Origin of the sequence: Pseudomonas sp. YuFO8, assembly GCF_035065025.1 — a bacterium.
GTDB classification, from domain to species: Bacteria; Pseudomonadota; Gammaproteobacteria; order Pseudomonadales; family Pseudomonadaceae; genus Aquipseudomonas; species Aquipseudomonas putida_AE.
The window spans coordinates 1-47904 of sequence record NZ_JAXDEQ010000046.1 but is presented as its reverse complement, the minus strand read 5'-3'; the positions used below and the strand labels follow the sequence as shown (position 1 = coordinate 47904).

The 47904-nt window shown below is 59.2% G+C and carries 35 protein-coding genes; 22 read left to right on the top strand and 13 right to left on the bottom strand.

Translation table 11 applies throughout. The annotated features are described in order from the left end of the window. Window positions 1–463: 463 nt before the first annotated feature. The 5 genes from topA to SOP95_RS27300 all read right to left on the bottom strand — a co-directional run bounded on the left by topA (window position 464) and on the right by SOP95_RS27300 (window position 7945). Window positions 464–3091, bottom strand: a complete 2628-nt coding sequence (gene topA, locus SOP95_RS27320) for a type I DNA topoisomerase (protein ID WP_274077085.1) — start codon at window positions 3089–3091, stop codon at window positions 464–466. A gap of 114 nt (window positions 3092–3205) precedes the next feature. Further along, on the bottom strand, window positions 3206–3442 hold the full coding sequence (locus tag SOP95_RS27315; RefSeq protein ID WP_046819512.1) for a DUF1653 domain-containing protein: 237 nt from the start codon (window positions 3440–3442) through the stop codon (window positions 3206–3208). A gap of 99 nt (window positions 3443–3541) precedes the next feature. Next, window positions 3542–4717: an acetyl-CoA C-acyltransferase FadA gene (gene fadA, locus SOP95_RS27310; protein WP_323608959.1), complete on the bottom strand. Its 1176-nt coding sequence runs from the start codon at window positions 4715–4717 to the stop codon at window positions 3542–3544. A 29-nt stretch (window positions 4718–4746) separates the two neighbouring features. Beyond that, the gene (fadB, locus tag SOP95_RS27305; RefSeq protein ID WP_274077087.1) at window positions 4747–6894 is read right to left on the bottom strand and encodes a fatty acid oxidation complex subunit alpha FadB; all 2148 of its coding nucleotides are present in this window, start codon (window positions 6892–6894) and stop codon (window positions 4747–4749) included. 613 nt (window positions 6895–7507) lie between these two features. Continuing rightward, window positions 7508–7945 (bottom strand): hypothetical protein, encoded by a 438-nt coding sequence (locus SOP95_RS27300; RefSeq protein ID WP_274077088.1) that lies wholly within the window; start codon window positions 7943–7945, stop codon window positions 7508–7510. 104 nt (window positions 7946–8049) lie between these two features. On the opposite strand from SOP95_RS27300, the gene SOP95_RS27295 reads away from it, so the two are divergent. Then, window positions 8050–8490, top strand: a complete 441-nt coding sequence (locus SOP95_RS27295; RefSeq protein ID WP_274077089.1) for a universal stress protein — start codon at window positions 8050–8052, stop codon at window positions 8488–8490. A gap of 147 nt (window positions 8491–8637) precedes the next feature. Here the strand turns inward: SOP95_RS27295 and SOP95_RS27290 are convergent, their stop codons facing one another. After that, complete coding sequence (locus SOP95_RS27290; RefSeq protein ID WP_274077090.1) at window positions 8638–10557, bottom strand: ATP-binding cassette domain-containing protein; 1920 nt, start codon at window positions 10555–10557, stop codon at window positions 8638–8640. A 213-nt stretch (window positions 10558–10770) separates the two neighbouring features. Between SOP95_RS27290 and SOP95_RS27285 the strand changes: the two genes are divergently transcribed. After that, window positions 10771–12699, top strand: coding sequence for a transglycosylase SLT domain-containing protein (locus SOP95_RS27285; RefSeq protein ID WP_323608958.1), 1929 nt, complete (start codon window positions 10771–10773; stop codon window positions 12697–12699). 109 nt (window positions 12700–12808) lie between these two features. On the opposite strand, the gene SOP95_RS27280 is transcribed toward SOP95_RS27285, so the two are convergent. Together SOP95_RS27280 and SOP95_RS27275 are read right to left on the bottom strand one after the other, a co-directional pair. After that, window positions 12809–13267, bottom strand: a complete 459-nt coding sequence (locus SOP95_RS27280; protein WP_323608957.1) for an REP-associated tyrosine transposase — start codon at window positions 13265–13267, stop codon at window positions 12809–12811. A 176-nt stretch (window positions 13268–13443) separates the two neighbouring features. After that, window positions 13444–15210 carry an ABC transporter transmembrane domain-containing protein gene (locus tag SOP95_RS27275; protein ID WP_406592830.1) on the bottom strand — a complete coding sequence of 589 codons (1767 nt, stop codon included), beginning with the start codon at window positions 15208–15210 and terminating at the stop codon, window positions 13444–13446. Between the two features lie 259 nt (window positions 15211–15469). On the opposite strand from SOP95_RS27275, the gene SOP95_RS27270 reads away from it, so the two are divergent. After that, window positions 15470–15649 carry a PA1571 family protein gene (locus tag SOP95_RS27270; protein ID WP_274077093.1) on the top strand — a complete coding sequence of 60 codons (180 nt, stop codon included), beginning with the start codon at window positions 15470–15472 and terminating at the stop codon, window positions 15647–15649. 59 nt (window positions 15650–15708) lie between these two features. Here the strand turns inward: SOP95_RS27270 and pdxB are convergent, their stop codons facing one another. Continuing rightward, a complete protein-coding gene (gene pdxB / locus SOP95_RS27265) occupies window positions 15709–16851 on the bottom strand; it encodes a 4-phosphoerythronate dehydrogenase PdxB (protein ID WP_323608956.1) in 1143 nt (380 codons plus the stop codon). 260 nt (window positions 16852–17111) lie between these two features. Between pdxB and SOP95_RS27260 the strand changes: the two genes are divergently transcribed. After that, window positions 17112–18515: an MATE family efflux transporter gene (locus SOP95_RS27260; RefSeq protein ID WP_323608955.1), complete on the top strand. Its 1404-nt coding sequence runs from the start codon at window positions 17112–17114 to the stop codon at window positions 18513–18515. Window positions 18516–18623: 108 nt separating this feature from the next. Here the strand turns inward: SOP95_RS27260 and tusA are convergent, their stop codons facing one another. Further along, a complete protein-coding gene (tusA, locus tag SOP95_RS27255) occupies window positions 18624–18875 on the bottom strand; it encodes a sulfurtransferase TusA (RefSeq protein ID WP_274077684.1) in 252 nt (83 codons plus the stop codon). Window positions 18876–19071: 196 nt separating this feature from the next. Further along, window positions 19072–20145 carry a 23S rRNA (cytidine(2498)-2'-O)-methyltransferase RlmM gene (gene rlmM / locus SOP95_RS27250; protein ID WP_323608954.1) on the bottom strand — a complete coding sequence of 358 codons (1074 nt, stop codon included), beginning with the start codon at window positions 20143–20145 and terminating at the stop codon, window positions 19072–19074. Between the two features lie 222 nt (window positions 20146–20367). On the opposite strand from rlmM, the gene acnA reads away from it, so the two are divergent. The 9 genes from acnA to SOP95_RS27205 all read left to right on the top strand — a co-directional run bounded on the left by acnA (window position 20368) and on the right by SOP95_RS27205 (window position 33958). Then, window positions 20368–23109, top strand: a complete 2742-nt coding sequence (gene acnA, locus SOP95_RS27245) for an aconitate hydratase AcnA (protein ID WP_323608952.1) — start codon at window positions 20368–20370, stop codon at window positions 23107–23109. Window positions 23110–23983: 874 nt separating this feature from the next. Beyond that, on the top strand, window positions 23984–24247 hold the full coding sequence (locus tag SOP95_RS27240) for a hypothetical protein (RefSeq protein ID WP_323608951.1): 264 nt from the start codon (window positions 23984–23986) through the stop codon (window positions 24245–24247). Window positions 24248–24830: 583 nt separating this feature from the next. Continuing rightward, a complete protein-coding gene (locus tag SOP95_RS27235; RefSeq protein WP_323608950.1) occupies window positions 24831–25622 on the top strand; it encodes a CPBP family intramembrane glutamic endopeptidase in 792 nt (263 codons plus the stop codon). A 322-nt stretch (window positions 25623–25944) separates the two neighbouring features. After that, window positions 25945–26646, top strand: coding sequence for an ABC transporter permease (locus tag SOP95_RS27230; protein WP_323608949.1), 702 nt, complete (start codon window positions 25945–25947; stop codon window positions 26644–26646). Window positions 26647–26659: 13 nt separating this feature from the next. Then, complete coding sequence (locus SOP95_RS27225; RefSeq protein WP_323608948.1) at window positions 26660–27313, top strand: ABC transporter ATP-binding protein; 654 nt, start codon at window positions 26660–26662, stop codon at window positions 27311–27313. A gap of 54 nt (window positions 27314–27367) precedes the next feature. After that, window positions 27368–28474 (top strand): ABC transporter permease, encoded by a 1107-nt coding sequence (locus tag SOP95_RS27220; RefSeq protein ID WP_323608947.1) that lies wholly within the window; start codon window positions 27368–27370, stop codon window positions 28472–28474. Continuing rightward, window positions 28467–29558: a polysaccharide biosynthesis/export family protein gene (locus tag SOP95_RS27215; protein WP_323608945.1), complete on the top strand. Its 1092-nt coding sequence runs from the start codon at window positions 28467–28469 to the stop codon at window positions 29556–29558. Before SOP95_RS27220 ends, SOP95_RS27215 begins: the two co-directional genes overlap by 8 nt. 33 nt (window positions 29559–29591) lie before the next feature. After that, entirely contained in the window at window positions 29592–31019 is a 1428-nt protein-coding gene (locus SOP95_RS27210; protein WP_323608944.1) for a mannose-1-phosphate guanylyltransferase/mannose-6-phosphate isomerase, read from the top strand. After that, window positions 31016–33958 carry a glycosyltransferase gene (locus tag SOP95_RS27205; protein ID WP_323608943.1) on the top strand — a complete coding sequence of 981 codons (2943 nt, stop codon included), beginning with the start codon at window positions 31016–31018 and terminating at the stop codon, window positions 33956–33958. The genes SOP95_RS27210 and SOP95_RS27205 overlap by 4 nt, the downstream gene beginning before the upstream one ends. Before the next feature lie 48 nt (window positions 33959–34006). Here the strand turns inward: SOP95_RS27205 and SOP95_RS27200 are convergent, their stop codons facing one another. Next, complete coding sequence (locus SOP95_RS27200) at window positions 34007–34738, bottom strand: YqiA/YcfP family alpha/beta fold hydrolase (protein WP_323608942.1); 732 nt, start codon at window positions 34736–34738, stop codon at window positions 34007–34009. Window positions 34739–35035: 297 nt separating this feature from the next. Here SOP95_RS27200 and kdsA point away from each other — a divergent pair, with 297 nt between their 5' ends. Both kdsA and kdsB read left to right on the top strand, forming a co-directional pair. After that, window positions 35036–35878: a 3-deoxy-8-phosphooctulonate synthase gene (gene kdsA, locus SOP95_RS27195; protein ID WP_323608960.1), complete on the top strand. Its 843-nt coding sequence runs from the start codon at window positions 35036–35038 to the stop codon at window positions 35876–35878. A gap of 31 nt (window positions 35879–35909) precedes the next feature. Continuing rightward, window positions 35910–37196 carry a 3-deoxy-manno-octulosonate cytidylyltransferase gene (gene kdsB, locus SOP95_RS27190; RefSeq protein WP_323608941.1) on the top strand — a complete coding sequence of 429 codons (1287 nt, stop codon included), beginning with the start codon at window positions 35910–35912 and terminating at the stop codon, window positions 37194–37196. A gap of 231 nt (window positions 37197–37427) precedes the next feature. Here kdsB and SOP95_RS27185 read toward each other — a convergent pair whose 3' ends face one another. After that, window positions 37428–38360 (bottom strand): KpsF/GutQ family sugar-phosphate isomerase, encoded by a 933-nt coding sequence (locus tag SOP95_RS27185; protein WP_323608940.1) that lies wholly within the window; start codon window positions 38358–38360, stop codon window positions 37428–37430. Between the two features lie 310 nt (window positions 38361–38670). Here SOP95_RS27185 and SOP95_RS27180 point away from each other — a divergent pair, with 310 nt between their 5' ends. The 7 genes from SOP95_RS27180 (at window position 38671) to SOP95_RS27150 (ending at window position 47612) form a co-directional block, all read left to right on the top strand. Beyond that, complete coding sequence (locus tag SOP95_RS27180; RefSeq protein WP_323608939.1) at window positions 38671–39675, top strand: phosphotransferase family protein; 1005 nt, start codon at window positions 38671–38673, stop codon at window positions 39673–39675. Between the two features lie 336 nt (window positions 39676–40011). After that, a complete protein-coding gene (locus SOP95_RS27175; RefSeq protein WP_323608938.1) occupies window positions 40012–42042 on the top strand; it encodes a capsular polysaccharide biosynthesis protein in 2031 nt (676 codons plus the stop codon). Beyond that, the gene (locus SOP95_RS27170; RefSeq protein ID WP_323608937.1) at window positions 41979–43301 is read left to right on the top strand and encodes a capsule biosynthesis protein; all 1323 of its coding nucleotides are present in this window, start codon (window positions 41979–41981) and stop codon (window positions 43299–43301) included. The genes SOP95_RS27175 and SOP95_RS27170 overlap by 64 nt, the downstream gene beginning before the upstream one ends. After that, window positions 43298–44074: an SDR family NAD(P)-dependent oxidoreductase gene (locus tag SOP95_RS27165; RefSeq protein WP_323608936.1), complete on the top strand. Its 777-nt coding sequence runs from the start codon at window positions 43298–43300 to the stop codon at window positions 44072–44074. Before SOP95_RS27170 ends, SOP95_RS27165 begins: the two co-directional genes overlap by 4 nt. A gap of 4 nt (window positions 44075–44078) precedes the next feature. Further along, the gene (locus tag SOP95_RS27160; RefSeq protein WP_323608935.1) at window positions 44079–45587 is read left to right on the top strand and encodes an LTA synthase family protein; all 1509 of its coding nucleotides are present in this window, start codon (window positions 44079–44081) and stop codon (window positions 45585–45587) included. Further along, window positions 45577–46173: a GNAT family N-acetyltransferase gene (locus SOP95_RS27155; protein ID WP_274077704.1), complete on the top strand. Its 597-nt coding sequence runs from the start codon at window positions 45577–45579 to the stop codon at window positions 46171–46173. The genes SOP95_RS27160 and SOP95_RS27155 overlap by 11 nt, the downstream gene beginning before the upstream one ends. Further along, window positions 46170–47612 carry a capsular polysaccharide export protein, LipB/KpsS family gene (locus SOP95_RS27150; RefSeq protein WP_323608934.1) on the top strand — a complete coding sequence of 481 codons (1443 nt, stop codon included), beginning with the start codon at window positions 46170–46172 and terminating at the stop codon, window positions 47610–47612. The genes SOP95_RS27155 and SOP95_RS27150 overlap by 4 nt, the downstream gene beginning before the upstream one ends. The last annotated feature ends 292 nt before the right edge of the window (window positions 47613–47904 follow it).

Here is a 47904-nt window from a genome sequence, read left to right as displayed (position 1 = left end):
CAGCCGGTCGACGCTCGATTGCTCGCGAAAAACCTGAGAGCACCGCGGGGTGTCAGGATCCCCGCATCATCGTTGACCTCCATCGCGAGCAATCGAGCGTCGACCGGCTGCTCCTACAGGCTCTTCAAAGTGACCCGCTGTAAGAGCGGAACCATAGGTGGCCGTTACCGCAGGAATGGATATGTACTCGGTCAACAAATAATAGATCGCCTGTCAGGACGCCATCGCCGGCAGGCCGGCTCCCACAGTGGATCGGGTACAGCCGTAAGTGATTGGTCGGCTATATGGCCGCCTTCGCTGCGATGCGGCGACCCGACAAGCCAGCTCCTACAGTGGATTGGGTATAACCGTGGGAGATCGGTCGGGTGTAAGGCCCTGCGCCGGAGAGCAGGCACCCTGCACAAACAAAAAAGCCGCATGAAAACCCGAAGGTCGTCATGCGGCTTTTTCTGTGGAGAGGCTTTTACGCCTTCGCAGCCGGTCGCTTGTCCTCGACCTTCCACTTGCCACCGTCGTAGAACGCTTTCCAGCCAGTCGGCTTGCCGTCGACTTCGGTCTGCACGTACTGCTCCTTGGTCTTGCGGCTGTAGCGGATCACGGCAGGCAGGCCATCCGGATCTTTCTTCGGCGCTTCGCAAAGGAAGTGGTACTTCGGATCGATCTCATCCTTGTGCGGCAAAATCTCGATCACCAGCGGCGCACGGGTCTCGCGGTTTTTCGGGAACTGGCTGGCGGCCAGGAACAGGCCCGAGGCACCGTCGCGCAGGATGTAGGTGTCGTTGACCTTTTCGCATTTCAGCTCAGGCATCTTCACCGGGTCCATCTTCGGCGGCGCCGCATCACCGCTTTTCAGCAGTTTGCGGGTATTCTTGCAGGTCGGGTTGGTGCAACCGAAGAACTTGCCGAAACGGCCGGTCTTGAGCTGCATCTCGCTGCCGCACTTGTCGCATTCCAGGCTCGGACCTTCATAGCCCTTGATGCGATAGGTGCCCTCTTCGATTTCGTAGCCGGCGCAATCCGGGTTGTTGCCGCAGATGTGCAGCTTGCGCTTCTCGTCCAGCAGGTAGGCGTCCATCGCCGTGCTGCAGATCGGGCAGCGGTGCTTGCCACGCAGTACCAGGGATTCCGATTCACCCTCGTCGTCCGCGGCGATTTCATCGCCCGGCACCAGGTTGACGGTCGCCTTGCAGCGTTCTTTCGGAGGCAGGCTGTAACCGGAGCAACCGAGGAACACACCGGTCGATGCGGTACGGATCTGCATCGGACGCCCGCACGTGGTGCACGGAATGTCGGTCATCACCGGCTGGTTGGCCCGCATGCCGCCGTCCGGGCTTTCGGCTACTTCGAGTTTCTTCTTGAAGTCGCCGTAGAACTCGTCGAGCACGTTTTTCCAGTCGCGTTCGCCCTGGGCCACGTCATCGAGGTGCTCTTCCATGCCGGCGGTGAAGCCGTAGTCCATCAGGTTGGAGAAGCTTTCGGCCAGGCGCTCGGTGACGATGTCGCCCATTTTTTCCGAATAGAAGCGACGGTTGTGCAGCGCCACGTAGCCGCGGTCCTGGATGGTCGAAATGATTGCCGCATAAGTCGAAGGACGACCGATGCCGCGCTTTTCCATTTCTTTCACCAGGCTGGCTTCCGAATAACGCGCCGGTGGCTTGGTGAAGTGCTGGGTCGGATCAAGCTTGATCAGCTTCATCGCGTCGCCCTGGGCCATGTCCGGCAGCACGTCGTCGTCGCCCGGCTTGGCAATTTGCGGCATCACGCGGGTGTAGCCGTCGAACTTGAGGATGCGGCCCTTGGCGCGCAGCTCGAAGTCGCCGGCACCGACGGTGACCGTGGTCGACAGGTATTGCGCCGGCAGCATCTGGCAGGCGAGGAACTGGCGCCAGATCAGCTCGTAGAGGCGCTCAGCGTCACGCTCCATGCCCGACAGCTTGCTTGGCTCAGTGTTGGCGTCGGAGGGACGAATCGCTTCGTGAGCCTCTTGTGCGCCTTCCTTGCTGCTGTAGACGTTCGGGGTTTCCGGCAGATACTTCTTGCCGAATTCGCCTTCAATATAGGTACGCGCCATCGCCACGGCATCGACCGAGAGGTTGGTCGAGTCGGTACGCATGTACGTGATGTAGCCAGCTTCGTACAAACGCTGGGCCATCATCATGGTCTTCTTCACGCCGAAGCCCAGGCGGTTGCTCGCGGCCTGCTGCAGGGTGGACGTGATGAACGGCGCCGACGGCTTGCTGCTGGTCGGTTTGTCTTCGCGCTTGACGATGCTGTAGCTGGAAGCCTTGAGCTTCTCCAGCGCGGCCATGGCCTGGGCTTCGTTGAGCGGCTTGAAAGCTTCGCCCTTCTCGCGAGCGACGTCAAAACGCACGGTCGCGCCCTTGGCGGTGCCGAGGTCGGCGTGGACTTCCCAGTACTCTTCCGGGATGAACGCGCGGATCTCACGCTCACGCTCCACCACCAGCTTCACGGCAACCGATTGCACGCGACCGGCGGACAGGCCACGGGCGATCTTGGCCCACAGCAGCGGCGAGACCATGTAACCCACCACGCGGTCGAGGAAACGACGCGCCTGCTGGGCGTTGACACGATCGATGTCCAGCTCGCCTGGCTGGGAGAAGGCTTCCTGGATCGCCTTCTTGGTGATTTCGTTGAACACCACGCGCTTGTAGCGGGTGTCGTCACCACCGATGGCTTCGCGCAGGTGCCAGGCAATGGCTTCCCCCTCGCGATCCAAGTCGGTTGCGAGATAGATGGTGTCAGCATCCTTGGCGAGCCGGCGCAGCTCTTCGATGACCTTTTCCTTGCCCGGGAGGATCTCGTACTTGGCTTTCCAGCCATGATCGGGATCGACGCCCATGCGAGCGACCAGCTGCTTGCGCGCCTTTTCTTTCGGCGACAAGGCCGGCGCTTCACCCGCAGCAGCCTTGCCGCGCTTGGCGGCTGGCTCTTTGCTGGCGCTAGCCGAACCGCTGGTGGGCAGGTCTCGGATATGGCCGATACTCGACTTCACCACGTATTCGTTGCCCAAATACTTGTTGATGGTCTTGGCCTTAGCCGGGGATTCCACAATGACCAGCGATTTGCCCATGGATCAGAAAATTCCTGAATTCTAGAAGTGAAAGGCGGTTGGCGCCTGACGCGGCACCGCTATATATAGTGGCTACAAGGTGAGGTCAAGCGCAGGGTTCTGCGCGCCCTGCCCTTACGGCTTCGGAAAAACGCTCGGTTCGGCTTGCACCAAAGCAAAGCGTGGCACCTGTTCGCCGTCAACTTCGACGGACTCCAGGAACATGCTCAAGGGGCGTACCCAAAAGCCGTAATCGCCATACAGGGCTTGGTAGAAGACCACTTCTTCCTCGGTTTCCGAATGCCGCGCGACACTGAACACACGGTACTGCGGACCTTTGTAATGTTGATAGAGCCCAGGTTGTATCGGCATGCTTCGGCCCTCACTGAAATCCGTTCAAAATAAAAAAATAAAAAAATCCACAAAAACAAAAACCGGGGCACTGGGCCCCGGCTTCCGTCAACGCAACGTTTAAACGCGTTCGAAGACGGTGGAGATGCCTTGGCCGAGACCAATGCACATGGTGGCTACCCCAAGGTTGCCGCCATTTTGCTTCATCACATTGAGCAAAGTGCCGGAGATTCGCGCACCGGAGCAACCGAACGGGTGACCCAGGGCGATCGCGCCGCCGTGCAGGTTAACCTTCTCATTCATCTTGTCGAGCACTTTCAGATCTTTCAGCACTGGCAGGGCCTGTGCGGCGAAAGCTTCGTTGAGCTCGAAGTAGTCGATGTCAGAGATGCTCAGACCCGCACGCTTCAGTGCTTTCTGTGTGGCCGGTACTGGACCATAGCCCATGATCGCCGGATCCACACCTGCCACGGCCATCGAGCGGATCACCGCCATAGGCTGGATGCCCAGGTCCTGTGCACGCTGCGCCGACATCACGATCATGCACGAGGCGCCATCGGTGATCTGCGACGAAGTACCGGCTGTCACGGTGCCGCCCTTCGGGTTGAAAGCAGGCTTCAACGCCGCCAGGCTTTCCAGGGTGGTTTCCGGACGAATGGTTTCGTCGTAGTCGAAGGTTTTCAGGAAACCGTTCTCGTCGTAGCCCTGCATCGGGATGATTTCGTCCTTGAACTTGCCTTCCACCGTCGCCTTGTGGGCGAGTTGGTGGGAGCGCACGCCAAAGGCATCCTGCTGTTCGCGAGTGATGCCGTGCATCTTGCCCAGCATTTCCGCGGTCAGGCCCATCATGCCCGAAGCTTTTGCCGCGTACAGCGACATATGCGGGTTCGGATCGACACCGTGCATCATGCTCACGTGGCCCATATGCTCGACGCCGCCCACCACGAAAACGTCACCGTTGCCGGTCATGATCGCTTGCGCGGCGGTGTGCAGGGCACTCATCGACGAGCCACACAGGCGGCTGACGGTCTGGCCGGCGGAGGTGTGCGGGATCTGGGTCATCAGCGACGCCATGCGCGCGATGTTCCAGCCCTGCTCCAGGGTCTGGTTCACACAGCCCCAGATCACGTCCTCGACTTCGCTCGGGTCGACCTTGACGTTGCGTTCCAGCAATTTGCTGATCAGGTGCGCCGACATGTCTTCGGCGCGGGTGTTGCGGTGCATGCCGCCCTTGGAGCGGCCCATCGGAGTACGACCGAAGTCGACAATCACGACGTCTCTAGGATTCAAGCTCATAAGTTCACTCTCACTCTAGTTGGGGGCGCTTAACCGAAGAAGCTCTGGCCGTTCTTGGCCATTTCGCGCAGCTTCGCGGTCGGGTGGTACAGCGCGCCCAAATCAGCGTACTGGTCAGCCAGGGCAACGAACTGGGCAACACCGATCGAGTCGATGTAGCGCAGCGCACCGCCACGGAATGGAGGGAAACCGATACCGTAGACCAGACCCATGTCGGCTTCGGCGGCGGTTTCGACAATGCCGTCTTCCAGGCAACGCACGGTTTCCAGGCACAGCGGGATCATCATCCAGTTGATGATGTCTTCGTCGGTGACTTCGCGCTGTTCGAAAACGATCGGCTTGAGCACTTCCAGCACCGACGGATCGGCGACTTTCTTCTGCTTGCCGCGCTTGTCGGTCTCGTAGGCATAGAAGCCCTTGCCGTTCTTCTGGCCCAGGCGCTTGGCTTCGTAGAGCACGTCCACGGCCGAGCGACGGTCATCCTTCATGCGGTCCGGGAAGCCTTCAGCCATCACGTCGCGACCGTGGTGACCGGTGTCGATGCCGACCACGTCCATCAGGTACGCCGGGCCCATTGGCCAGCCGAATTTTTCCATGACCTTGTCGATACGGACGAAGTCCACACCGGCGCTGACCAGCTTGGCGAAACCGCCGAAGTACGGGAACAGCACACGGTTGACCAAAAAGCCCGGGCAGTCGTTGACCACGATCGGGTTCTTGCCCATTTTCTTGGCGTAGGCAACGGTAGTGGCAACCGCCAGCTCGCTGGACTTCTCGCCACGGATCACTTCCACCAGCGGCATCATGTGCACCGGGTTGAAGAAGTGCATGCCGACGAAGTTTTCCGGACGCTTGAGGGCCTTGGCCAGCAAGGTGATGGAAATGGTCGAGGTGTTGGACGCCAGGATGGTGTCCTCCTTGACCTTGTCTTCGACTTCAGCCAGTACGGCTTGCTTGACCTTGGGGTTCTCGACGACAGCTTCAACCACCAGGTCGACGTGACCGAAATCACCATAGGACAGGGTCGGACGAATGCCGTTGAGCACTTCAGCCATTTTCGCGGCGGTCATGCGGCCTTTATCAACGCGACCAACCAGCAGTTTGGCGGCTTCGGCCAGACCCTGCTCGATACCGTGCTCGTTGATGTCCTTCATCAGGATCGGCGTGCCTTTGGACGCCGACTGATAGGCGATACCGCCACCCATGATGCCGGCGCCCAGTACAGCGGCCTGCTTCACGTCCTTGGCGATTTCGTCGTAGGCCTTGGCCTTTTTCTTCAGTTCCTGATCGTTCAGGAACAGGCCGATCAGGCTCTGTGCTGCCGAGGTCTTGGCCAGCTTGACGAAACCGGCGGCTTCGATTTCCAGGGCCTTGTCACGACCGAAGTTCGCGGCTTTCTGGATAGTCTTGATCGCTTCGACCGGGGCCGGGTAGTTCGGGCCAGCCTGGCCGGCCACGAAACCCTTGGCGGTTTCGAAAGCCATCATTTGTTCGATCGCGTTCAGCTTGAGCTTTTCAAGCTTCGGCTGGCGCTTGGCCTTGAAGTCGAATTCGCCGGAAATGGCGCGCTTGATCAGTTCCAGTGCGGCATCCTGCAGCTTCTCAGGAGCAACCACGGCATCGACGGCGCCCACTTTCAGCGCGTCTTCAGGACGGTTTTCCTTGCCGGCGGCAATCCACTCGATGGCGTTGTCGGTACCGATCAGGCGCGGCAGGCGCACGGTGCCGCCGAAGCCCGGGTAGATGCCCAGCTTGACTTCCGGCAGACCGATCTTGGCCTTGGTCGACATGACGCGGTAGTCCGCCGCCAGGCACATTTCCAGACCGCCGCCCAACGCGATGCCATTGATCGCGGCGACAGTCGGGACGTTGAGGTCTTCGAAATCGCTGAAAATCTTGTTGGCTTCGAGGTTGCCAGCCACAAGCTCTGCATCCGGCAGCTTGAAGTTGTCGACGAATTCGGTGATGTCGGCACCGACGATGAACACGTCCTTGCCACTGCTGACGATCACACCCTTGATCGACGCATCTGCCTTGATGGCGTCTACGGCCTGACGCAGTTCGTTCAGGGTTAGACGGTTGAACTTGTTGACGGACTCACCCTTGAGGTCGAACTTCAGTTCGACGATGCCACTTTCAAGAGCCTTAACCGTGATGGCTTTACCTTCGTAAATCATCAACTGATCTCCACGATATGGAAGCTGAACAGTACACGTCGGACGCAGGCGGATGGCTGGCAGGGACGTCAATCGTCGATGCTACGCCTATCCACCCGTCACACCCGCCAACGCGATAGTCGGGATTCTGTAGGAGCGTTTTGTCGGACAAACGCTCAATTCATACGCCCGTTTGATTTGGGTACGTCACCTTCACGGAATTTCCGACAATTGTCAATCGCCCAAAATGCGGGTTGAAATGCGACTTTGCGGTCATATCCGTACTGCCAGCACCTGCAATACGCACAGGTATGCACAACCATTCATAGGATCAATCATTAGAAAATTCGCCCTAATTCACGGCAGCCTGTGTTTAACGGGCTACGCTGGCGGGACTGGCGAAAAAAGTGAACGCTTTTGGCGAATGCCCAGCGTAAGATCAGCCCACACAAAATTACCGGCCTGCCTGGCCACCCCCGCCCGATGAAGTTGTCGGGCTTTTTATTGCCCGCAAAAAAACCCTTGTAGGAGCGAGCTTGCTCGCGATGGACCTGAGAACGCCGCGGGGTGTCAGGTTTCAAACGTCATCGTTGACGTCCATCGCTGGCAAGCCAGCTCCTACAAGGGTGGGGGTTCAGGCGAGGGCTTTGAGGGTGGCGTCGATGTGCTGCAGGACCTCGGCCTCGCCCTTCTCGCCCCAATACAGGGTGATCATTTGCTTGTCGGCCTCGACCTTGTAGACGTTGGCCGGCAATTTTTCGAAATGATTGAGCAGCGCGGGATCTTCGCAGGGCTCCTGCCACTGGTTGACCCACAGCCCCGGTGATTTTTGCCAGTAACTCCAGCACGCCGGCTGATTGCCCCGGCGTGGTCGATGGTACTGCGCACAAGGGTTTGGCGGCTCCTGGGCGAGCCAGTGCGGCCACTCCTGTGGCGCCAGCTGCATGGCCAGGCCAATGCGTCGCGCCTCCATGCGCAGGGCCATGCGACCGCTCTGATGGCGCGAGGGTCGCAGCCATGCCAGTGGACTGAGTACCACCAGCAGGATTGACACCACTATCCAGACCGTCATATCTGTACTCCCGATTCTTGATGAGCGCATTGAGTCACTTTGGAACCAATGCGCTTGAAACCAGCCATACTTACCAATATTGCAATCCTCAGGAGGAGCACCTCATGCCCTACAACCACATCCTGGTCGCTGTAGATCTGACCGAAGAGTGCGACCCTGTCATCCACCGTGCTCGCGAGCTGTCGGTGAGCAATGGGGCGAAATTGTCCCTGGTGCATATCGTCGAGCCAATGGCCATGGCCTTTGGTGGCGATGTGCCAATGGACCTGTCACAACTGCAACAGCAGCAGTTCGACCAGGCCAAGGAGCGTCTCGATCGCTTGATCCTGAAATACCCTGAGCTCTCCAGGGAATACAGCCACCTGACCTACGGCCAGCCACGCCAGGAGATTCACCACCTGGCCAAGGAGCAAGGGTGCGACATGATCGTGGTCGGCAGTCACGGCCGCCATGGCCTGGCACTGCTGCTGGGCTCCACCGCCAACGACGTCCTGCACGGCGCGCCTTGCGATGTGCTGGCAGTGCGCCTGCAAAACAAAAGCTAAAGCAAACCCGTGTAGGAGCTGCCGCAGGCTGCGATCTTTTGACTTTGATGTTTAAAAACAAGATCAAAAGATCGCAGCCTTCGGCAGCTCCACAAAAAGCCCGACACTCGCATTACCGAGGTCGGGCTTTTTTTGTTACAGGATCAATCAGGCATCCAGTTCGGCCCAGCGCTCGACCATGATGTCGAGTTCAGCCTGCAACTGCGCCAGCTGGGCGATCACCGCAGCGGTTTCCGCAGCCGGACGCAGGTAGAAGCCGGCATCGGCCATCTGCGCCTCGACGGCAGCGATCTGCTGCTCCATGGCTTCGATCTGCCCCGGCAACGCTTCCAGCTCACGTTGCAGCTTGTAGCTGAGCTTCTTCTTCGCGACCGGTGCTTCGGCTGCTGCCGCGACGGGTGCAGGCTCGGCCTTGACCACGGCGGAGTTCAGGTCGGCCTTGCCGGACTTGCTCTCGGTCACGCCCAGCAGGCGCGGTGAACCACCCTGGCGCAGCCAGTCCTGGTAACCACCGACGTATTCGCGAACCAGACCTTCACCTTCGAACACCAGGGTGCTGGTCACCACGTTGTCGAGGAATGCCCGGTCGTGGCTGACCATCAGCACGGTGCCGTTGAAGGTCAGCAAGACCTCTTCGAGCAGCTCGAGGGTTTCCACGTCGAGGTCGTTGGTCGGTTCGTCGAGGACCAGCAGGTTCGCCGGCTTGCTGAACAGCTTGGCCAGCAACAGACGGGCACGCTCGCCACCGGACAGCGCCTTGACCGGCGTGCGGGCACGCTGCGGGCTGAACAGGAAGTCGCCGAGGTAGCTCAGCACGTGGCGGCTCTGGCCGTCGATATCGATGAAGTCGCGACCTTCGGCGACGTTGTCGATCACGGTCTTTTCCAGGTCCAACTGGTGGCGCAACTGGTCGAAGTAGGCGACGTCGATCCGGGTGCCCTCTTCCACCTTGCCGCTGGTGGGCTGCAGGCCACTGAGCATCAGCTTGAGCAGGGTGGTCTTGCCGGTACCGTTGGCGCCGAGCAGACCGATGCGGTCGCCGCGCTGCAACACCATCGAGAAATCCTTGATCAGGAACGGACCGCCCGGGTGAGCAAAGCTCACGTTCTCGAGCACCATCACCTGCTTGCCGGACTTGTCGGCGGTTTCCAGCTGGATGTTGGCCTTGCCGGTGCGCTCACGACGCTCGCTGCGCTCGACGCGCAGGGCCTTGAGGGCGCGGACGCGACCTTCGTTACGGGTACGACGGGCCTTGATGCCCTGGCGAATCCACACTTCTTCCTGGGCCAGACGCTTGTCGAACAGCGCGTTGGCGGTGGCTTCGGCGGCCAGCTCGGCTTCTTTATGCACCAGGAAACTGGCGTAATCGCCGTTCCAGTCGATCAGGCCACCGCGGTCCAGTTCGAGGATGCGGGTCGCCAGGTTCTGCAGGAAAGAACGGTCGTGCGTGATGAACAGCACGGCGCCCTGGAAATCCTTCAGCGCTTCTTCCAGCCAGGCGATGGCACCGATGTCCAGGTGGTTGGTCGGTTCGTCCAGCAGCAAAAGGTCCGGCTCGGACACCAGGGCCTGGGCCAGCAGCACACGACGACGCCAGCCACCGGACAATTCGGCGAGGGTCTTGTCGGCCGGCAACTGCAGGCGACTCAGGGTGCTGTCGACCAGGGTCTGCAAACGCCAGCCGTCGCGGGCTTCGAGGTCGTGCTGGACGTGCATCAGCTTGTCCAGGTCGGCATCGGTGACGCAGTTCTGGCTCAGGTGGTGATACTCGGCGAGCAACGCGCCGACACCGTCCAGGCCTTCGGCAACCACGTCGAACACTGTCCGCTCGTCGGCTACCGGCAATTCTTGCGGCAATTCGCCAATCTTGAGCCCGGGTGCGCGCCAAACCGAGCCGTCATCGGGCTTCTGGTCGCCCTTGACGAGCTTCATCATGCTGGACTTGCCAGTGCCGTTGCGGCCGATGATGCACACCCGCTCTCCACGGGCGATCTGCCAGGACACCTTGTCCAACAACGGCATAGCGCCGAAAGCAAGGGACACATCGCTGAATTTGAGCAGGGTCATGAGCTTCTCCAAAAACCGGGCGCGCATTCTACCTGAAACGGGACCCTAGCAGGCCGGCATTTTCACCTTGGTAGCACTCTGCAGCACAAATGTTGCGAACTGATGCAGACAGCCCGGCAAAGCTTTCGCCCATTGCTGGCAAAAGGCTAAGCTACGAATAATTCAGTGCGGGCGTCGCCAGCACTTGTCATGTTTTTTCTGTCCGGACGTCTCATGCGCAGTCGCCTTTTCAATCTTTTGTCCTGCTTTCTACTTTCTGCCGCTGCCGTTCAATCCGTCCAGGCGGTGGACCTGTCCACCCAACGCCAGTACTACGATGAAGCCAAGCGCGCCTTGGCCAAGGGCGACACCGGCCCGTATTTCCGTTACAGCCAGGCCCTGGCCGACTATCCGCTGGAACCCTACCTGGCCTACGACGAGCTGACCGCGCGCCTGAAGACCGCGAGCAATGCCGAGATCGAGAAATTCCTCGCCGAGCACGGTGACCTGCCCCAGGCCAACTGGATGAAGCTGCGCTGGTTGCGCTGGCTGGCCGAACGCGGCGATTGGGCGACGTTCGTCAAATATTACGACCCCAAGATGAATTTCACCGAACTGGACTGCCTGAACGCGCAGTACCAGATCAGCCACAACCAGAAGACCGAAGGCTACGCCAACGCCAACAAACTCTGGCTGACCGGCAAGACGCAACCGGCGGCGTGTGACGCGCTGTTCGGCATGTGGGCCGCCGAAGGCCAGCTCACCGAGCAGAAGCGCTGGGAACGCACCAAACTTGCCGCCCAGGCGCGCAACTACCCACTGGCCAACAGCCTGGTCAATGGCTTGACCACCCTCGCCCCACGTGGTCGCCTGCTGATCGATGTGGCACAGAAACCGGAGCTGCTCAATTCGCCGTCGCGCTTCACCCCGGCCGACGAACCGATGTCCGACGTGGTCAGCCTCGGCCTGCGCCGTCTGGCCCGCCAGGACCCGGACCGGGCCATGAGCCTGCTCGACGGTTATGCCAGCAGCATGCACTTCTCCCGCGACGAAAAAGTGGCGATCGCCCGGGAAATCGGCCTGACCCTCGCGAAACGCTTCGACAGCCGCGCGCTGGACATGATGACCAGGTACGACCCGGAGCTGCGCGACAACACGGTGTCTGAATGGCGCATGCGCCTGTTGCTGCGCCTGGCGCGCTGGGACGATGCCTACCAGCTGACGCGCCGCCTGCCCCAGGACCTGGCCACCGCCAACCGCTGGCGCTACTGGCAGGCCCGCAGCCTGGAACTGGCGCAACCGCAGAACCCCGAAGCGCAAACCCTCTACAAGAGCCTGGCGCGCGAGCGCGATTTCTATGGCTTCCTTGCCGCCGACCGTTCACAGTCGCCCTATTCGCTGAACAACAAACCGCTGGTGTTCAGCCAGGCGCTGATGAACAAGGTGCGCAACACCCCCGGCATTCGTCGCGCCCTGGAGTTCCATGCCCGCGGGCAGATCGTCGACGGTCGCCGCGAGTGGTATCACGTCAGCCGTCACTTCAGTCGCGACGAAATGGTCGCCCAGGCGAAACTGGCCTACGACCTGAAATGGTATTTCCCGGCGATTCGCACCATCAGCCAGGCGCAGTACTGGGACGACCTGGACATTCGCTTCCCGATGGCCCACCGCGAAACCCTGGTCCGCGAAGCGAAGATCCGCGGCCTGCATCCCAGCTGGGTATTTGCCATCACCCGCCAGGAAAGCGCCTTCATGGACGACGCCCGCTCCAGTGTCGGTGCCAGCGGCCTGATGCAATTGATGCCGGGAACGGCCAAGGAAACCGCACGCAAGTTCAGCATTCCGCTGGCCTCGCCGCAGCAAGTGTTCAACCCGGACAAGAACATCCAGCTCGGCGCGGCCTACCTGAGCCAGGTCCACAGCCAGTTCAACGGCAACCGCGTCCTCGCCTCCGCCGCCTACAACGCCGGCCCGGGCCGCGTGCGCCAGTGGCTGCGCGGCGCCGATCACCTGAGCTTCGACGTCTGGGTGGAAAGCATCCCATTCGACGAAACCCGCCAGTACGTGCAGAACGTGCTGTCGTATTCGGTGATCTACGGCCAGAAACTCAACTCACCGCAACCGCTGGTGGATTGGCATGAGCGGTATTTCGACGATCAGTGAGATCCGTTGATACAAGATCAAAAGATCGCAGCCTGCGGCAGCTCCTACAGGGTGTACACCCGCCCCACTGTAGGAGCTGCCGCAGGCTGCGATCTTTTGAATGTGATCCTCAAATCCAGTTGGCATCCCACAAGGGATAATCGCCAACCCTGGAAACCAATCCCGCCCGCAACGGATTCATGACGATATACCGCGCCGCCCCCTTGATATCCTCATCACGCCGTAACGCTCGATCGTAATACCCCCGCTGCCACAATCGCTGCTGCTCACCGCGCACCATATTGATCGAACGACTGCTTCTGGACTTGATGCGACACATCAACTCCGCCAGCGTCCCGTGTTTCAATTCAATCAGCCAATGCAGATGATCCGGCATCACGACCCAGGCCATGGAAGTAATCGCCGAGCTTTCATCAGCGCAGCGCAGTTGATCCACCAACAAACGACCCAAGCGCCAGTCAGCGAACACCGGCTGGCGCTGATGAGTGACTGCCGTCAGCAGATAGAGGCGACCCTGTTCAGAAAATCTGGACTTGCGCAGGCGACACCCTTTTGCGGCGATGGGCATTCCGTTGCCCTCCCTGAATATGAAGATTCCGCAAGGTTAGCCCACTGATGTGAGGCCGCTGATCTGCGCGATTTCTGCATATTTCAGAGCGCCGTTACTTGGTCGGTTACTTGGTCGGTTACTAGGTCGGTCGCCAGCTCACTGAATGCCGCCTTGCAGAATTCAGCAGCGGCGATTCACGCAGCCTCATGTCCATCACTGAACTGCAACGCCGCCAGCCGCGCATACAACGCATTGTTCGCAATCAGCGACTGATGCGTTCCCACCGCCACCAGCTTCCCTTGATCCATCACCGCAATACGATCGGCGTTTTTTACCGTGGCCAGGCGGTGGGCGATGACCAGGGTGGTGCGGTTTTTCATCAGGCTCGGTAATGCCTGCTGGATCAGGTGTTCGCTTTGGGCGTCGAGGGCGCTGGTGGCTTCGTCCAGGAGCAGGATGGGTGCATCCACCAGCAGCGCGCGGGCGATGGCCAGGCGCTGGCGCTGGCCGCCGGACAAGCCCAGGCCGCCGTCGCCCAGGTGGGTCTGGTAGCCGTTGGGCATGGCTTCGATGAAGTCGTGTGCGTAGGCGATTTTGGCCGCTTCTCGAACCTCCTCCGAAGTCGCGGTCGGGTTGCCGTAGCGCAGGTTGTCTTCGATGCTGCCGTAAAACAGCGCCGGGGTTTGCGAAACCAGGGCGAAGCAACGCCGCAGGTCCAGTGGATCGAGCTGGGTCAGGGGCACGCCATCGAGCAGGATGCGCCCTTCGCCGGGGTCGTAAAAGCGCAGCAGCAGGTCATACACCGTCGATTTGCCAGCCCCGGACGGCCCGACCAACGCCAGGGTCTCCCCGGCCTGGATGCTCAGGCTCAGGCCATCGACGGCGTAGCTTTCGGGGCGTGAGGGGTAGCAAAAGCGCACATCCTGCAACACCAGGTCGCCCCGCACCCGCTCGGGCAAGGTCACCAGGCCCGTGGTCGGTGGCTGGATGATGTTCTGCGCCCGCAGCAACTCGGCAATTCGCTCTGCCGCACCCGCCGCGCGCTGCAACTCGCCGATCACCTCACTCAAGGTGCCGAACGCACTGCCGACGATCAGGCTGTAGAAAACGAACGCCGCCAGCTCACCCGCGGAAATCCGCCCGGCAATCACGTCCATGCCGCCGACCCAAAGCATCACGCCGACGGCGCCCAATACCAGCACGATCACCAGGGTAATCAGCCAGGCCCGCTGGAAGATGCGCTTGCGCGCCGTGTCGAACGCCTCCTCCACGGTGACGGCGAAACGCTGCTCGTCCTGGGCCTGGTGGTTGTAGGCCTGCACGGTCTTGATCTGGCCCAGGGTCTCGGACACATAGCTGCCGATATCGGCAATCCGGTCCTGGCTCAGGCGCGACAGGCTGCGCACCCGCCGGCCGAAAATCAGGATCGGCGCAATCACCAACGGCAAGGCAATCACCACGATGCTGGTGAGCTTGGGATTGGTGACAAACAGCAGGACGATCCCGCCGATCACCATTAGCAAATTGCGCAGGAACAGCGACAGGGAAGAGCCGATCACCGATTGCAGCAGCGTGGTATCGGCGGTCAGCCGCGACTGGATCTCGGAGCTGCGGTTGTCCTCGTAGAACCCCGGGTGCAAGTAGACCAGATGATTGAACACCCGGCGACGGATGTCGGCGACGCAGCGCTCGCCGATCCACGACACCAGGTAAAACCTGGCGAAGGTGCCGACCGCCAGGCCGATCACCAGCAGCATGAACAAGCCGATGGACTGGTTGAGCAGATGCGGCGACTGGGTCATGAACCCTTGATCCACCAACAGGCGAATGCCCTGCCCCATGGACAAGGTAATGCCCGCCGTGACGACCAGCGCGAACAGGGCACCCAGCGCGTGCCAGCGATAAGGCGCGATGAAACGACTGGCCAGGCGAATCGCACGACGGTGACGAACAGTGAGCATTTGCATCATCCACAACGCAGTAATTGACAGGATCAGCGTACACCGACCCGAGGGTGGAACCTGTTGAATCAGAATGAGTCAGGTTAATTATGACCGTGAAGTCTAGTGCCTAGACGCTATTGGTCTAAAGTTGCGGTAGCCATGTCGGGATATTTCTGGTCGACTGGCGATGCCGTTCAGGAGCGATCGCAGGGAGTTGTCACAGCCTGGTCACCTGATGGTTTTAATCTAGGCACACAACCTGATGAGGAGACAGGCCATGTCCTTGCAACAACGCAGCGATGACAAGATTGAAGTGATCCGCACGCAGCCAGACCAGTCTCTGGGGTGCTCGATAATCGATGAACAGGGCCGCGAAGTACCGATCACTGAAAACATGATCCAGCACGCGTGCAGCGAACTGGAGAAGCGATTGGTCAAGCCTGCCGAACAAGAGTGATGTAGCCACCGTCTTCATTGACCCGGCCCATTTGGGCCGGGTTTTTTATTACCCGATTTTCAGATAGCCGTCGCGCCCAGAGCCGCCACGATCTGCCGCAACGCCGGCGCATCCCCATCAATGCGCACCTGCAACCCGTCGATCTCGCGTCGCGATGGATAGTTTTTGCGCAGCCCATCGAACGCCGCACGCTGCTCACTCACACTGCCCACAAGGCTGCGGCGAAAATCCGCATCGTCACGGCGCGGGTCGTACACCCCGCGGCACAACATCGCCAGGGCCCAGGCCGGGTCGGTGTCCGCACTCAACGTCACCTGCGACAGCCACGGGGCTGGCAGCAAGTCGGTCAGGCTGACCTGGGGCGCTTGCCCGAGGAACTCGCAGTACGCCTGATAGATCTGCGCCGTTCCGCGTTGCTTGCCATCGAGGCTGTAGCCGGCAATGTGCGGCGTGGCCAGCACGCAGAGTTCGGCCAAGGCCACGTCGACTTCGGGCTCGGCCTCCCAGACATCGAGTACCGCCTGCAGGTCTTCGCGCTGCAGCAGCACCTGGCGCAAGGCGCGATTGTCCACCACCGGGCCACGGCTGGCGTTGATCAGCCAGGTGCCGGGCTTGAGCTGGTTCAAGCGTTTTTCATCGAGCAGATGCCAGGTCGGCTGGTCACCCTGCCGGGTCAATGGTGTGTGCAGGCTGATCACGTCGCACTGCTCGATGATCTGCTCAAGGCTGACGTAATCGCCCCCTTCAGCGGCCTGGCGTGGCGGATCGCAGACCAGCACCTTCCAGCCCAGGCCCTGCAGGACCTTGACCAATCGTCCACCCACCTCACCAGCCCCCACAACACCGTAAGTGCGTTGAGTCAGGTCGGCGCCTTCGATTTCAGCCAGGGTCAGCAAGCTGCCAAGCACGTAGTCGACCACGCCCCGGGCGTTGCAGCCCGGCGCGCTGGACCAGGTGATGCCGGCCTGTTGAAAGTAATCCAGATCCAGGTGATCGGTGCCGATGGTGCAGGTGCCGACGAAGCGCACCTTGCTGCCTTCCAGCAACGCACGGTCGACGCGGGTGACCGAGCGCACCAGCAACACATCGGCCTGCTCGACCGTGGCGCGGTCGATGGAGCGCCCCGGCACCCGGCGGATTTCACCGAAATGTTCAAAGAAGGCGTCTAGCAGGGGGATATTTTCGTCGGCAACAATCAGCATGTCAGGCTCCTTTGGCGGATCGGCAGTGTAGGCGTAGTTGACGTGTTGCGCCTAGCATCGATGCCCCTGTAGGAACGAGCTTGCTCGCGAAAAACCTGAGAACGCCGCGTTTATTCAGGCAGCCCTCGTCATCGTTGACCTCCATCGCGAGCAAGCTCGCTCCCACAGGATTACAAATCCCCAACACAGTCTTTTCCTGACCGCTGCGTCAATCTGTAGAATGCGCACCCGCGCAGCCAACATATTTGGACGTTTTGCCCTTGAACTCCGTGACCGACCACACCACCAGCCCTTCCCTCTCCCGCCCCGCCCGGGTCCGCCTGGAGCTGAAAAACCTGCTCGGCCTGGCCCTGCCGATCATGATCGCGCAACTGGCCACCACGGCGATGGGCTTCGTCGATGCGGTGATGGCCGGCCGGGTCGGGCCGCGCGACCTGGCGGCGGTGGCGCTGGGCAACTCGATCTGGGTGCCGGTGTTCCTGCTGATGACCGGCACGTTGCTGGCCACCACGCCGAAAGTCGCCCAGCGCTTCGGTGCCGGCACCCACAGCGAGATCGGCCCGATCGTGCGCCAGGCGCTGTGGCTGGCCCTGGTGGTGGGCCTGATCGCCACTGGCCTGCTGCTGGGTGCCGAACCGGTCTTGCACGTGATGAAGGTCGATCCCGAACTGATCGGCCCCTGCATGCAGTACCTGCACGGCATCGCCAGTGGCCTGCCGGCGGTCGCTATCTACCATGTGCTGCGCTGCTTCAGTGACGGCCTGGGGCGCACCCGTCCGGCGATGGTGCTGGGCCTGTGCGGCCTGGCGCTGAACATTCCGCTGAACTACGTGTTCATCTATGGCCACTTCGGCGTGCCGGCCATGGGCGGCGTCGGTTGCGGCTGGGCCACGGCGATCGTGATGTGGGTGATGGCCCTGGGCATGGCCGGCTGGGAGCGCTGGGCGCCGGCGTATCAATCGAGCCAGCTGTTCAGCCGTTTCGACTGGCCGCAATGGTCGGTGATCAAGCGCCTGCTGGGCATCGGCCTGCCCATCGGTATTGCCGTGTTCGCCGAGTCGAGCATCTTCGCGGTGATCGCCCTGCTGATCGGCAGCCTCGGCGCCACCGTGGTCGCCGGGCACCAGATCGCCCTGAACTTCAGCTCGCTGGTGTTCATGATCCCCTACTCCCTGGGCATGGCTGTGACCGTGCGCGTCGGCCAGGCGCTGGGGCGCGAGCAACCCCGGGAAGCGCGCTTCGCCGCGGGCGTCGGCATGGGCACGGCGCTGGCGTATGCCTGTCTCTCGGCGAGTTTGATGCTGTTGCTGCGTGAGCACATCGCAACCATCTACACGGCGGACCCGACGGTGATCCGGGTGGCGGCGATGTTGATCGTGTATTCAGCGCTGTTCCAGTTTTCCGATGCGATCCAGGTCACGGCGGCCGGTGCGTTGCGCGGCTATCAGGACACCCGGGTGACGATGATCCTGACGCTGTTCGCCTACTGGGGCATCGGCCTGCCAGTGGGCTACACCCTCGGCCTGACCGACTGGTTCGGCACGCCAAGCGGCCCGAGCGGGCTGTGGCAGGGTTTGATCGTCGGCCTGAGCTGCGCGGCGCTGATGCTGTCGATCCGCCTGACGCGCAGTGCGCGCAAGCGTATTCGCAACAGCCAGGGTTGAACCTGTGGGAGCCAGCCTGCTGGCGATTGCGGTGGTTCAGTCAACAATGATGTCGAGTTTGAGTCAGCCATCGCCAGCAGGCTGGCTCCCACATTTGTTCTGTACAGGTTAATCCGACTTCTTGCGGATCCAGTAGAGGTAGGTGCCGGCATCTTCATGCTGCCCCACCAGCTCATGGTCGAGAAACACGCAGAACTTGGGGATATCGCGGCGGGTCGACGGATCGGTGGCGATCACCTTGAGCAGGCCGCCGGGCACCAGGTCACGGATGTGCTGGTGCAGCATCATCACCGGCTCCGGGCAGTTGAGGCCGGTGGCATCGAGGGTGCCGTCTACCGGCGTATCAAGCAATTCACTCATGATTCACTCCTGAAACTTGCCGGCATTGTCGCCCATTGCCGGGTGTTCGGTCATCTGTGGCATTACGCCGCCCTTGTGGAATTACCACGGTCCTGTGGGAGCGGGCTTGCTCGCGAAAGCGGTGTGTCACCAGCGTTGATGTCGACTGACACGACGCCTTCGCGAGCAAGCCCGCTCCCACATGGGGCCGTTCGTCTCAGCGGGACTTGGTTTTCTTCACGTCCAGGCGGCGCAGGTGGCAGGTCACTTCCTCACGGTCGTGGTACAGCTGTTTGCAGCCGATCTCGACCTTGATCCCCCGCGCCTTGAAACCATCGGCAATACGCTCCAGCAAACGCTTCACCTCGGCATACCGCTGCTTCATCGGCAACTTGAGGTTGACCACCGCCTCGCGGCAATGCCCCTCGCCGATCCACTCCTCCAGCATCGCCGCGTTACGAGCCGGTTTCTCGACAATGTCGCACACCATCCAGTCCACCGGCTGCTTGGGCTTGAAGGTGAAACCGTCGGCCATCAAATGCTGCACCAGGCCGGTGTCCATCAGGCTTTCAGCCATCGGGCCATTATCGATAGCGGTCACCAGCATGCCGCGGTTGACCAACTGCCAGGTCCAGCCGCCGGGCGCCGCGCCCAGGTCGACACCGGTCATGTCGCTGTGCAGGCGCTCGTCCCACTGGTCCCGCGGGATGAAATGGTGCCAGGCCTCTTCGAGCTTCAAGGTCGAACGGCTCGGCGCCTCGCGGGGGAATTTCAGGCGCGGAATGCCCATCGGCCACATCGCCGAGTTGTTCGACTCCGCCAGGCCAACGAACACTTCACGACCACTCTTGAACGTCAGCAACAAGCGCGGCTTGGTCGCATCGTCCACCAGCTTGCCGGCGCCGGTCAGCGCCTTGCGCAGCGGGCCTTCGAACTTCTTGCAGAAATTCGACAGCTCCTTGCCATCATTGGTGTCGACCACTTCCAGCCACAGGCTGCCGCAGGTCGGGAAATCCGCCAGGTGCGCGAGGATCACGCTGATGCGATCGCTCTCCGGCAGGTCGATGAAGATCCCCCGGGCCCACTGGCGCGGGAAGATCAGGTTGGTAAAACGCTGCCCGCGCATCAGGCGCTCGGCGCCGTCTTCCTCGGTGCAGACAAACTCGGCGCAGGCGCTGGCCGCCTTGGCCTTGGCATAACCGGCCACGTTCAGTTGTGCGGCGAGGTCGGAAATCTCGGAACAGACTTCACCTTCGAAGCCCGGCCGGCAATGCATGAAAAGGGTGTTCATTCTTACTCCTGGGCAGATGGCGAGACATTCAACCACTGCGCGATGCCCAGACTTGCGCTAACGCAAAGCCTGTCACGAAAACCGGCGCATGATAGCCGACTTCGGAACCTCGGACTTGCCCATAGAGTCCAGTTATTAGCCAGCTACTTAAAACAGGGCTAGGTTTAATGCTCTGCCCGTTCCCTCAGTCCGTACCCGTGCGGACTCCAAGGAGTGACCGTAATGCCGTCCCTCGATAGCCTGAAGACCCTTAAAACCCTGCAAGTCGACGACAAGACCTACCACTATTACAGCCTGCCGGAGGCCGCCAGGAGCCTCGGCGACCTCGACGCGCTGCCCATGTCGCTCAAGGTGCTGCTGGAAAACCTGCTGCGCTGGGAAGACGCCAAGACCGTCACCGGCGCCGACCTCAAGGCCATTGCCGCGTGGCTCAAGGAGCGCCGCTCCGACCGCGAGATCCAATACCGCCCGGCGCGGGTGCTGATGCAGGACTTCACCGGCGTGCCCGCCGTGGTCGACCTGGCCGCCATGCGCGCGGCCATGGCCAAGGCCGGCGGTGACCCGCAGCGCATCAACCCGCTGTCGCCGGTGGACCTGGTGATCGACCACTCGGTGATGGTCGATAAATTCGCCACCAGCAGCGCCTTCGAACAGAACGTCGACATCGAAATGCAGCGCAACGGCGAGCGATACGCCTTCCTGCGCTGGGGCCAGAGCGCCTTCGACAACTTCAGCGTGGTGCCGCCCGGCACCGGCATCTGTCACCAGGTCAACCTGGAATACCTGGGCCGCACCGTCTGGACCAAGGACGAAGACGGCCGCACCTACGCCTTCCCCGACACCCTGGTCGGCACCGACTCCCACACCACCATGATCAACGGCCTCGGCGTACTTGGCTGGGGCGTCGGCGGCATCGAAGCCGAAGCGGCGATGCTCGGCCAACCGGTGTCGATGCTGATTCCCGAAGTGATCGGCTTCAAGCTCACCGGCAAACTCAAGGAAGGCATCACCGCCACCGACCTGGTGCTGACCGTCACCCAGATGCTGCGCAAGAAAGGCGTTGTCGGCAAATTCGTCGAGTTCTACGGCGACGGCCTGGCCGACCTGCCCCTGGCCGACCGCGCGACCATCGCCAACATGGCGCCGGAATACGGCGCCACCTGCGGCTTCTTCCCGGTGGACGACGTGACCTTGAGCTACCTGCGCCTGTCCGGCCGCCCCGACGCCACGGTCAAACTGGTCGAGGCCTACAGCAAGGCCCAGGGCCTGTGGCGCCTGCCTGGCAAGGAACCGCAATTCACCAACAGCCTGGCCCTGGACCTGGCCAGCGTCGAAGCCAGCCTCGCCGGGCCCAAGCGCCCGCAAGACCGCGTCTCGCTGCCGAACGTCGCGCAAGCCTTCAGCGACTTCATCGGCCTGCAACTCAAACCCACCAGCAAGGAAGAAGGCCGCCTGGAAAGCGAAGGTGGTGGCGGCGTGGCGGTGGGCAATGCGGACATGGCCGGCGAAGTGGACTACGAATTCGAAGGCCAGACCATTCGCCTGAAAAACGGCGCGGTGGTGATCGCCGCCATCACCTCCTGCACCAACACCTCCAACCCGAGCGTGATGATGGCGGCCGGGCTGCTGGCGAAAAAAGCCGTGGAAAAAGGCCTGCGGCGCAAACCCTGGGTGAAAAGCTCGCTGGCCCCCGGCTCCAAAGTGGTTACCGACTACTACAAGGCCGCCGACCTGACGCAGTACCTCGACGCCCTGGGTTTTGCCCTGGTCGGTTATGGCTGCACCACCTGCATCGGCAACTCCGGGCCACTGCCGGAACCCATCGAAAAAGCCATCCAGAAAGCCGACCTGACCGTAGCCTCGGTGCTGTCGGGCAACCGCAACTTCGAGGGCCGAGTCCACCCGCTGGTGAAAACCAACTGGCTGGCCTCGCCACCGCTGGTGGTCGCCTATGCCCTGGCCGGCACCGTACGCATCGACCTCAGCCGCGAGCCCCTGGGCGAAGACCAGAACGGCCAGCCGGTGTACCTGCGCGACATCTGGCCCAGCAGCCAGGAAATCGCTGAGGCAGTCGAACGGGTCAACACCGCCATGTTCCACAAGGAATACGCCGAAGTGTTCGCCGGCGACGAACAATGGCAAGCCATCGAAGTGCCGCAAGCGGCCACCTACGTCTGGCAGGACGACTCGACCTACATCCAGCATCCACCGTTCTTCGACGATATCGGCGGCCCGCCACCGGTGGTCAAGGACGTCAGCAGCGCACGCATCCTCGCCCTGCTCGGCGACTCGGTGACCACCGACCACATCTCCCCCGCCGGCAACATCAAGGCCGACAGCCCCGCAGGCCAGTACCTGCGGGAAAAAGGCGTGGAACCGCGCGACTTCAACTCCTACGGCTCACGCCGCGGCAACCACCAGGTGATGATGCGCGGCACCTTCGCCAACATCCGCATTCGCAACGAAATGCTCCACGGCGAAGAAGGCGGCAACACCTACTACATCCCCACCGGCGAAAAACTGCCGATCTACGACGCCGCCATGCGCTACCAGGCCTCCGGCACCCCACTGGTGGTCATCGCCGGCCAGGAATACGGCACCGGCTCCAGCCGCGACTGGGCCGCCAAGGGCACCAACCTGCTGGGCATCAAGGCCGTCATCGCCGAAAGCTTCGAGCGCATCCACCGCTCCAACCTGGTGGGCATGGGCGTGCTACCGCTGCAGTTCAAACTCGACCAGAACCGCAAGAGCCTGAACCTGACCGGCCGGGAAACCCTGGACATCCTCGGCCTGACCGGCGCCGAACTGACCCCGCGGATGAACCTGACACTGGTCATCACCCGGGAGAATGGCAGCCGGGAAAAAATCGAAGTGTTGTGCAGGATTGATACGCTCAATGAGGTGGAGTACTTCAAGTCGGGAGGAATTTTGCACTACGTGTTGCGGCAGTTGATTGCGTCGTAAGCGCGGGATAACAAGTGTTGGTGCTTCAGGCGCCGTTACTTCGGTAACCGCGCCTGACGCCCTCACTTACAACCTGCCATCCAAGCACCTTGCCGGCGAAGGCGTCCTTACAACCAACTAATTACTTGCGAATGCACTCAATCCACTATGGGAGCCAGCCTGCTGGCGATAGCGCCCTAACAGCCCACCATTCCCTCGCGACTGCACCAAATCCCCTGCAGGAGCCGGCTTGCCAGCGATGGCGCCCTCAAAGCCGACCATTCCCTCACGACTGCACCCTACCCCCTGTAGGAGCTGGCTTGCCAGCGAAGGCGCCCTAACAGCCAACCATTCCCTCGCGACTGTACCCAAAACCACTGTAGGAGCTGGCTTGCCAGCGATGGCGCCCTCACAGCCAACCAATCGCCCCGGGATGCACCCGATCCACTGTGGGAGCCAGCCTGCTGGCGATAGCGCCCTCACAGCCGACCATTCCCTCACGACTGTACCCAACCCCCTGTAGGAGCTGGCTTGCCAGCGAAGGCGCCCACACAGCCAACCATTCCCTCGCGACTGTACCCAAAACCACTGTAGGAGCTGGCTTGCCAGCGAAGGCGCCCTCACAGCCGACCATTCCCTCGCGACTGTACCCAAAATCCACTGTAGGAGCTGGCTTGCCAGCGATGGCGCCCTGACAGCCGATGATTGTCTTCCAGGTGATCACCGCGAGTCAGAACGCCTGCGAGATTCACTGGACCGCCTGATATCTCAACCAAAAACGACTATCCAAGACCCAGCGCCCCATATTTACTCAAGAAACGAAATCCCCTGCCGATAGCCAGGGCAATACGCTGTGGTAGGGTATTTTAGAAATTTGTCGTTATGGGTTTAGCGTATGAAAGAGATTTATCTATTGATCGAGCACGGAATCGATCAAGGCGAAGTGTATGTTCTTGGTTGGTTCGACGATGAGAAAAAGGCGAAGGAAATCGCCGAAGAAAAAGAGTGGGAAGCGTATCGCGAAAGCTTGAAAACAGGACACGCCTGGTCAAATCACAAGCCGTTGGCGCCAGACCAAACCGAATACCGTCGATTCTGGATCAAAGAAGTTTCCAGGTTTGATTGCGTGCCTGTCCCAAGGTCCTCGGCCGTTCATTGAGCCTCGACCCTGTGCTGAGGCTCCTCAGCAGCACAGTTACCACGCTTGGCGAACATGCAAAAGCAAGGCGCCTACCGGCCGACCTGATTTCGAATGCATTCAGCCCCCTGTAGGAGCTGGCTTGCCAGCGAAGACGACCGCCCAGTCGACAGATCTGCCAACAGGCGCGCAGCTTTGAAGGGAATAGCACTACGCACAAAATTCCATATTTGCGGGGGAACCACATCCCTGTGCTCAGTGTTAGCGCTCTTGAAAGGACCAGTATCTGGTCAAACCGCAACTAGTACTCGGTGTCGCCTTCAATTTTGAAATGCATGATCCACCCCCTTAACGAAGTAACCAGGGTCATAAGAGGCATCAACATCACCAACGTCACAGAGATCACGGACCAACTTGTCATATGCTTCCCCTTTTTCCAGCAGGATTCGGCAGTGCACCCTTCCAACGAATGTCAGGTACCTTTAAACATAGTCACACACTCTGTTTTACGCACTAAAACACAGCACCACAATTGCAGACGCACGGCCATATCTGCCTAAATGCCCCACATTAAAGCGAGCTCACCTGAAACAAGGAAATGTTCATGCTCGTAATGCCCTGGCCATACCTGACACTCCTCTCTGCCGGCTATGTCCTGGCACTCACCTACGGGCAAATCACCGCCCAGGCGAGCATCGCCATTCTCCTGCTGCTACTCGCCGGATTCGCCGTCCAGCAACAACACATCCGCTACGGCCGCTATCTTGGCCACGCCCTGTTCATCCTCCTGGCCCTCACCCTGGCGCTGCATTGGTGGCCGGGATTTCACAGCGCCCGAATGATCGACCAGGAACGCTTCACCGAGAACGCCACGCCCTTCTCGATGAACCTCAATCTGGATAAACCGCTGATAGGTTTCTGGCTGCTGCTCATATGCCCATGGATCATCGGCCGCCACTCGGTGCTGCAAGCATTGAAGGCAGTTGCCCTGATCCTGAGCCTGACGGCAATCGTTACGCTGGGAAGCGCATGGCTTGTGGGGATAGTCGAGTGGGCACCGAAATGGCCTCCCCAGGCGTGGTTGTGGATAAACAACAACCTGTTGCTGGTGACATTGGTCGAAGAAGCGCTGTTTCGGGGTTACCTGCAAGGAGGCCTGAGCCGACGCTTCCAGCATCTGCCCTATGGCGAATATCTTGCACTGCTGATCGCCGCGCTTCTGTTCGGAATGGCCCATTGGGGCGCTGGCTGGCAATGGATTTTGCTGGCGACCCTGGCGGGCATTGGTTACGGACTGGCCTATCGATTCGGCGGACTGGCCGCCGCCATCGCCACCCACTTCGGTTTAAATCTGCTGCACTTTGGTTTATTCACTTACCCAATGATGGCCACCTGAGCCATCACTCATCGAGTTCTGACTAAAAGGTCAAATCTGTCAAAATGCCCTCCCCGATGGCAAATACAGCCGGTTATCGGTAGGGAACTATGCAGCTTGACTCCTGTCGGGCACAGCGTTTAACCTCCCGCCCCACGAATGGAATCAATCTGCCCTACATTGGCAGATAGTCTTCTGAAAATGAATTCAAGCAACGCGTTTATCGCGTTGTTGTGCTGTGCGGTAAATCATGTTGAAGCCCCGCTCCTCTCTGCAAATCAAAAAATCCGTCATTTTCGCCCTGGTTCTGCGCGAAGCGCGCGCGCGTATAGGTGCGAGCCGCATGGGTGCGGTGTGGACGCTACTTGAGCCGATTGCCCACCTATTGATCTTGAGTACGCTGTTCGCTCTGATTCGCGGCAGAACGGTAGCCGGACTCGAATTTCCCGTTTTCGTCCTGGTTGGACTCGCACCCTTCCTGCTGTTTCGCAACACAGCGTTGCGCTTGATGGACAGCCCCAGGGAAAACCGTTCGCTGTTTGCCTACAAACAGATCAAACCCCTCGACACTTTCATCGCCCGGGTCCTGGTGGAGTTCAGCATCTCCGCCCTCGTCTACGCCATCCTGGTGTTTGGCTTCGCCTGGTACGGCTTCGACATGTCGGTTAAAGCTCCTATCCAATGGGTACTGACTATCCTGCTGGGCCTGCTGTTTGCCTTCGGACTGGGGATGCTTCTGGCGTTGATTGCTCACGCGATTCCGGGCAGCAAGATATTCATCCGCATGATGTTTTTCCCGCTGTATTTCATTTCCGGCGTCCTGATACCCGCGGCCTACCTGCCTCACGCGATGCTGCCTCTGCTATTGCTCAACCCGTTCCTGCACTTGCTGGAACTGATCCGCGCCGAGATCTTCCCTTACTACGTGCCCGTCGATGGCGTCTCTCTTGAGTACGTAATCGCTGTCACCCTGGTTTTGTTGTTCGTATCGCTCGGCACATACCGGGTTCGTCGACTGCATTTGATCTCCACCAAGAACGGCTAACCGCAGGCTTACCGTGTTCGAGCTCAGAAATATCACCAAGTCTTACCTGACCCCCAAAGGGCGCCGCCATGTTTTCCGTGACCTCTCACTGAAGATCCCTGCCGACAAAAACATCGGCCTCATCGGCCGCAATGGCGCGGGTAAATCGACCCTGGTTCGCCTGTTGGGCGGCGCCGATGTGCCGGACTCCGGCACCATTGCCACCAACAAGAGCATTTCCTGGCCAGTCGGTTTGTCCGGTGGCTTCCAGGGCAGCATGACCGGCCGCGAGAACATCAAGTTCGTCAGCCGCGTCTACGGTGCGGTCGGCGACGCCATGCGTGCAAAGGTTGCCTACGTCGAAGACTTTGCCGAAATCGGCAGTTGGATCGATGAACCCGTCAAGACCTACTCCTCCGGCATGCGTTCGCGCCTGGCGTTCGGCCTGAGCATGGCCTTCGACTTTGACTACTACCTGATCGACGAAGTGATGTCGGTGGGTGATGCCCAGTTCAAGCGCAAATGCGCTGACGTGTTCGAAGAGCGCCTGAAGAAATCCAAAGTGGTGCTGGTTTCCCACAGCATGCCCGAAATCCAAAAGCTCTGTGACGTCGTGCTACTGGTGCGCGACGGCGGTGTCCAGATTTACGACGACGTCGCCGAAGGCATCAAGGCCTACAACACCTGACCACACACCCCCCCTTATATCGCAGCACCGTTCCACTTCAAGGATGCATCACATATGAGCAGTACGGGTAAACTCAAGGGCTGGCGCCTGGCAATTGGCCTGGTGGTTCTGCCACTGGCCTTGGCGGCCATCTATTACGGCATGTTCGCCATCGATCGATATGTCAGCTCCGCCCAGGTGGTGGTCCGCCAGGATGGCGGCAACCAGAGTGCCGCTATGCCCGGACTGGCCACCCTGCTGACCGGTACGAACCCGGCTTCCAGGGAGGAAACTTTGTACCTGCGGGAATACATCGTGTCGATGGACATGATGCTATTGCTGGAAGAACGCTTGCACTGGATCGAGCAATACGCCGCCCAGCGCAACGATATTTTCTTCTGGTTGAACAAAGACGCAGAGCGTGAAGACCTGCTCCAGTACTACCAGCGCATGGTTTCCGCCCACTACGACGAAACCACCGGTCTGCTTCGGGTCGAGGTACAAGCCTTTACCCCCGAACTGTCGGAGCAGATGCTGCGCGCCATCCTTGAAGCCAGCGAACACTTCGTCAACGAAGTCAGCCACAGCATTGCCCGCGAGCAGATGAATTTCGCCACTGGCGAGCTGCAAACGGCGCGCACCAACTACGCCGAACGTAAAACCGAACTGATCGACTTCCAGAATGACAACAAAGTCCTGGATGGCGGCAACACGGCCCAAAGCCGCGCCACCATCATTGCCGACCTCGAAGGCCAGTACACTAAAGAGCAGGCCGTGCTCACCGAAATGCTCTACAAGCTGCTGCCTGACTCGCCGCAGGTTAAACAGCAAAAGCAGAAGGTCAGTGCCATCACCCAGCAACTGGCCAAGGAAAAACGTCTGCTAGTTTCGTCCCCCGACGGCTCCCAGCTGAACGTTGTCGCCTCGCGCTTCCAACAGTTGACCCTAGACGCCGGCATCGCTGAAGAGAGCTATAAAACCGCAGTCGCCGCCCTCGACAATGCCCGTATTGAGGCCAGCAAGAAAATCCGCACCCTGGTCACCGTGGTCAGCCCGAACAGCCCCCAACTGGCCCTGTACCCAGAGCGTCTTTACAACCTGGCAACCATCTTGCTAGCCCTGCTCATGCTGTACGGCATAACCCGCTTCATCCTGGCTTCGATCGAGGATCACCGTGATTAAATCCCTTGTAGTCTCCCACAAGTTCAACCTGACACTGGCAGCATTGACCCTGGCAACCCTGGGTCTGGCCGGATGCGGCGGCACCTTGTCGGGCGCCGGCCCTTACAAGGGCGATATCGAAAGCAAAAACCAGCCGTACAACCTGGTCGAGATCAACGCCAGCACCATAGCGCCGTACATGCGCGGTGCAGTACGCCCGATGCAATCGAGCATCGCCAAGCCCGTCGCCCCCTCGGCGCGGCTGATGGCCGGTGACATTCTCAACGTGCTGATCACCGACAACGCACCTGAAGGCTCGGCGCTGTTCGCCCCGCTGTCCGCTGGTGGTACGCAGCTTAAGACTCGCATCGACGACCAAGGCATGATCTCCCTGCCCTACGTCGGCCGTCAGTTCGTCGCTGGCATGACGCTCAACGAAGTTGAGAACATGATCCGCAAACAGCTCAAAGGCGTGACCACCGACGTGCAGACCCACGTTGAACTGGTCGGTGACCTGTCGGGCTCGGTATTGGTAGCCGGTGCGGTCAAATCCCCTGGCCGCTTCAGCACCCTGCAAGGTCCACTGACGCTGCTGGATGCCGTCAACCAGGCTGGCGGTCCAGTCATGGAGCCCCATCTGGTCAACGTCACGGTGCGTACAGGCAGCCAGGTTCAGCAGTTCAACTATGAGGACGTATTGGCCGGCAACAACATGGTCCTGCGTCCTAACTCGGAAGTAGTGCTGGACCGTGCGCGTCAACGCTTCGTCGCCATGGGCGCGGTTGGCGAACCAGGCCTCAAAGACCTGCCAGCACAGAACACCAGCTTGCTTGATGCACTGGGCAGCGTCGGCGGACTACGAGAAGCCAACGCTAACCCGGAAGGCGTATTCGTGTTCCGCATGGGTGAAGGAACCAACCCGAAACCAACAGTCCTGCGCCTGGACATGCGTGATCCGGCAGCGGTTTTCTACGCCCGCCAGATCATGATCAAACCGGATGACACCATTTACGTGACCAACGCCGCGATTTACGAGTGGCAAAAAGTTATCTCGCCAATCGTACAGACCATGGTGTTGGGCCGCACGGTTGGCGCTTACAAGTAACCTTTGAAATTTGATCAGCGATAGGGAAATTACATGATCCCGGTAATACTTTCTGGTGGCTCAGGCTCCAGGCTCTGGCCGCTTTCGCGTGCCATGCACCCAAAGCAGTTCCTCACACTCAACGGCGACCAGTCGTTGTTCCAGGCGACGTTGTCGCGGTTGGCGGGCATCCAGGATGGACCGCTGACCCCGATCGTTGTGAGTAACGAAGACCACCGTTTCCTGGTGGCTGAACAGTGCCGCGCACTGGGCATCAACCCCCAGGCTATTTTGCTCGAGCCGATCGGTCGTAACACCGCCCCCGCCATTGCTGCAGCGGTCGTGAAGGCCTTGGCTTCGGGCAGGGACGAATTGCTGCTGGTGTTGCCTGCCGACCACGTCTTCGATGATCTTGATGCGCTGCACAAGGCTTTCGAAACAGGCGCCCCCGCAGCGCGTGACGGCCGGATAGTGACGTTCGGGATCGTACCGAACAAAGCCGAAACCGGTTACGGCTACATTCGCGTCGCAGAGAAATCCGACGAAATTCAGGCTGTTCAAGAATTTGTTGAAAAACCGGACCTCGCCACTGCAGAGCAATACCTGGCTGATGGCCGGTATTATTGGAACAGCGGCATGTTCCTGTTCCAGGCATCAAGCATGCTCGCTCAATTGGAAGAACACGCCCCGCAAGTGCTGGATGCCGTGCAGGCGGCGCTGAGAAATGCCAAGGAAGACCTGGACTTCACCCGCCTGGACACCATGGCCTTTGCAACTGCAGAAAACATTTCCATCGACTATGCCGTGATGGAACGATCCAACCAGGTGTCAGTGGTCCCTCTGGACGCCGGGTGGAACGATGTCGGCTCATGGTCGGCAGTCTGGGAAATCGCCGAAAAGGACTCCCAGGGAAATGCATCCCGCGGCGACGTCATGCTCGAAGCCACGCGCAATGCCTATGTTCACGCTGAGCACCGCATGGTGTCCGTACTGGGCCTGGATGACGTCATTGTGGTCGAAACCGCAGACGCTGTGATGGTTGCGGCCAAGGACAAGGCGCAGGACGTAAAACTGCTGGTTGATCGCATTAAACAGAGCGCACGCACTGAAGCGACCAATCACCGTAAGGTGTATCGCCCGTGGGGTGCCTACGACTCCATTGACCATGGTCCGCGCTATCAGGTGAAGCGCATCACTGTTGCACCAGGGCAGAAGCTCTCGGTACAGATGCATCATCACCGCGCAGAACACTGGATTGTCGTGACTGGCACGGCGAAAGTATCGATTGGCGACAAGCAAATACTGCTGACCGAAAATCAGTCGACTTACATCCCAGTAGGCGTCGTCCACGCGCTTGAGAACCCCGGGAAAATCCCTCTGGAAATGATTGAAGTTCAATCAGGCGGATATTTGGGCGAGGACGACATCGTCCGATTTGAAGATAGGTACGGTCGAGTAGACGTAGCCACCGAACCCGCATGAATACCTATCTCCATTTCCTCATTGGTAAACCTAGTCTCATGAAACAAGAAAAGCACATCCTCGTTCTTACTCCTGAAATCCCGTTTCCGGTTTTCAAGGGCAACCAGAGCCGTATCGACCAGACTCTGAAAGTACTTCTCGAAGCGGGACACAAGGTTTCGCTGGCCATCTTGAACTTCAATCAAGAGGATAGAAGCTCGGCCTCCGTTCAAGCGGAAATAAAGAACCACTACCCCACTATCGAGGCAGTGGAAGTAAGAAGGCACCCGAGGTTCAACAAGCAACCTGCCAATCCGATTCTCACAAAATTCCACAAGCTCACCGACAAGGGCCAGGTATCCAACAGAGACTCCTGTCCGGACAGTTACAAAAAACTTGTTCACCAGATGGTTAAGGAAATCAATCCAAGCCATATCCTGGTCAACTACGTAAAGCTTGACCGTGCGATTCCGAGCAGCTATCGCGGGATTAAAATTGTTGACACGCACGACATCCAAACGAGCATCATTAATGCCGCGATAAAAAGCGGGACGTTTAAAAAGCAAATAGACATGAAAAAATTCGAGGCCGAAGAGTTTGGTCTTCTCTCGAAATATGAATATGTCATTTCGATCAACCCGAACGAAACCAGGGAAATCAAGGAAAGGCTGCCAGAACAGAAAATCCTGACGCTTCCTGCATTCAATGATTTCCAACGCAAACACATCCCGGGAAAAGAAATATACGATATTCTTTTCGTCGGATCTGCGTCGCCGTTTAACGCAGAGGGAATCAAAAACTTTATTCGTCACTGCCTGCCAGCCATTCGAAAGGCGATGCCTGGCGTCCGCCTTGCCATTGCTGGCGAAGTGAGCAATATCGCTTCGGTAAAAGCCCTAAAAAACGACAGCATTCTATACTTGGGTCGAGTAGAAAACTTGACCAACACTTACGCCGCCTCAAAAGTTGTTATCTCACCGATCGTGAGCGGCGCAGGCATGAAAGTCAAAAACATTGAAGCCTTCTCTCACGGCATGCCCCTGGTAGCTACCAGCTTCTCGATGGATGGTATTGAGGGCACCGATGGCGTGAATTGTATCATCACAGATGATAACAGCAGCTTTTCGGCAGCTGTACTCAAGCTTTTGACTGACAATGCTCACCGCGCAAAAATCTCTAAGGGTGCTTACTTGCTTGCCAGAAGCATGTACAGCAAAAATACGGCCGCAATAAGCTATAACACAATCATCAACAACGACTTCACCTATCGCCCCGAGTTGATGCCAAGCGAAAATACTCCGGTTTCAATGCCGCAGACCACCGTTCAGCGCCGCACCAAAGCTCTTATTTACAGCTCCGATGCCGACTACCTCATCTCCTACAAGATAGCTCTAGCGGAAAACTTCAAAAAACTTGGTATTTATTCCGAATTCGTAACAATGGACTCGGCGCGTACCAACCGCTTCCTGTCTGAAGGTTATCTGGCGCACGCAACAAGACCTGACCTGGACAAGAAAAAAAGAGCCAGTATCAAAGCTGATCTTCAAACTCAGCTCGACTCAGAGGGAAAAATAAACATTACCCTCAGAGGCGTCAATATTACCGACGACATCAACACATACAAAGAGATGTTCCCTGAGCACTTTGAAGGCAAGAAACTTATCGATGTGGCAGCGCATGCTATTTTGATTCTTGACTCCATTCTGCGCAGAATCGCCAAAACGTCTCCTGACTTCATGGTTGGCTGGAATGGTAATGGACCGCACTTCATTTTCCTTATGAAAGTCGCAGCGAAAATTTCGAACTTGCCTATCTTCCACGTCGAGCGCGGACTGTTACCTGATACGCTTGTATTTGATCCACAGGGGGTAAACTTCAAGAGCTATATTGCCGGAAGTTACTTGCCACTGATCAACGACACCGAACGGGCGACGGCAAGAAAATACATTGAGCAGTTCTCTACTCAAGGCAAGACTATTGTTGGTAAAGACGCGGATAACACTCTATCCCGTGAAAACGTTCTTGAGCGCATCGGCCTGACACCAACGAGCCAGTACATTTTTTTCCCAATGCAGATTGAGGGCGATTCGAACATCATTCTCAATTCGCCCATCTATAAAAAGATGGTTGAGGTTATCGACGATCTAAAACATGTTTCCCGTCGCACCGGCATAAAAATAGTTTGCCGCCCGCACCCTGAGAACACGATAACCCTGTCGGAGTTGCAGGCGCGCTACCCGAGCATTACGTTTGATAATTCGCTGCATCTACACACAATGTTGAAGCATTCTGTCGCGAACGTAATCATTAACTCAACCGTGGGCCTGGAGTCGATATTGCTCAAGAAGCCAACGATTGCGCTTGGCCATAGCGTTTACTCGGGAAAAGGGATCACTCTAGATGCCTTCCATAAAGACCACATTGAAAGGGCCGTGAAAAAAATTATCGACGGCGACATCGACAACGAGACGATTGAACTTCGCACGGACGCACTGGTTCACCAGCTATTCAACGCCAGCCTGATTCGCCTGGACAACATTGAAGCCAACAAAACCGTTATTGAGTCCGCCCTCCTGAAGAATGGCGTAATTATTAACAACGCCATGGCAGAGCCAAAACCGGCTCAACTGGCTTCGCGCTACATGCAATATTATAAAACCTACGTTTCAGCACTGAGCAAAGCGAATAAAATCGAAATTCGTAACACGCTCGAGCCAGAAACTTATCTGTGGCTCAATGGCAACACACGCCCACTGGTGACGGAAGACACCATCTCTGCCCATTTCCAAAATGCATCAAGAGCAGAGATAAAATTCGTTACCGAGATCGACGGAAGGCCGACCAGTGAAGACGGCGCGCTAATAATAACCATCGTCTCGTCCAAAGCCAGTAAAAAACCAAAGACAACTGCTGCGAACGAGTTCTATGTAGATGAGTATTTTTATCCTATAACAGGATAAAAAAAAGGGCGGACTGTCAGCGCAATGACAGCCCGCCCTTTTTCTATATCAGGCTCTTGGAAACTTCACATGAATCCCACCCATCAAATCACGATGAGCAAAAACCATATCTACCATCTTCAGAAAACCATTTAGACCCTGATAATAATATTTGTGTTCAAAATCGAAAGCATTGCCAAAGATCAAACCGACCCCAGGCGTCTTTGAGCACAATTTAAAAAGAGCATCTCTATTTACGATATCCATAGGGTGCTGTCCAAAAACTGCACCAATCACACTATTCCGCGACTTAAACGAAAAATCATTAATATTGTATTTTTGCTCTATCTCATCAATAACATCTTTTAGCTTTGGCCATGCAGTTTCATAGGTAAGCTCTAGACTAACCTGTGGGTTATTAACAACCGCGTTAGCATTAAAAAACAACGCCAGATCGATTGCCGCGAAACCCGCCATAGAAGCGCCACAAAAAACTACATTTTCTGGCTTATAATCCTTGACAACCTCACGAATGACGCTGCGCACATGCATGCCACGATCATTTCTTAAATAGTAAGTGTTATCAGGATCAACCAAGCAGAGCACGTCACCAGGGTAGTCGCGATAATAGCTTTTCACACCCGCATAGACGCCTTTATTCATCAAGGTCGCCAAACCGATCAACAGTTTGTTTTTACCTTTACCCCGATCAATGTAAACAACCTTCTCGCCGTTAATCAGCTTCGAATGGCTGGCAACAATCTCGTCGTACTCCACATCTACTTCCAACTCAGTCGACACCTCGCCCCCTCATCAATACCGCCATTCTGCACATTGATTAACCATATAGGGTTATCGGCAGCACTCTTGTTAAATTTAGGCCAACATTAGCTGAATTTCGCTGTCGAAACGACGGCTTCGCCAACCCAGAAAAGCATGACGAAATACATCAAATCGACGAAAAAATCAACAAATATCTTATTAACGATTGATCAATGGAATTGATACACCCTATCAAATAGACCACATACTCAAAAACAATTAATATTAATTGTTGAATGAATCAACGCGCCACACATTCTCCGAAATGGACTATAGATCTTGAAAATCACCCCAACCATCGAATGCTCCAACAACACCCCTTTCGTCCTGTTCGGCGGCATCAACGTCCTTGAATCCCTGGACCTGGCCCTGACCGCCTGCGCCGAGTACGTGCGTGTCACCGAGAAACTGGGCATTCCTTACGTCTTCAAGGCCAGCTTCGACAAAGCCAACCGCTCGTCCATCCACTCCTATCGTGGCCCAGGCATGGAAGAAGGCCTGCGTATTTTCGAAGCGGTAAAGGCCGAGTTCGGCGTGCCGGTGATTACCGACGTGCACGAAATTGAACAGTGCGCACCTGTCGCCGAAGTGGTCGATGTGCTGCAGCTGCCTGCATTCCTGGCCCGTCAGACCGATCTGGTAGTGGCTCTGGCCAAAACCGGCAAGCCAGTGAACATCAAGAAGCCTCAGTTCCTGAGCCCATCGCAAGTGCAGAACATCGTGCACAAGTTCAAGGAAGCCGGAAACGACCAGTTGATCCTGTGCGATCGCGGCACATGCCTGGGTTACGACAACCTGGTAGTAGACATGCTGGGTTTCGGCGTGATGAAGCGCACCTGCGCGAATCTGCCGATCATTTTCGACGTAACCCACGCCCTGCAACAGCGTGATCCGTCGGGCGCTGCATCGGGCGGTCGCCGTGAGCAGGTCGTTGAACTGGCCCGTGCCGGTATGGGCGTTGGCCTGGCTGGCCTGTTCCTGGAAGCTCACCCGAACCCGGATCAAGCCAAGTGCGACGGCCCAAGCGCCCTGCCGTTGGATCAACTGGAGCCGTTCCTGGCGCAGATCAAGGCACTGGATGACCTGGTCAAGTCGTTCCCACCTCTGAACATTGCTTGAAGCCAAATCTGTTGAAACAAGGATTGTGAACATGGCAAGTACAGAACAACGGGTCGCGATTGTCATTCCGGCCCGCTACGGCTCGACTCGCCTGCCGGGCAAGCCGCTGGCTGATATTGCCGGCAAGCCGATGGTGCAACACGTTTATGAACGCGCCCTGCAAGTTGCCAATGCCCATGTGGTGGTGATCGCCACTGACGACGAGCGCGTTGCAAAAGCAGTGCGGGCGTTCGGTGGTGAGTGCGTCATGACCTCGCCAGATCACCCCTCCGGCACCGACCGGCTGGCCGAAGTCATGGCGCAGATCGACGCCGACATTTACATCAATCTGCAGGGTGATGAGCCACTGGTGCGTCCGGCGGACATCGAAGCGCTGGCTGCGGGCATGCTCGCTGATGCGAGCGTAAAGGTCGGCACTTTGTGCCACCCGATCGAAGCGCACGAAGCCGGCAACCCCAACACCGTGAAAGTGGTGCTGGCCAACAACGGTAACGCGTTGTACTTCAGCCGTTCGCCGATTCCCTACCCACGGGACGGCGAAGTCGCACACTACCTCAAGCATGTCGGTGTCTACGGTTATCGTCGCGATGTACTCGCCGACTACAGCAGCCTGCCACAGCCGATGCTGGAGCACGCGGAGAAACTCGAGCAACTGAGGCTGATGGCCGCGGGTTACTGCATTCGGGCCTACCAGGTCGCGCCGACCGGCCCAGGCGTGGACACCCAAGAATGCCTGGAGCAGGTGCGGGCGCTGATGAGCGGCCAGGCACCTGTCCCTCGGCCGACCCTTAACGACATTCGTCTGGTGATCACCGATGTGGATGGCGTGCTCACCGACGGCGGCATCTATTACGACGCCACGGGTGAATGCCTGAAGCGTTTCCATGTGCGTGATGGCATGGGCATGCGGTTGCTGGAAGAAAACGGTGTGCGGGTGGCGGTGTTGTCGGGGCGTGATTCGGCAACGCTGCGCAAGCGCGTGGCTGACCTGGGCATTACCCTCTGCCAGTTCGGCGTGAAGGACAAGCAGGCAGCCTGCAACCAGTTGATGGCGGAAGCCGGTGTCAGCGCTGAGCAAACGGCGTGCATTGGTGACGACTGCATCGACCTGCCGGCTTTCGCGGCGTGCGCCTTGTCGTTTGCAGTGGCGGATGCACCAGTGTATGTGAAAGCTGCTGCCACCCACGTATTGGATGCAGCGGGCGGTACCGGTGCGTTCCGTGAAGTGGCGGACAGTATTCTGTTTGCTCAGGGCAAGGATGCGGTACTGGGCACTGCGGCGGGTTATGCGCAGGTGATGGCGAAGATGGCGCAGTAAGCCGACGAGTCATTCTTGGAATAGAAATACGGGGCCGATGTTGGGCCCCGTTTTCGTTTATGCACATCGACATTTGGACTACGCGGAGCGCAGCGCTTTCACGCCTGGTGGGTGTACACCTGATATCGACGGCGCCCTTTCGGGCGCTTTCGCTGGCAAGCCAGCTCCTACAGGGATCGCGTGGGATCGAGTGGAATCGCAGGAGCTGGTGACGCCTGGAGGTTGGCGGTATCAGTCGAAGATTTCGACGACGCCTACGACAGCGTTTTCGCTGTTGGTGACGGCCAGGGCACGGATCTTGTTGTCGAGCATGTAGGCTTCAGCTTCCGACAGCTGCGAATCATCCTTGATGGTGTGCGGGTTGGCGGTCATGAAGTGGGCGACGGTAGTGTGGATAACGCCTTCGTTTTCCAGCAATGCGCGACGCAAGTCGCCGTCGGTGACGATACCGACCAGGACGCCCTCTTCCATCACCACGGTCAGGCCCATGCGACTTTGGGTCATCACCAGCAGGCAGTCGTGGAAGCTGGTGGCCGGAGTGACGATCGGTGCCGGCGAATGCATGACGTCGCTGACGCGGGTCAGCAGCTTGCGGCCCAGGCTGCCACCGGGGTGGTAGCGGGCGAAGTCCATCGGCTTGAATTGAATGGCTTCGATCAAGGCTACTGCCAGGGCATCGCCCATGGCCATGGTCGCCAGGGTGGAGGTGGTCGGTGCCAGGTTGTTTGGGCACACTTCTCGCTCGACGGAGATGTCCAGCCAGATGTCTGCGTGCTTGGCGAGGGTCGACTTTCCGTTGCCGGTCATGGCGATGATTTTGTTGCCGAAGGATTTCAGGCTCGGAATCAGCTTGATGAGTTCTTCTGTCTCGCCGCTGTAGCTGATCAGGATCAGCACGTCGATCGGCTTGAGCATGCCCAGGTCGCCGTGGAAGGCTTCAGCCGGGTGCAGGAAGAAACTCGGGGTGCCGGTAGAGGCGAAGGTCGCGACCATCTTTTGCCCGATCAAGCCGGATTTGCCCATGCCGCACACGACGGTGCGACCTTTGCAACCGAGGATCAGTTCGACTGCACGCTGGAATTCGCCATCCAGGCGCTCCGCCAGCTGACTGATGGCTTGCGCCTGGGCGCAGAGGGCTTCTTTGGCAATTGGAAGGTGATTCATGAGAAATCCTATCGTTCCTTGATTTTGAAGGCGCGTATGGTAACGGCTCAACACCGGTCAGGGAACGTCAATAGCCTTCCGTCTGTAGGAAATTTCCCAAGAACAGCTCATTACGCGCCAGGTAATTGGCAAACAATGGGCGGAATCCGTACTATCGCGCTCCTTCTAGTCAACTGTTACGGGAAGTGGGCAAGGATCGCGCCGCCTTCACGGGTGTGTCAGGCAAAAAATGGAAGATTGCTTACAGTTGGAACGCATGGGTATCGAATCGAACATCACTACACTCGTCAGAAGCAGGAATGTCTACTGGTTGAGCCGCTCCACGCTGGAAAAACGGTTGAGCTTTTTCCTGCCTTTTTATCGTGTGGGTGGCTTTAGCATCGTCACCACCGACCTGGCGTCCAATGCCTCGTTCGTCAATTACGTGCGCCATCACCGACTGACGGATCTCGATACCGGAGCCACGGTTGATGTGATCGAAAAGTCGATTCGCAAAATTCTCTTTATCCCCAGCCTCGAGTCTCGCTTCTATCGGGAGCGCAACGTGCTATGGGGAAGCGTTCATTTCAAGCATCCCATTTGCCTGGGCGTCATTGAGACGCCGTGGGAAAGCCTGATTTTTACCAGTTACGTGCAAGGCCGTCCGCCACGCCTGGCAGCTATCGCCAAGATCATGGCACCGGGCATTGCCGAGATCGAGAATCTGTCCAGCCGTTATCTGGGGTTCTCGGCCTGGTGGCAGGCTCCCAAGTTCTGGACCATGGATTTTTTTCGGCCTTGGTATCTCGTGCGGCCGCGCTTCAATTTCGAGCGCTATTTGCACTCCCTTGACGAACTGGCTCGGGACGATCAGCGTTTTGCCGACCTGCCAAATCGGCTCCGCGCGTTGCGGCCAATATTGCGTCGCGAGGCCAGGGGGGCAAAAAACAGTCAGCGCTGTTTTTGCCATATGGATTACTTGCGCAAGAATTTCTTCCAGTCGCCCCAGGGTCTGCAGATGATCGACTGGAGCGAGTTCAAGATCGGGCGTGTCGGCTTTGACGGTGGTTCCTATGTGAGTGCGGTATTCCGGCGCAGCGACATGGAACGCTTCATGACCGTTCGCGCCGAGTTCCTCGCTACCTATGTCGAGGTGCTGGACTCGCGGTTCGACCGGCAACAGGCGCTGCGTAACCTGGATTACTTGTTCCTGCAAAACTCCCTCTGGTATTTCCTGCGGCCTACGACCATTGCTGACTATAAGCGGCGGGGCAAGATGGATCTGTTGCATGCGAAATACGAGTATTTGCTGGCGCTGCCATTTTCTCGCCGTTAGGCGAGTCAATACGGTCGTTGAAGTGAGGACGCCTTCGCTGGCAAGCCAGCTCCTACAAGGATGCGTAAGGCGTTGGCTTGGTTTATTTGCGGTTGTCAATCGCACTGTGAGAGCCACGGATGCCGCTCATCGGGCCGTTGGGTGGACGGCCTGCTGGCATTTAATCAAATCTCGATTTATGTGAAAAAGTCTCCAGATTCTTCGTACTTTTGTGAATGGCTACCCTCCATTTGTATTATCATTCGAGTCAAATTTCATTGAGCATTTCCTCCAGGCACACGCACTGATGCATGCCTGACTGATGAGTGCGCCCGTTACGGATATCCGCTGTTTTTTATGGACAATGCCGCTCCACCGCGTCGCTTTTTGCTGATTCTGTCTAAAGGTGCGCAACAAATCCCTACCCTCCCCGCCTTGCTTCCCGAGTATCGGCTGCTGTGTGGGGCGGTGGGCGACATTGCCCAGGCTGATGAGGTATTGGCGTGGGGACGCAAACCCAGCGCGTTGCGCGCCCGGGCGGCTGCCGACGCTGCCGGGTTGCCGCTGATTACGGTCGAAGACGGTTTTTTGCGCTCGGTGGGCCTGGGGGCTGAAGACCCGCCGCTGTCGCTGATCGTCGACCCGCTGGGCATCTATTACGATGCCAGCGCCCCTTCTCGCCTCGAACAACTGATTCCCCTGGCGCTGACCCAAGCACAGGTGTTGCGTGCCCGTGCCTTGCAGGCGAGTTGGTGCGAAGAGCGTGTGTCGAAATACAACGGCGCGCGGATCGAACGCTGTGTGTTGCCGCAGCCTTGCGTGCTGGTCGCCGATCAGACGCGCGGCGATGCCTCGTTGCAAGGCGCCACTGCTGCCGATTTCCAGCGCATGCTCGACGCCGCGCTGACCCGTCACCCGCAGAGTACGGTGGTGGTCAAGGTTCATCCGGACGTGGTGGCCGGGCGCAAGCAGGGGCACTTCGACCTGGCGGCGTTGCGCAAGCATCCGAGGGTGCAGGTGATCAGCGATAACGTGCACCCTGCCGAGCTGTTATCGGCCATCCAGGCGGTGTACGTGATGACGTCGCAACTGGGTTTTGATGCCCTGTTGTGGAACGTGCCGGTGCACACTTTTGGCATGCCGTTCTATGCCGGCTGGGGTTTGACCCTTGATGCGCTGCCCGCGCCTGAGCGACGCCGGCCGGTCAGTCTTGAGCAATTGCTGCATGCAACGCTGGTGGAATATCCGCGTTACGTCGACCCGGAGACGGGTGCGCCGTGCCAGGTCGAGACCGTGTTGGAGTGGCTGGGGCTGCAGCGAAGAATGCGCAGTCGATTGCCCCATGACTTGCAAATGGTCGGCTTCAGCAAGTGGAAACAACCGTTGGTGCTCGACTTTTTCAATGGGTCGTCCATTCGGTTTCTCGGGCGTTTCTCCCGTCGTCGCATAGCTGCTCCGGTCATCACATGGGGTTGCCAGCACGACACGCCCCTGTCTGCAAAAGCGGGTAGCCACCTCGGCCGCGTCGAAGACGGCTTCCTGCGCTCCGTCGGCCTCGGCGCGAAAAAAACCCGTCCGTTGTCCTGGGTGTTCGACGACCTGGGCATTTACTACGATGCCACCCGCCCCTCCCGTCTGGAACACATCTTGCAAAACGAGCCTTGTGCACCGGGCTTGTTGCAGCGGGCAGCGGCCTTGCGCGAAGCGATCTGCGTGGCCGGCGTGACCAAGTACAACCTGCCCGGCACCCCGTGGAAACGCCCCGCCGGGGTCGAACGGGTGATTCTGGTGCCGGGCCAGGTAGAGTCCGACGCGTCGATTCGTTATGGCGCGCACCGGATCCGCCGCAATCTGGATTTGCTCAAGGCGGTGCGCGAGCGTCATCCAATGGCGTGGCTGTTGTACAAGCCGCACCCCGAAGTACTGGCTGGCACCCGCGAGGCCGGCGTAGATGAAGAACGCACCAGCGACTGGTGCAACCAGGTGGTGGGCGATGTGCCTTTCCACTCACTGTTGTCCGAGGTCGACGAGGTGCATGTGCTGACTTCGCAATCGGGCTTCGAGGCGTTGTTGCGCGGCGTGCCGGTGACCACTTATGGCCAGCCGTTCTATGCAGGATGGGGGTTGACCGAGGATCGCGACCTGAGCCCGGACGTCCAGGCGCGCCGCACGCGGCGCCTGAGCCTGGACGAGCTGGTGGCCGCGACCCTGATCCGCTACCCGACTTATGTCAGCCGCATCACCCGAAAATTTACGACTCCTGAACGAACGCTTATCGAGATCCAGAACTGGGATGAAGTACCAACGCAAGGAAGAACTCCAACATGGCGAGAGATGATTCAGCGTTTGCTCCTTACGGTTTTGAAACCACGCCTTCGCAAATCCTAGTTCCCCTGCAGCGCTCCCCACGCCCGGTACGGGTGAAGCCGCGTAACTCGTTCCTGTTCCTGCAGGGCGTCAGTTCGCCGTTTTTTTCGCGCCTGGCCCAAGCCCTGCGCAACGAAGGTCAACGGGTCAAGTCCGTCAGCTTCAACATGGGCGATACCCTGTATGGCACCGGTGCGCGCGTATTTTATTCGGCGCGCCCCGAGCAGTTGGCGGATTTCTACAGCCACTGCTTCAAGGCAGAGCACATCACCGACGTGGTGCTGTTCGGCGATTGCCGTCCGGTGCATCAACCGGCGGTGGAGCTGGCCAGGTCGCTGGGCATTCGCGTGCACGTGTTCGAGGAAGGTTACTTCCGCCCCTACTGGATCACGCTTGAGCGCAATGGCGTGAACAATCACTCGCTGCTGCCCCGGGATCCGGAGTGGTATCGGGAGGTGGGCAAGTACATCCCGCGTTATCACAACGGCAATGCATTTCGCCTGTCCTTTGCCTCCCGGGCCCTGCACGACGTGATGTATCACGTCGGCGGCGCGTTGAACAAAGTGGTGTTCCCCCATTACAAGACCCACGCGCCGTTCAACGCGGCGGTGGAATATGCGGGCTACATTCGCCAGGGCATTCGCCTGATGAGTGCCAAGGGCCGCGACTCCGAGGTGATCAGTGAGGTGGCGCGCAACCGCCACCGCACCTTCCTGTTGCCCCTGCAACTGGACAGCGATGCGCAGATCCGCGACCACTCGCCGTTCCGGCACATGAAGGATGTGCTCAAGCACGTGATGGGTTCATTCGCCCGCCATGCCGGCAGCGATGCGCGACTGGTGGTGAAGAACCATCCGCTGACCCCCGGTATCGTCAATTACCAGCGCATCACCCGGCGCATTGCCCACAAGCTGGGCATCGCCGACCGCGTGGACTTCATCGAAAGCGGGCACATGCCGACGCTGCTGTCCCACGTCGCCGGCGTGGTCACGGTCAACAGCACCGTGGGCGGCTCGTCGCTGATGCACAACGTGCCGACCATCGCCCTCAGCGACCCGATCTACAACCTCAAGGGGCTGACCCACCAGGGCGGCCTCGACGAGTTCTGGAACCACCCGGAACCACCTGACTCCACGCTCTTTCAACGCTTTCGCAGCACGGTGATTCACACCACGCAGGTCAACGGCGGCTTCTATACCCGCTGTGGCATCGACATGGCGGTGAACAACTCCCTGGAAGTGTTGATGGCCAAAACCTCGAAAATCGAACAGTACCTATGACTTTGCACAAGTCTCCACGCTGCATTCTCATCACCGGTGCCACAGGCGGCATCGGCGGTGCCCTGGCGCCGGCCTATGCGGCGCCGGGAGTGACCCTGATCCTGCAAGGCCGGCGCCTGGACCGCCTGGAAGAAATGGCCGCGCAATGCCGTGCCCTCGGTGCCCGGGTGTTGCTGCAACCGCTCGACGTGCAGGACCTGGAGGCGTTGCGGCGCTGGATCGGCGAGATCAGCGTGAGCGAGGCACCGGACCTGATCATCGTCGGCGCCGGGGTCAACACCTCCACCGGCGACAATGGCGAGGGCGAAGTCTGGGAGTTGTCCCAGGCGCTGATCGAAATCAACGTGCTGGCGGCATTGGCCACGGTGCAGGCCGCGCTGCCGTTCATGCGTGCGCGCAAGTCCGGGCAGATCGCCCTGTTCAGTTCGCTGGCGGGCTGGCGCGGGCTCCCCGCGACCCCGAGCTACAGCGCCAGCAAGGCAGCGATCAAGGCCTACGGCGAAGCCATGCGCGACCTGGTGGCGGCGGACGGGGTGAAGATCAACGTGATCATGCCCGGCTACGTCGAATCGAAAATGTGCTTTGAAATGCCCGGGCCCAAACCCTTGCTCTGGGTCCCGGAGAAAGCCGCGCAAAGGATTCAACGTGGCCTGGCGGCGAACCAGGCGCGGATCAGTTTTCCGTTCCCGCTGAACCTTGGATGCTGGGCCCTGGGGGTTATCCCGCCACGGCTGTCGTCGATCATTTTGCGGTGGCTGGATTACGGTGCCTGATGTGTTGAGTAGTGCGTTTGGTCTGGTGGTGGTGTTCGGATTTGTCCTGTCGTGCGCCTTCGAAAAACTCCTGGTGCCCTGCCCCGGCTGGCGTCGCCCGTTGCGCGCCTGGCTGTTGCATGCCGGCGCCTGGGCGTTCGCCGTCGGCTTGCTGTACCTGATCACCGGCCGCGCCTGGTTCAGCGCGGTGAACGTGCTGGCCCTGTGGCTGTTGATCGTGCTGGTGAGCAACGCCAAATACCATTCGCTGCGCGAGCCCTTCGTCTGCGCCGACTTCGAATACTTCAGCGATGCAGTGCGCTATCCGCGTTTGTATCTGCCGTTCTTCGGTATTGGTAAAGCTATTGGCCTGGCCTTGCTGTTTGTCGTCTATCTGGCTTGCGGGCTGTATTTCGAACCGGTTGGCGCCAACGCCCGCGCCGTGGCGACGGGCACCTTGCTGGTTGGGTTGGCACTGCTCTGGCTGGGCGGATTGAAACCTCTGCAACCGACCTTCGACGCCGCGCTTGACCTGGGTCGCTGGGGCCTGGCGGGCAGTTTGTGGACGTACTTTTTTGCTGCCCGGCGTCCGGTGGCGCTGGCGTCATTGAACTCGCCGTTTCTTGGCGAGGAGGCACTCCCCATGGCCGATGCCACCCTGGCGGACCTGGTGTCGGTACAGAGCGAATCGTTTTTCGATGCGCGCCGACTGTGGCCCGGCATTCGGGGGCAGGTGCTCAGCCAGTTCGACACCTTGCGCGATGAAGCGCTGGCCCAGGGCCGGTTGCAGGTGGCGGCCTGGGGGGCGAATACGGTGCGTACCGAGTTTGCCTTCCTGACCGGGATCAAGGTCGACCAGCTCGGCGTGCACCGCTTCAACCCTTATCGCCATCTGGCGCGCCAGGGCGTTGCCAGTATCGCCCTGGAACTCAAAAGCCGAGGCTACCGCACGGTGTGCGTGCATCCTTATGTGGGCAGTTTCTACGGTCGAGACAAGGTGTTGCCGGCGCTGGGCTTCGACGAATTCATCGACGTGCGCAGCTTCACAGAGCAGCAGAAGGCCGGGCCGTTTATCGGTGACTGCGCAGTGGCCGACAAGATCAGCGAGCTGCTCGATGCCCCGGGTCGCACGCAGCCGTTGTACATCCATGCCATCACCATGGAAAACCACGGGCCGCTGCACCTGGAAAACGTCGCGGCAGCCGATCTCGGACAATGGTTCGAGCGTCCCCTGCCTGAAGACCTGCGCGACCTCGCCCCGTATGTGCGCCACCTGAGCAACGCCGACCGCATGCTCGGCCAGTTGCGCGAGCACTTGTTGGCGCGCGGCACCCCGACCGGGCTGTGTTTCTTCGGTGATCACGTGCCGATCTTGCCCGACGTCTATGGCGCTCTGGGTGAGCCGGATGGCGATACCGAGTACTTCATCTGGTCCAATTCCGCGCGTAGCGATAGTGCCCCTGCGGACCTGGGTGTTGAGCACCTGGCCAAGGCGTTCATCGACCACCTGGCGGCGGCGCGCGATGCAGCGTGAGCCCGTGCAGATCGTCCTTGCCTCCAGTACCTCGGAGCGCACGCCTGCGATTGCACGGTGGATCAGCTCCGGGCGCGGCTCGCTGGCGTTCATCCTTGGCGACGAAGATTGCCGTTTCCGCCTGTTGGCGGACGGGATCAATTGGGACCGGGTGTTGCTTGCCTATCGCAGTGATGGCGCCGTCGGTTATGCGACGTTCAAACACCATCGACGCGGGCCGTTTTCACCTGGGTTGCGGCCCTTCGTGCGTGAGTTCGGCCGGTTGGGCGGCACGCTGCGCTACGGGCTGTTCATGATCAGCGAGTGCCGCGAGTGGTCCTACGGGTTTTACCTGTACGGCTTGCGCGTGCACAAAGTCGCCCGCCGCCAGGGCGTCGCCAGCACCTTGTTGCAGGCGGTGTTCAAGCAGGCGCTGGGCAGCGGCCATGAAAAAATCGAGCTGGAAGTGCAGGCGAAAAACCTCGCCGCCCGGGCGTTTTATGTCCACCACGGCTTTGTGTCGATACGTACCAAGAGCTGGCTCAGCCGCCTGATGCCGATCCCCACGGTCATCAATCTGCGCCGCAGGTTGTCGCCCCGCCCATGAGTGCCCACGAAATGCATCGACCCTTCGCCCTTGAGTCCCTGGTGGAAGGCCCCGGCTGGGTGGGCATCATGTCGCAGTGGGTGATGTGGAAGGTCTTTCACCTTAGCGAATTCCTGGACCCTGAAGGGACGCCGCAGTGGCTGTGGCGACGCGGTCAACAGCGGCCGGCGGGGTTGAAGGCGATTTCCGGGATCGGCTACAAAAGCTCGTCCGACCATGCCCGGGTGTTGTGCAAGCGCTGGGGTATTCCCTATGTGGCGCTGGAGGACGGCTTCTTGCGTTCTTCGTCGCTGGGGGTGGAAGGCGATACGCCGATGTCGATGGTGGTCGATCCGATCGGTATTCACTACCTGGCCGATCGGCCTTCGTTGCTGGAAAACATTCTGCAGGCGCCTCACAGCCTGAGCGCAGAGGATCTGGCCACCGCGCAGGAGTTGATTGCGCTGATGCGCAGCAGTGGCATCGGCAAGTACAACAATGCGCCGGACCTGGGCGATGACGATCCGCTGGGTCGGGATCGACCGTTGGTGCTGGTGGTGGATCAGACCTACGGCGATTTTTCGATTCCCGGTGGCGGGCTGTGTGAAGCGGACTTTATTCGGATGCTCGATGCGGCCCTGGCGGAAAATCCCGAGGCGGATGTGCGGGTGCGGATTCACCCGGATTGCGTCAACGGCCATAAGAAGAGCTGCCTGCTCGATGCCGCACTCGAGCGCGGCCTGGTGCTGGAGAGTCGTCATGTGTCCTGGGCCTCCCTGGCGCGCCGGGCCCAGCGGGTGTATGTCGGCACCAGCCAGGCCGGGCTTGAGGCGTTAATCCAGGGCATCCCGGTGACCTGTTTTGGCCTGCCGTTCTATGCCGGTTGGGGTTTGACCGATGACCGCCTGGCCCTCCCCCGCCGCCAGGCACGCCCGACCCTGGAGCAATTGGTGGCAGCGGCGTATATCCGCTATTGCCGTTATGTCGACCCGTTGACCGACCAGCGCTGCGACGTCATGACTGTGGCCCGGCAATTGGCTCGGCAGAAGCAGCAGGACAGCCGGTTTGCCGGGAGCGTGACGGTGGTTGGCGTGCCGCGGCGTGAGCGGTCGGCGGTGCGCAGGTTGCTGAATAGCCGCTGGGGGGTGTTGACGTTTGCTCGCGATAACGCCGAGTTGCTCCCGGCGGTGGCTCGTGAAACGGGCAAGTTGTTGGTGTGGCATACCTTTGAATCGAGCGACCTGAAAGCCCGGGCCGAGGTCCATGGCGTGCCATTGTGGCGTATTCGACCGGATTCGCTGCAGTTGCCGTGCGGTAATGAACAATCCCTGGCACAGATCCGCGGTTTGCCCTGCAGCCCGCAACAGGCTCAAGCTCACAACGCCCGCCCGAAAACCAGCCTGCTCGAGGGCTGTGCACGGTATCGACAGGTTCGTCGGTACCTCAAGGGTATGCTCTGACGATTGTCGGCTGTCTTGATTCTTGTATCGGGCTTGAGGGCCTCTTCGCTGGCAAGCCAGCTCCTACAAAAAAAATCGTGGCATTGCCCGGGACCTGTAGGAGCCGGCTTGCCGGCGAAGGCGGTCTTGAATTTTGTGTTGGGCTGGCGGGCCCCTTCGCTGGCAAGCCAGCTCCTACAAAAAAATCGTGGCATTGGCCGGGATTTGTAGGAGCCGGCTTGCCGGCGAAGGCGGTCTTGAATTTTGTGTTGGGCTTGAGGGACCCTTCGCTGGCAAGCCAGCTCCTACAAAA

Excerpts from the sequence above, each read along its gene's own strand:
- kdsB (WP_323608941.1), top strand. The coding sequence starts at position 35,910 with ATGGCAAGTACAGAACAACGGGTCGCGATTGTCATTCCGGCCCGCTAC.
- SOP95_RS27280 (WP_323608957.1), bottom strand. The coding sequence starts at position 13,267 with ATGCCCATCGCCGCAAAAGGGTGTCGCCTGCGCAAGTCCAGATTTTCT.
- fadA (WP_323608959.1), bottom strand. The coding sequence starts at position 4,717 with ATGAGCTTGAATCCTAGAGACGTCGTGATTGTCGACTTCGGTCGTACT.
- SOP95_RS27275 (WP_406592830.1), bottom strand. The coding sequence starts at position 15,210 with ATGCTCACTGTTCGTCACCGTCGTGCGATTCGCCTGGCCAGTCGTTTC.
- SOP95_RS27165 (WP_323608936.1), top strand. The coding sequence starts at position 43,298 with ATGACTTTGCACAAGTCTCCACGCTGCATTCTCATCACCGGTGCCACA.
- SOP95_RS27155 (WP_274077704.1), top strand. The coding sequence starts at position 45,577 with ATGCAGCGTGAGCCCGTGCAGATCGTCCTTGCCTCCAGTACCTCGGAG.
- tusA (WP_274077684.1), bottom strand. The coding sequence starts at position 18,875 with ATGAGTGAATTGCTTGATACGCCGGTAGACGGCACCCTCGATGCCACC.
- SOP95_RS27295 (WP_274077089.1), top strand. The coding sequence starts at position 8,050 with ATGCCCTACAACCACATCCTGGTCGCTGTAGATCTGACCGAAGAGTGC.
- SOP95_RS27210 (WP_323608944.1), top strand. The coding sequence starts at position 29,592 with ATGATCCCGGTAATACTTTCTGGTGGCTCAGGCTCCAGGCTCTGGCCG.
- pdxB (WP_323608956.1), bottom strand. The coding sequence starts at position 16,851 with ATGCTGATTGTTGCCGACGAAAATATCCCCCTGCTAGACGCCTTCTTT.
- SOP95_RS27170 (WP_323608937.1), top strand. The coding sequence starts at position 41,979 with ATGGCGAGAGATGATTCAGCGTTTGCTCCTTACGGTTTTGAAACCACG.
- SOP95_RS27230 (WP_323608949.1), top strand. The coding sequence starts at position 25,945 with ATGGGTGCGGTGTGGACGCTACTTGAGCCGATTGCCCACCTATTGATC.
- acnA (WP_323608952.1), top strand. The coding sequence starts at position 20,368 with ATGCCGTCCCTCGATAGCCTGAAGACCCTTAAAACCCTGCAAGTCGAC.
- SOP95_RS27235 (WP_323608950.1), top strand. The coding sequence starts at position 24,831 with ATGCTCGTAATGCCCTGGCCATACCTGACACTCCTCTCTGCCGGCTAT.
- SOP95_RS27240 (WP_323608951.1), top strand. The coding sequence starts at position 23,984 with ATGAAAGAGATTTATCTATTGATCGAGCACGGAATCGATCAAGGCGAA.
- fadB (WP_274077087.1), bottom strand. The coding sequence starts at position 6,894 with ATGATTTACGAAGGTAAAGCCATCACGGTTAAGGCTCTTGAAAGTGGC.
- rlmM (WP_323608954.1), bottom strand. The coding sequence starts at position 20,145 with ATGAACACCCTTTTCATGCATTGCCGGCCGGGCTTCGAAGGTGAAGTC.
- SOP95_RS27290 (WP_274077090.1), bottom strand. The coding sequence starts at position 10,557 with ATGACCCTGCTCAAATTCAGCGATGTGTCCCTTGCTTTCGGCGCTATG.
- SOP95_RS27315 (WP_046819512.1), bottom strand. The coding sequence starts at position 3,442 with ATGCCGATACAACCTGGGCTCTATCAACATTACAAAGGTCCGCAGTAC.
- topA (WP_274077085.1), bottom strand. The coding sequence starts at position 3,091 with ATGGGCAAATCGCTGGTCATTGTGGAATCCCCGGCTAAGGCCAAGACC.
- SOP95_RS27220 (WP_323608947.1), top strand. The coding sequence starts at position 27,368 with ATGAGCAGTACGGGTAAACTCAAGGGCTGGCGCCTGGCAATTGGCCTG.
- SOP95_RS27175 (WP_323608938.1), top strand. The coding sequence starts at position 40,012 with ATGGACAATGCCGCTCCACCGCGTCGCTTTTTGCTGATTCTGTCTAAA.
- SOP95_RS27150 (WP_323608934.1), top strand. The coding sequence starts at position 46,170 with ATGAGTGCCCACGAAATGCATCGACCCTTCGCCCTTGAGTCCCTGGTG.
- SOP95_RS27205 (WP_323608943.1), top strand. The coding sequence starts at position 31,016 with ATGAATACCTATCTCCATTTCCTCATTGGTAAACCTAGTCTCATGAAA.
- SOP95_RS27300 (WP_274077088.1), bottom strand. The coding sequence starts at position 7,945 with ATGACGGTCTGGATAGTGGTGTCAATCCTGCTGGTGGTACTCAGTCCA.
- SOP95_RS27185 (WP_323608940.1), bottom strand. The coding sequence starts at position 38,360 with ATGAATCACCTTCCAATTGCCAAAGAAGCCCTCTGCGCCCAGGCGCAA.
- SOP95_RS27285 (WP_323608958.1), top strand. The coding sequence starts at position 10,771 with ATGCGCAGTCGCCTTTTCAATCTTTTGTCCTGCTTTCTACTTTCTGCC.
- SOP95_RS27270 (WP_274077093.1), top strand. The coding sequence starts at position 15,470 with ATGTCCTTGCAACAACGCAGCGATGACAAGATTGAAGTGATCCGCACG.